We start from the raw sequence: 56,607 nt of genomic DNA, 5'->3' as shown, positions 1-56,607 counted from the left end.
CTGGCATTTGCGATACGCCGCGAGGCCAGCTCTTGCATTGAGAGTTGATCTCTCAACGCGTCCTTCTGTTCGCTCGTCTGTTGTTCGGCTAGCTTCAGCTGAGTCTTGCGCTGTGAGCGGGCAACCAGCATTTGCGTGAGTGAAGCGACCATTGCGGCGAACAGTGAGACAAGCACTGCTGCGCCCGCAATCCATACTTTGTTGATGAACTCAGCATTCTGCAGCGCGTCCTGTACGATTTTCTGTATCGTGGCCAAATCCTGTGGATTCACTAATCTACTCCTTAAAACCGGGCGAACTACCATCGTGTCACACTCCTGTGACATAGAGTGCTCTGCGTGGAGGATACATCGACAATAGGGTGAGCACGTGGTGGCTTCAGTCACCTCGAAAAAATGCCGACATCCCATAAGGGATGCCGGCACGCAAAGTAACGTCAGGCGGCAACAAGCTGCCTTGCCAACGCAACCTCAATCGAATCACCGTCCGGATTCAAGACATCGAGCCCAGACTCCGGCACGTCTCCCGACGTGCTTTGCGAGACCATGATTTTCTTGGCCATGAGAGACAGGCATGTCATCTGCGATGTCGCTGCATAGCCCAGGTAGATCACGCGCACCGCTAGCTTTTGACCGATACGCCATGAACGGCGCGCGGCCTGCTGCAGCGTGTAGACGTTGTAGCCCGACTGCATGAACACAATCGTGGGGAACTCCAAAAGGTCCAGTCCCGTCTTGACCAGCTCGGGATTAGTGATGAGGACATCGATGCCCCGATCCAGCTGCTCGGCAATCCAGTCTTCTCGGCGGCTAGCTTCCACGCTTGCGCGCAGTACCGCCACCTTGAAACCTTCCTGCTCCAGCAACATCTTCAGACGCGATGTGGTATCGCGCGTGCCGGTGTAGACGGAATAGACCAGGGTCTTGCGACCTGCGGCTTTTTCCTCGCGACAGATGCTGATCAACTCCCGCTCTTTGGGCATGATTTCCAGTTCGTTAAACTGAACGGGTGTGAAAGCCAGCATCTCACGGGTACGCGGATGACGAACGGTTTCCGCTCTAAAGCAACAGTCGGACCAAGCCAGCAGCACGTTAAGCACAACGCCCAGCAACGTGGTATCCCGCTTACGCAGGGCTTCCTTAAGTGCCGAAGTCAGATTTGCAGCCAGACTGCTATAGGTATCACCTTGTTCGGCATCCATCTCGACTTCCCGGAACTCCTCATCATACGGTGGCAGTATGCCTCCCATGTCGCGAAGTTTTAGGAATATCGTGTACGGCAGGATGCAACGCAGTACGCCCTTCGGACCAAAGCCGGGGGCTTTGACCGTTCGGACTGACACCTTGGTGCCCTTGGCGGTCTTGTGGGCAGGCCCATCGGACTCGGAGAATATGTCCTTCAGAACACCATGGTCTCGCATGAATGCCATCGCGGCCGAACTCATGCTGCCGCTGCTGCTCGGACGGTAACCGTCTTCGATCATCCTCCCAGGCAATGCCCGGAATAGAAGGTGAAAAAGGTCATCGGCGTAGCCGCCCATGAGCGTGCCGGTCAACAGCACCGTCTTGCGGACCTTGGCCGCAATCACCCCCATCGCCTGGCCTTGTGCCGAGCCGCCCGTCTTATACTCATGCGCCTCGTCAGCGATAAGTAAGTCGAACGTGCCCTGCGGCAAGTAACGTTTGACATATTCGGAGGCCTGATAGCCACCTTCGCCAAAACCGAACTCCATGCTGGACATCGCGCGTTCCATACGTTGCGCTTGCCGGTCGGAAAAAACCAACTCCCCCCGGTCGTCCATCAGATTGATAAAGTTGTGCAGATTGTCTCCCAGCATTGAGGCCAGGAAACTGTCACCGAACATCTTCATCAGTTTCTGTGCGGTAGCCTCACCGATGGTTGGAATACGCTTTAAAGCGCGGAGCACCGCTGAGGATTGATCACTGCCGGACAGCGTCCGGGGACGCATCAACGTCCAGAGTGCGGCGTTGCAGCCAATGCACTTGCGACGCGTTTCTTCGGCTTCCAGCTCCAAGGCATGGATCGGCTCGCCATCCAGATCGGTGACCGTCGTCCCGCAGTGCGGGCAGGCACCAACCTCGCCGTGAAGCGTTCGCTTGCGCATAAATGCCGGTTTCCAGTGAAAGCCCATGCGCATGCGCACGCGACCGATAATGAAAAACTCCTGACCCATCGGCTCCTCACCCATCTGCTCGCGCAGCTTTATGAGCTTGAGCAAGGTATCGGGGCCGTTAAGCACCCATACCTTGGCGCCTGCGACGGTTTCCAGAATTTCCCTGCGCCACTTGTAAACCAGGTGCGGCGGGCTCAGGACCAGGGTGCGACGATAACCTTCCGCATTGAGAACGGCAGCCAGTGCGATACCGACAATGGTCTTGCCGGTGCCCATCTCGCCATTGATGATCGCGGCGCGTTCGCCTCGATTCACCAATAACTCTGCTGCCGCATGCACGACTTCGGCCTGGGCGGGGAAAAGCTGGCGCTTGAGGGCTGCGAGCACCAATTGACGCTCGGGCCGGGGCGTTCCGTTATAGACAGGCGGGTTAGCCCGGTTCAGGCTGTCCAGCAGTTCGTCGCCGAACTCCTCGACGAAGTCCTGCAAGCTAAACGACAATTCCGACTCTGCGGCATCCGCCTGCTCGTCGGTGTGGATGTTTTCTGCGACAGTTGTCGCTTCGAGTTGCGTATTCATGGTGATGCTCCATAAAAATGAGGCATGCACCTCCCCCAAGGGGCGGTGCATGCCCCAGGGGGATAAAAGTTAGATGGCGGCCAAAGACCGCCATGGGTAGAATCAGTACTCGCTGGGCAGGAGCAGCGTGGTCACGCTGCGATCCCATTCAGTAATGATCCAGAGTTGCAGGGCTGATTCGACCTGATAGGAAGAGAACAGGCGATCCTGGCCCGATGCCAGCGCGGCATCGTTCAGCTGACGGTCGCCTTCGACCAGATCTCCCCAGTCGCCGCCAAGGTGGCGGCGTAGGTACATGCTGGGGTTGAGTCGGCCTTGCTGGATCAACTCGTGAACGCCAGCCGTCAAAACCAATTGGCCGGGCGAAAAGCGCATGTTCGGTACCACGCTAATGAATAGTGCTTCGGTTGCCATGGTGATAGCTCCTTGTATAAGAAACCGAAGCCATGGCACCCATCGGGGCGGCATGCCCCCGGTGGATGGATGAAAGTAGTGAGGGCGTGCCCTAAGATCAATGAATGGTGAGAATCTGACCCCGCGTGGCTGAGTCGGGCGTCAAGTCCCAAGCCCTGATCACGGGCACGAACTTGTCGGTGAGGATGCGCGTCTCGGCCACAGAACCGTCATCGCGTTCGCGATACTCGGTGGCGGTGGCTTTCTGCTTGTAGGTGTCACCCTTGACGGCCAGGATGCGACCGCTTTTGGACTGCACGACCCCTGAGATGGCGCCCGCCGCCAAGGCCAGCGCCAAATGCCAGTGGGATAAACCGCGTGCCGGAGGCCGCATGGATTGTTGAGCGGCGCCCAGATGGGCCTCGCTCGATGGCCATAGGCCCTGCAGGCGCTGCACTTCCTCGGCAAACTGCGCCGGTTCCATGCTGATCCGGTAAAAATGCGCCGGCTCGGCCTGCGCGGCCGGGATGCTGTAGGGCAGCGCCGTCCACACGGGAGGCAACTCCTGCGCTTCGACTTCAGCTTGTCCGACCTGTAGCAGCCGGGTGCGGACTGACTTGACGTCATCCCCCGCGAGCTCACGCTGGCGAACTCGACGCCCAAACACGACAACCTGTTTGAACTGGGTATCCACCGCGCGGTAGACGCTCAGATCGGTAAAGTGCCGGGTCAGCCATCCAACCATCTCCTGATCCAGGACGTAGGACGGGATGATAAAAACCAGGACGCCGCCATACTGCAACTGCGGCAGCGTCTTTTGATAGAACAACTTTTCCAGCCGGGCGCGTCCCCGGCCTTCGTAGCCCATGTTGCCGTTGGCGTCTCGGGCGAGATCACCGTACGGCGGGTTGAGCCACAGCAGGCCGAAGCACTGGCGTGTGATGAGCGTGTCCATCAGATCGCCATGGATGCAGCGATCAACCAGTCGGCGAGCATGGTCTGCCCGTTCCTGGTCATATTCGACCGCGTAGGCGGTGACCTGCTCACGCCCGAGGGCGTGCGCAGCCTCCGCGATGGCGACACCTTCGCCGGCGCAAGGATCAAGAATGCACATCGGCCCATCGCTGGGCGCAAGAGCGTTGAGGGTTCGTTCAAGCGTGGCTTCGTCGGTCGGGTAATAGCCATTTTTGGCAAAATTCCGAGCGAGCCTGGGGAACATGAGAGCCATGGGAAAATCTCCTGTTTGGCGGGGATGAGTCAATACAGATACGCGCGAGATGCGCGCATCTGCGGGTGACAGCGTCAGGCCACTGCTTCCAGTGGCCGATCGGTCGTTGCCGATGGCAGTGCCGGATAGGCGGTGAGCACGTCCTGGCGGATGAGATCGCCCAGTGCGTCGGTGAGGAGCGGAACGTCCAACCCCAGACGAAAGCCCTGCAACGGCCCGAGCGCCATTGGCAGTGCCTTGAGCATTTCCCGATCGCGTAGCAGCGCCAGCACGGGCGCTTGCCAGTGCTCCAGAAGCGGCAGCGGGCATGTGTCCTTGACCAGGCGCCACAGTCGAGCGGTGGGATCGTTAGTTGAGCGTGGCAGCAACGCGAGGGCGCTGACCGTACTCTTTTCAGGTTGGATGCATCGTCGGTCAAACAACCAAAGGTTGGTGATTGAACCGAACAGCGTGCGGCGATAAGCACGGGTGAGGCGCTTTTCCAGACGATCGACCGCGCCGACCGAGACCGGGACAGAGCCCCCTTGGTCGGTGATGAGATGGAATTGATCCAGCCCATCCTCAGCGCGGCCCAGGGTCAGGCGAGCGATGAATTGCTGGATCGCGGTATCGCGTGCCCAGACGGAAAGAAAGATGAACTCGCCTTGCTCGTTGCACACGCACGCATCGGCCATCAGGTCGCTGCATTCGTCGATGCGGTACAGCACGGGAGTTTGATTAGATGATGGGAGCATCGTAGTGTCCTCAAGAAAAGAGACAGCACCGCCCCCAAGGGCAGTGACTGCCCCGTATGGGATGAAAGAGCGCGGATTACTCGGATTGAGTTTTTGGCCGCGAGTGGAAATACAGCGGATCGCCGGGAAGACGAACCGGTACGAATGATCGTTTCACATAGAAATTCAGAGCTCTCGTTCGGTAAACGAACCATCAGTCTGATGCTTGGCTACGCGGTTACCGGTATAGCTTTCGCGGTCACGCTGGACCTGGATGAACATGCTCTCGGGCACGTCAATCTGAAAATGGCGCAAGACTTCTCGGTAGTAGTCCAGGCCATGGTTGAACGGATCGCTCTCGTGCAGATTGCTATACAAAAAGTCGTCGCTCTCAACCTTCATGGTGTCATCGATCAACTCGGTCGGCTTCTCGACGACCAAAAAGAAGTAATCCATCGGCCGGTCCCAGCCGAGTAGAACGGTGATGGGGTATCCCTTGTGAAATGTGTCGAAGTAGTGCCGACTCATGGTGAAGCTCCTCGATTGAAATCGCCGGGAGCCTCCCCATCGGGTCGCCCCGGCGGGTGTGTGAAATAGCCGCGTCTGCGGCGATGAAGTGACGTGCCAGCTCTTAGTCGTTCGAACCGCAACCGGCCGGGCAACAACCCAGTGTGATCCCGTGTGTGCAAATGCCGTTTGCAGCATTCCAGTCCTGGGTTTCCTGCCTCTGGGCAGGTGTTGCGTAGTCCCATTCCTGTGCTATTTGCAGAGCTTGTGCGCGCTGGTATTCGGGCAATTGATCAACTTGTGCATCAATCTCGGAACTGAAGCGTTCAACGTAGTAGTCGTAAGAGAGACCGCAACCCTTGATGGCTTCGTCGGCTACGGCGTCACAGACAACCCGCCAGGCTGGTTCATCCAATGCAAAGCGGGTATCCCCGATGGGGTGTGACGATGTATTGCAAGCAATGATTGACATGATGCAGACCTCCAGAAAGAAACCAGAGTCCTCCCCCTGCCGAGGAAAGTGACCCCGGTGGGTGGTTGAAGAACACCGCGGTTGCGGTGCCTGTGATTACGCAGGTTGTGGTTCAGCCTCGCGGCTCCATTCTTGCGCCTTGAAGTCCAGCGCATAGCCCAGCTCGCCCAGGCGGGCGATCTGCGCGCGTAGGGTGCGCCGGTCGATGGTCGAATCCAGTTTGATGGAATCCTCCAGCGGCCACAGCAATCCGAACAAGGCCGCATCGTCGCTGTCCGGGCCGCCAGAGGCGGCGACGGCAACCGACGGTACATCCATACCAAACGGTGTGGTATCGATCAATGGGTCTGACGAGGCGTGAACCGGCGTTGCTTGCAATGTGGGCGCGGTGACCGATGTTGCTATCGGCTGCGTCCCCTGTTCCTCATCGAGTGGATCAACTTCCTGTGCGGCGAAGCTCTTGGCATCGTCGCGGCTTAGTTCGTCCAAGCCAGAGAGAGTCATCCCGTCCAAGGAGGCGCGGATCTCAAAACGCATCCCGCCACCCGTTGGGTAAGCCCTCGGGTAGATGTACTTTATGAGGAATTCCCCGTCGTACTTACCCTCGGGGTATTGTTCCAGCTCAGCGTCTTTGACCTCGAACACGCCAAGATGCGTGGTCAGGCGACCGATCGTGAACGGTCCATTACGGCCTCGGATAGTGCGCAGCGTGAGCTGACCCGCAACGATAATGGGCGATGTGGATGAATGTGCTGCCGTGAGAGCCATGAGGCACCTCCTGATTGATGAATGGATTGATACCGCTACGCGAAATGCGACGGATAAGGAAAAAGTGGACCCGCCCGTCAGGGCCAGGTCCGTATGGCTTACGCCTTTAATTGCTGCATGCCCTGGGCAAGCATCCACAACGCTCGGTTCAGTTTCAGGTTTTGATCTATTCCCTGCACTGCCCGAGTACGCTGCTGACGGCCGTTGGCGGCGCGGCCATTGAGTCCACCTTTGATAAAGTTTTCCTGCACGCGATTAAAGGTCGACCAGAGGTCGGCCTTGCGCTCCTCAAAGCGCCTGGGCATAAGTAGCTGACGTTCCGTAACGGGTGCTGGCTTATTTGGATCGTCATATTTGAGTGCCAGAGCAGAACGGGCAAAGATTTCTTGCTCGCCTTCCTCCAGCGTGATGGCGCGCATGGCTTCGCGCGACCTGTGCACCTGCTCAAAGCTCTGGAGAACGTCGTAGGCGCCTTTGATAACCTGGTCTGTGATATCGCCCTTGTGTGGCACACGAACATCCGCAAACGTATCGCCGCACACCAGGCCGTTATGGCAGACAAATCTGAACATGCCTGCAAGCATTTGGTAGCTGCTGGAGCCATCATGTGAATTGAGGAGGATAATTTCGTTGGCCTCGGCACCACTGATCTGGCTTGCGTGGCGAAGGCGTATAAGGTGCTTGGTGTGTTCGCGACGATCTTCATTGCGAACACGCGTTTGACATACCATGAAGGGTTCGAACCCCTCCTTGCGAAGTTCCGACAGCACGGTAGCAGTCGGGATGTAGCGGTAGCGCTCGGAGCGGCTTTCATGCGGGGTTTCCGCAAAGATGGATGGAACAACGGCGCGAATCTGATCATTCGATAAGGGACGATCAGAGCGCAACACGGGGGACCGCGCTGAGAAATTCGATGCGAGGGACATAATGAGTCTCCTGGATGATGAAACGCAGTCGGTCTCGTCTACGCGAGAAGTCCACTGCTTAGGATGAACATGCAAATGCCCACAACCACACGAGGTGCTTGTGGGCAATCGGGGAAAAAAGAACCAGACCCTGAACTGGGGCCTAGAGGGTTAGATCAAAACGAGGTTGCCATCGCTGGCTCGTCGCTTTGTACTTGCTCTTCCATCTCGCTTGGAGCGGATTCGGCAGTCGGTGCGTCATCGCTGACGCTGGATTGACCGGTGCCCTCGATCGGCACGGCATCTTCTGATGCCGGCGCCTGGGCGGCAGCCGGATAAACCTGCTTGCCATCGACCTTGATCAGGCCGATGTGAATCAGGTTGGACTTCAGGGACAGGTCTGCTTCGCCTGCGCGTTCACCCTTGGTACGAAGGTACGGATCGGTCTTCATGTCGTTCAGACGGAAGGCAATCAGTACTTTGCGCTGGGCCTCGACAGCCTCTACGCAGCGACGCACCAGGTGCTGAGCATCGGTGGTCGCGACGATGGTATCGATGTACCGGTATTCGGGTTCATCGACTGGACCGGCCAAGGCGCCAATAGAGCACGCCAGGAATGGGTCGCCATTTTTGGGGGAGACGTCCTTAGGCCGGTTCAGATAGCCAATGCCCCGGGTAATCAATTCATGCTGTTCGATTTGTGCCAGTTCGGCGGGATCAATCAGTTCGACTTTGAGCAGTCGGCCTTTAAGGCTTCCCGCAGGTTCTCCCTTGCGCTCGCCGCTGGGACGAATATAGGGGTCGCCCCAGAGGTCGCCGATCCGAAAGCGGATCAGGGGCCGCTGTTTCGGATCATCGACACCGACGTAACGCTGCACCAGTGTCTTGGCATCAGCGCCAGAGACTTTGACATCGAAATAGCGCAGTGTCGAGTCCTTGGCTGGACCGACCAGCGCGGCGACGGTGCATGCGAGGAAAGACTCGGCACGACGCCCGCCTCGCACAGGTACCATCCTGACGCGCTGCAGATAACCCATACCAGAGGTATGCAAATCAAAGTAGGACTTCGTATTGGAAGAAGCTTGGTTCATGGTGAATCTCCATTGGATAAGAAGCGGAAGACACACCATGCCCATAGCGGCAGGTGCGTAACCCCGCGATGGGTTGAGAAAAGCGGCTGCATCACCACCAGAAAAAACGGGTAGTCGTTCGCGCAAGGATGCGATGCGAACTGGTGTGGTCACGCGGCAGGTGTCGCGCCGCAACCTTAAAGACCAAGGGTTGCCTGGCATGTCGCTGACAACGTCAGCAATCATGGGCCAAGGGTTGCACCATGCCGGTTGATGCGCCACAGACAATGGGTGCCCGCACCGAACCGTATTAGATCGCCCCAGGAAGGCCGATGTCATCAAAGCAGCAGACAAAGGGGGCAGATTATTGAAAAATCTGGCCGTGGTCGGGCCGGCTCGCTGCACCTCCAGGCCCCAGCAACGAAAAGCAATAATCGCCGGACCCACCGTCATATAGGCCAGGGCCGCAACCAGCGACCAAGCGATTAGCACCAGAATATCTGGTGGCTGGCGAGCGTCCATTCGCCCGCAGCAAAAACACCCGATCACACCACCTCGAACGACACCAGAACCAGCAGTAAGGTAGCCCAGTTGCGGCGTATCTCGGCGGAGTCTTGGGATTGCACTAAAGACCAGCTATAAAAATGCCGAGGCTATGGTGGCGACGATTATGCACAGATCGCCAATCACGAACGGCAACGCCAACAACTGACGCCATTCGCTATGGCTCAAATAGCCCAACGACAATAAAATGATGAACGCAATCGCCCAGTGCAAAAACTGACGGTGATGAGCGGAGCAAGATCGCTGATTATGCACCCAACGACAGCATTACCGGCCCATAAAAGAAGGGTATAAGGAACAGCAAGGCGGTTGACGGGGTAAGCTTGTGATTCATGCAGCTAAAACAATAAAGAGAAGACTCAACCATCAATAAATGGTTGAATCAATTGGGTTGCCAACTGTACATAATCTTTATCCACCATCAGGGTCTGGGCGTTCAGGCTGTTGCTGACGGGACCCGGATATATTGAGCTGAACGCCGCGCCTTGCATCAAAAAGGTAATGCCGTACGCCTCCATCATGGAAATAATAACGGCCGCTTCAGATTCCGACCTTGGAGAATAGATGGGTACCATTTTTACCTCCCTTATATACAAGCCTGCTACGATCTTAACGTTTTGAAACCAGATGCGCTGGATTTAACGTTGGTTTGTCGGATTAGATTCTACAAATTATGCAAACCACAAAAAAGCAGGCCCCCGATGGTTGGTCGGGGGCTGAGAGAGGAACAGGCTGGTTAGGGAGTGGAAGAAAGCGTTCTCTTGCTGCGGACCGGCTGTTGCAAGGTCTGAACACGAATGTGGCGCCAGGTACCGTCATCAATCAGATCGGCCAAGGTCTCCCCCAGCATGTCAAAATAGATGTCGTCGCGGCGTTCAATCCGTTCATCGTCGCGATGCAGTGCCACCGAATAGGTGTCGTCCGCACGCATATAGATTATGCTGACGCGTCCCGAGAACTTTGCAGTTTCAACGGTAAAGCTCACCGTGGGCGGTGTCCGGATGATGTCTGCGGGCTTGGGGTCAACGAGGGAAAATTCCTGTGCTTGTGCGTCGACCAGCATGTGAGTGATCCGCCGATGCCCGTCAGGAGCAGGCATTTGCTCCAGTTGCTCGATAAGCTGTTGCAATTCCAGACACTGGGGCAGCGCCACGGGCAGTTTGGCCGGTGCCGCACCCAGGATCATGCGTTGCACGGTGTAGGGCGTACCGTCTGCCGTGTGTTCGATAACCTCTTCCGGTGTATCGGCACGCTGACCATCGAAACGACGACGCGCATACGGTATGACTTCGACCTTGGCGCCCTCTACAGGCACTTCGGTTGCGAGCGCACGATCCAGAACGGCAAACTTCGTTCGTCCGATCTTGATGACGATGGCGTCCTCTGTGGTGGCGACGACCTTGCCCTCAAAGGGCGACGGATCAACGTGAAAGCCCAGCATGTTCTCCTTCGGTTTCCCGTCGAAGATGTTGAACTGGAAAGATCGTGCGTTGCTTGGCACATGGCCGGCAACCAGAGTGGGCATTTGTTGACGAATGGTTTGATGATCCATGATGGACTCCGAAAAAACGGAACCCCTCACCCCAAGGGATGAAAGATCCCGTGGGGGTGGAATGGACGATGAACGTCCGAGAAGATGAGGTCAGCTAGCGAACGATAGGTGCGCCGCAGTCTTGATGGCCTTGACTGCCTGGGTTGCTGCCGGCTACGCCAGCGAACATGCCGTAAGGTTGGCGCAGTGACGCCATGCCGTCCGCCATGAAACGGATGTGGTGATTGTCCGTTTCCAAGCACCGCAGGCAAAAAGAAGCCCCTGTGTAAGGGGCGAATAGGAAAAACCTACATTTCGTAGACTGGAAGACCGTCCAGTTCCGGTGCGTCGGCATCGAGGATCAGGATGCGCACGTCGGCGTTGGCCGCCAAATGCAGCACGCGCATCAGATCCTCTGGCATGTCTTTGGACAGATGTTCCTCGCGCAGTTGCTCGGCGGTGATACCGTCGATGTCCTGCAGGTGCTCCTCTGTCCAAGGGGTGTCAATCAACTTGACACCAATGGCCGGGCTGTACGGCACCCGAAAAGCGATAAACATGAACCCGGTTGGCGTGGCAATATCGGCCAAATCACGCAAATAACGCTGTGACTGCTCGGTGATGTGAGCCGTGCTGATTTCCCAGGTGCGGCTGTAGACGCCGGTCTCGAATTTCAGGCGGCGCACCACCTCGCGGGCGGCTGCTTCGGAGTAGGTATCGCCCACATGCACGGGCTGGCCATCGATATCGTCTGCGGCGATGGCGTAGACCACTGTGCGCACGATGCCTTCACTCTGGCACTGGGCTTCCAGTTCGTCGGGCACGTCCTGGCCTTCGGTGATGAGCGCGAAGTCCTGGCCGAATAGGCAAGGAAACAAGGCTACCTGATCATCGGTAAGATGCGCCTGGCTGGCATGTAATGGTCGCCAGACTGGCGGGCAATCATCCTCGTAGGTGATGAGCAACGTTCGGATAATGCGCGGGTTCTGATAGCCGCGAATGAAAGGGTTTTTGATCTTGGACATGGGATTTCTCCAGCAGGGGATAGACGAGGCTCATCCCCTGCCGGGGGTTGAACCCCGGTGGGTGGAAAATGGATCGCGACCGGTCTAGCCGCGTGGTGGATCAATCACCAAAATCGGTGGTGTCGCCCAGTGCCTTGAGTACGTCGATCAGACCGCAGTTGGCCAACACGTAGAGGGTGTTGTAGTCATCACCGGTGGGCGCTTGCTCATTGGCATTGATCTGGGCATCCAGATCGAGAATGCTTTGACGCACGCTTTGGGCCATTGCCAACGGTGACTCGATGTCATGCTCTCGAACGGATTCGCCCAATGCCGCAAGCACAACCCGTGGAGACAACGCATCCGGCAAGGACTCATACACTATGGGTGTTTCGCCTCTGCAGATGGCTTCTGCCGCGGTGGCACCTATAGCAAAGTGAGTGACTTCGTCGGCGGCTGCATCTTCGGTGTCGTAGTCCACGATCACGAACTGCGGCAGTGGCAAGTGTTGCGGCCAGTCCTGCACGAGCGTGGCTTGTACGAGGCCGCCTTCAAGGACGACGGCAAAAGAGGGGTTTCGGGACATAAGTCGCTCCTAAAGAAAAATGGAGGGACATGACCCCGAGGGGACGCATGTCCCTCAGGGGGTAGAGAAAGCGCGGTGGTTTATCGTTGCAGGCTCACCAGCCGTTGTAGTGCAGCACCAGGTCGGCAATGACCTGACGTCGTTTAAGATCGAGACCGCTCAAGTCGGACAGACCCTCGAAACCGCAGCGGCGCAGCATGGCAGCGCCTTCGCGCGCGTTGTAAAAGCTGACCATGGCGGCCAGGAACATACGCTGGCCACTGCTCAGTACGCCCAAGGCGTCATTGAGCAGGACCAGGTTAGGACGCAGATCCCATTTACTGGCGACGCCCTGCAAACCATCGTGTGTGCCATCACCAAACCATTCCGGCCCAGCGATCTCCACACCACGCTTCCATGCTTTGATAAAAGCCCCAGGTGCGCAGGCGAAATGCCTTTCATCCTGTGGGCAGTGATCAACGAGGTACTGTGGCAAGAGGTAATTCATAGCCGTCTCCTTGATATGGATTACGAATAGTGCAACTGAGTCCAGCCGCCTCGATTGAGCGCACGCTGGGCTGCTGCTGAACTGCGGAAGTACTCCACCGACTCGCGCGAGACGGGGCCGTGGGCGTCGCGCGTACCGATGTAGTGTCCGGCGGCGCTGTGCAGCACTTCGAGCGGCAGCAGACTGCCGACGTAAGTCAAGGCCAGATGGCCAAAAGACGCTTGCTGGGACATAGAGGAACTCCTTAATGTAGCGAGACGACCATGCCCTTGACGGGATGGCAAACTCCCGCTGGCGGTTGACGAATGAGCATCGGCGCCGCGAAGACGCTTGTCCGCAAAGACGATGCGATGGCGGACTGGTGGGTGGCATGGAAAAACTCCACGGCAGCCTACAAACCCGGACTGCTGGCATGGTGCTGATGCAATCAGCGACACATGCGATGAGCTTGGTTCCAACGCCCACTGGTGTCAGTCGGAAATGAGAAATAAACGACTTCCGGATTGGTCATGCAGTGTGTGTAGAAGTTGAGTGAACGATGCACCGCTTCATGGTTAGGACGGGTCATTGCTCAAGGCATATCGCTTCCATAATGCAAAGGCCTCGTCTGGCGGCAGTTCCGTCAGGATGACAATGGGTTGGCACTGACGCGCACGCAGGGCTGTGAAATACGCTGATCGGTCTGCGATAGTCTTCAGCTTGACACCCTTGAAAAAGAGCAGCTTATCGCTCTTGATGAACAACACCTTATTGCCGATGTCGCGGTTGAAGGCGGTGCGCAGCCTGTGATCGGCGTGCAGGGTCTCCTGTTCGTATGGGCGCACACCGACGTCGGCTTGCCCGGAAGGTAGTGCTAAGGCGGGAGAAAGAAGCCAAAGACCCTTAGGTCTTCGGCGCGGGAGGAAGTCACCACCCGTGGGCTGATCCACGTTTACGGTCGTCGCTAGAACCGTCCGTTGTCACAGCAATCACACCCGGCCCATGTCGTGGCTGGGGCCGGCATTGTCTGGCGCACATCCGCGCACAAAGGGAGCCCGTTATTTCACCGGCGGGCACCGGCACCGATTACCGTCAACCCCGAAAGGTCTCCTGGTGCCTCGCACGACGACGCGGCGGCAAAATACCAGGGGACCCATCGCAGACGACGGGAATAGCAACGATCAAGGGAAAGCGCATGGAGCGATTCACGTAAAAGCATCCTTCCTGCCTCGGCCGCCGTTTCCGGCGTGACGAGACGCGCACACGGTTGCAGAAGAATTTGCGCGCTGGGAGTCCCGAGAGGGCTACGGGACGAATGCCATGCAACCGAGTCGGTCTGCACGGCACTGAGGGGTTTGGAGCATTTCAGGATGTCTTGGATGCGCTGCGGCGCTTGCGCGGCGCGCTGCGCTTGGGCGTTGCGGAGTCAACCGGCACGGTGCCTTTGCACTCGGGATAACGCGAGCATGACCAAAACGGACCGTTTTTGCCGGTGCGTTGGCGTGTGGCCGAGCCGCACAACGGGCAGGCTGGACCTTGGGGTACCTTGATCGTCAGGACTGTGCCTTGGTACTGAGCGATGATCTGTGAAATCCAGGCCGACTGCTTGGTGATAAAGACATCATGGGTAAGCTGTCCAGCCTCGATCATGTCTAGCGCCTGCTCCCAGACCGCTGTCGTGCCGGGGTCGGCAATGGCCGCTGGAACCGTATCAATGAGCGTGCTCGCCGCATCCGAGGCGCGGATCGCCCGACCCTTCTTGATCAGATAGCCGCGTGTGAGCAGTCCGTTGATGATATTGGCACGGGTGGCCTCGGTGCCGATGCCCACCGTGTCCTTCAATTTCTGCTTTAGGCGTGGGTCGGACACGAGCTTAGCAACGCTTTTCATGGCCTTGACCAGCTCGCCTTGCGTGAAGGGCCGGGGAGGCAGCGTCTTGAGCGCCTTAAGGTCAACGTTGGTCACCTGACAGGACAGGCCTTGCTTGAGTGCGGGTAGAACTTGACTGCGCGGGGCTGACTCATCGTCTAAATCAACGGGTTGCTGCTCGGCCAGCACCAGCCGCCATCCTGGGATGACAATCTGTTTGCCTACGGCCTGAAGATGTTGACCCGCGCACGAAAGCCGCGCAATGGTGCGGTCAAATTCATGATGCGGTAGAAACTGTGCTAGGTAATGGGCACGGATCAGTCGATAAACGGCCAGCTCTTTCTCGCTCATGGCCGAGAGGTTCGCGGGTTCCAGCGTAGGGATGATGCCATGGTGAGCGGTGACCTTGCTATCGCTCCAGGCCCGCGAGCGCTGTGTGCAATCAAGTTGTTCCATCACGGGCCGCAAGGCCGGATCGGTTTTAAGCAGGCTGTCGAGCACGGCTGGCACCTCGGCCAGCATGCTCTCGGGCAAGTAGCCCGAATCCGAGCGGGGATAGGTGGTGGCCTTGTGCGTTTCGTACAAAGCCTGGGCAATGTCCAGCGTTTCCTGCACATCCAGGCCAAGCTGCTTGGAACAGACTTCCTGCAGCGTACCGAGATCGAATGGCAACGGCGGGCCTTCGCGCACCCGTTCGGTTTCGACGGAGACGACCTGAGCCTCAGCGGTTGTACGTATCTGCGCTGCAGCCTGCTGCGCTACCGTCTCCTGCAGGCATCTTCCCGCATCATCGGTGTAGGACTCAGGGGCCAGCCACTGCGCGATGAAAGATGGTCCTGTTGCAAAGAGCGCTACGTCGATAGCCCAGAATGGGACGGAGGCAAACTGGTTAATTTCCCGGTCACGGTCCACGACGAGTTTTAACGTGGGCGTTTGCACCCGGCCCACTGACAGCACGCCATCGTAGCCGGCCTGCCGGCCCAACAAGGTGAAAAGCCGACTCAGGTTCATGCCCACCAGCCAGTCCGCGCGGGAACGCGCCAAGGCCGAGTAGTACATGGGCAGCGTCTCAGAAGACGGTTTCAGAGCGGCCAATGCCTTGCGGATCGACGCATCATTCAGGGCCGACAGCCACAGGCGTTGAATAGGACCTCGGTAGCCGCACAGGTCAACGATTTCACGGGCGATCATTTCGCCTTCACGATCCGCGTCGGTGGCGATCACCAGCTCGGTGGCTTGTGCCATCAACTGCTTGACGATTTTGAATTGCGTGGCGGTCTTGGGTTTGACTTCGACGCGCCAATGCTCGGGAATAATGGGCAACTGCTCAATGGACCAGTGTTTGAGCTGTGCGTCGTAGACTTCAGGCGGCGCCGCCTCGACCAGGTGGCCGATGCACCAGGTAACAGTAACACCCGGGCCTTTAAGACAACCGTTATCGCGCTGCGTGGTGCCAAGCACTTTGCCGATGTCTTTGCCCTGGGAAGGCTTCTCGCACAGAAATAACCTCATGGTGACTTACCCAATTCTCGAAGCTGAAGAAGATGAGCACAAGGATGTTCAATCTCAATACAAAGATCAGCAAACAAGGGGAAAGCCAAGCGCACCGGTATAACCAAACGGCACTTTCTGAGAGAATGCAGCATTAGCTGCGTGAGATGAACCCCGCTAAGCAGAAATATCAGGGGCTTCGCTGAGCCAGGCGGTTCTGTAGTAGGAACCAGCACATGTTGAGTGCGAAGGAGCGTCCCAGCCGTGCCATCTGACTTTCGGGGATACCCACCGGACGATGCGCGCCTGGACTGAGGAAGCCAAAGACACCAGCAAGCCCTCTCTCCTCCTCAAGGGATATTTCGCCACTCTGGCGTAGAAACAGGATAACCTGGCCCCATTTTGTCGGATCGTAGGTAGCGGTCACCTGCCGCTGACTAACTACGTCGGAGGCTACATCCACAGCCAGCGTTTCCAGAGCCACGCGGGCATTGGTCAGGGCTGCGTTGTAATCGGGCGGAACAGAGCGAAAGGCTTCGGCCGAATCGTTTATCTTGGTAATGATCGCCTCTCGCTGCGGTGCGCCTGAGTTCCGCAGCGCAATGATCAAATCATCCTCCACAGAGGCAGCATCAGCAATGGAGGGATCGGTTTGCAATAGCCGCTTGTCCTGGATGAGGTAACCGTCAAGCAGCAGGCATTGCGTGAGATCGTGCATGCGTTCAGTGAACCGATACTTAGGAGAGACTGGCGCACGCAGATTGCCCTCTGTAGCGACGACCTCTTGAAGTATTAGCAGAATTGCTCTGTCATCGAGGTCGCGGACAACATTAGTAAGACTTGTCAGCAACTGCTGCGGATACAGAGACAGATGCTGCACGTTGTACTTGCCGAAAAGCGCAATAGACACCGAAACCTCCTGCAATGACAGGAACTGGGCTAGTGAATAGCGAGTACGTGAACCGATCATGAAACCTATCCTACCGAAAAGAGTTGTCAGTATGCCGGAAGAATATCAAGAGTGAACCAAGTCATCTCCATTAATGTGTAGGTCGCCTTCCCTTGCGTTCAATAGCGTTACCGCCTGAGACATTATGACAGGTGGGCGTATGACGCAGGCGACAACAGCCAGTACCTCTGCTCACTCGGGGATTAAAAATATATTGAAACCTCAGTGAATCCAGCAGCCCGGACTCTCTCTGTCGAAGAAATCAACGACGACATTTCGACCCAGATACTGATTGATCGTGGCGAGTACCATATTGCAAAACGCCTGATCTCCACGTCGAACAGCGACTGCCACGCGACGGATACCTGAGCCCTGCATGCGTTGCAGAAGATGAATGTCCTGCGCGCCGAACCCCCAACCATAGATCACTAATGTGTCCCTTCTCGAAGCAAGTACTTCCCGGTACACAGTAGACAGATAAAAGCTGTTTTGTATCGAAGTCACTTTCTGTTCCCATGTGCCTTCGCTCACAAATAATGGAACGACACTTTCGGCCTGCCAGTATTGCAATATATTTTCGAGTAGACCCGCATCCCTAGTATGGATTTTAAATTCTTGTTCGACCATATTTCTACATAACACAAGACTGCCATGGGGGTAGAAAACGAGAGTTGTGGACCGTTCACCATAGATTGGCTCCCTGAATCGAGGCCAGTCGCTAGAAAACACCCCGTTCTGGACAAAGCAGTCCTTGAATGAATGCTGGCGGTATCTGTCGAACCCATAGGCCATAGCCCAATAAACCACCAGGTCATAGTTGAGCGAAATGACAGTTCTGAAGCCCTTCAGAAATTCATAGATGCTCGGTAGCCTATCTCTGACTTGGTCGTACTCAGGATGAATATCACGTACTGTCTGGATAAGGCATTCCCGAACTCTCACGTAAGCATCATAGGTTCGTGCATCCGGTATCTGCAGCGATCTATTGACATTAGTCGCCTGCCAGACTATCCGAAGGATCAGCTCAAAATCCTCAGTCCTAAAAAAACGAAACAGCTGGCGGGCGTCATCTGGCAGAAGATTGCGCTCGATCGCATGACCAAGCAATGATTCATAGGTAAAGCTACGGCTCACAGCGATACTGGCACCATTGCCCAGAAGCACTGTACACCCGTAATTATCGGAGATGTCCGCCCACTGCAGAATATCAAACGGCACAGCTTTGTCCCACTCTTGTATACGTTGAAGATACTACTCTCGGATAGCTGCAGACCATCTCTGTGCTACTCGAAGAGAGAAATGACATACTTGAAAGCATGTTAACAGCGTATTGGTTGGACTCGTATGACAAGTACTGCGAAGGCTGGCAACTGTGCTTGATCGGGAATTAAGATCAAGGGCTCTAGGGTAAAGCAAGGCTCTGACAGAGCTTCTAAATCGGCTTTCCAGCAGCTCTCAATAGTCTTCTATGCACCTATCCCCTGGGGATAATTGAGCGAAGCGGAATGGAAGTAGCGACCCACATGTGCCGCCGCTCCACGCGGCGACTACTCGCCTTGAGGCGGCGGCGCGCTCAATAGCTTGGCACTAACCTTGATCGACTCCAGCCGAAACGGCAGGATGCCCACGCGCCGAGCCTCGATCTTGAAGGTCACGCGCTCGTTTTCCTGGGCGTCCTCCCATTCGTCCCGAACAGTACGCCCCTCCACCAACACACGCATGCCCTTCTGGTACAGGCTGGCCCAGCTCTCGGCATCGCGATGCCACAGCTCGACAGGAGCCCAGAAACCACCGCGATCCTCAAAGGTGCCATCCTTCTTTGGCACAGGATTATCCAAATAAACGTTAAGGCGCAGCAGCCGGCTAGGCTCATCGTTGCCGTTGGGAAACTCACGGTACTCCGGGGCTGAACCGATGTTGCCTTCACCGAAAAAATGCGTACTCATAGATCAATCTCCTGATGCTTGGGGTGCCTGCTCTGGCGCAGGCGGTTGGGATTACCGCTGATCGCGGTCTGTCTCAGACATAGATCGCAGCCGGCGCAGATAAACGTCTTCGGCCTGAGCCAACTTGTTGGCGCATTCCCGAGCCTGACGCCCAAGGGTGTGCAGCAAGCTGATCTGCATGTTGACCACGATGCGCTGCCGCTCGATGGCATGCAGGTCATCGAGCATCGTGACCGGCGTGGCGGCGCTGGCCATCAACGCCTGCCACAAGGCCACGCCCATGGCCGAACGGTCCTGCTTGCGCCAGCGCAGAAAGGTCGTGCCTGCGCCAGTATTTTGTTGCGCCAGTTCCACATCCAGCAGGTGAAAGGGGTAGCCGCTCGTCTGTGGCAGCACCCGCCGCTGCGCCAGGCCTATCATGTCGTCGCGCAGTGCGAAGCACTGGTTGGCCCAATCCTCCAAAGCCCCCTTACCTTTAAAAGGTTTTAAAAGGCCTTTTAGATAGGCTGCGTGTTCCAGCCGCAGGAAGTCTGTCTGTTGCAACGCCTGGAAGTGGCGGGGTGCGCTGTCGTCTTGATCGCTCATGCTGGTTCGTTCTCGCCGGTAGCAACAGGATCGAACGTATCGGGCGACGCCTCTGATGCGACAGACGGCGTATCGCTCGCATCGGGCTCGACATGGCTACTCAGCGGCTGGCCCCGGCGCACGATCGGCGGCGCAAAGCGTGAGCGCCGCGTACCTTCCAGCACATCCTCGGGCAATTCGCCGAACTTCTCGATGGCGGCTCGCGCGGCGGCATTCTTCGCGGCGAAATCGTCGCGCTGCGTACCCGAGTAGCGGTATTGCTGCGCCAGACTGAACAGGCTTCGCAGTGCGTGCGCACCCTCATTGAGCCAGCGCTCCAGTGTGCGGCGATCGATCAGTGCTGTGTGATGCGCCAGGATAAGTTTGCGCGCGATCTCATCGTAATCGGCAAGCAGATAGACGGCGGCAAACCCCAATTGGGCGTTGACGAACAGCGGTAACTTAACGGGCTGTACGTTCAGGTTCTCGCCCAGGCTCAGCGCCGATGGAACGTTGGTCAGGGCCTGATCGACCTGTTCGCCCAGGGTTTGAAGCGTGCTCTTGGTTTGCTCCAGCTTATCTTCAATGCGCAGCATCCACCAGTCGGAGTACGGATCGTCTTGCTCCGCGCCCCGTTTGAGCTTATTCATGATCGACACAAAGCCGTTCAAACCGACGATAGCCGGCTTACCTTCGGCGGGTGCGCGTCCGTGCCAGATGCGTGATGCGTGGTGCGTGTGCAGCGTGAGCGACATGGCGCTGCGTAGAGACCCGAGATTCAACTGCAAGGACTCGGAGGAATTGCGTTCATTGGACATAGTGACGACTCGTCGTGAATGGGTGAGGCACCATCATCGGCGTGGACAAGAAGGCAGTCAGTCAAGAAATGGATACGCGCTTATCCCGGTTTCGCCGTAGTCGCACTGGCCAGCGAATTATCCCCAGGGGATAGCTCCAAGGACGTCCATGGTGTTCTGATCATCCAACACGCGATGACTTTTCGCCTGAGACGCAGGCCATGGCTGCTCCCCCACCCTGCTGGCAGGAATCAGTCCTTGCCCACCAATTCGCGCAATCGATTGAGATGTTCCAGAGCGACTTCGGGCGGCACCACTTCGCGCGGCGCTGGTTCGGGTGTAGATGCGTTGGTTGGTGCCGGACCTTTCGATTTCCCTGCCCAGGGTTTGAAGTCCCCACTGATGGCGCGTTGGATGATGCCAAACAAATAGCCAGCCGGATTACGCACCACCTGGTTGTGGCAGCGTGCCGCCCACTCGTCGAGCACCGCCTGGCGCAACGACTCATCCACTTGCCGTAGCGCGACCAAGGTGCCCGCCTGCTGCTCTTGCTTTAATTGACCAAAACGTTGTGGCAAGCGTAAATTCTGTGCCCCACGAACGGGCTCAGCCGTACGTACTTCTTTAATACTTACTTCACGTACTGTACGGTCCTGCTTCGGATTCCGAAGCGTGCCGTTTGACGCCGGTTTCACCCCTGCTTCGGATTCCGAAGACGGCGCTTCGAGATTCCGAAGTAAGCCCGAACGGCCTTCTTCGGATTCGTGGCGATCCCTCTCCTGTGGATAACTCGTGTCTGAGACGTCCTGCTGCAGGCGTTGCGCGAGCACGTACAAACGTGAGGGCAAAGTGCGTCCTTGCAACAAGGGATCATCGGCAATTTCCTGCAAGGTATTCAAGCCGACAATCTGCACAGCCTTGGCCGAGTGGCTGAGAGACTGACTGACCAGCTCCAGATAATCCGGGTCAAGCTGCATGGCTTCAAACGGCGTCAACGGTTCGTCGTGCAGCACATAGAGGTTGCCCAGAATGCGACCCGTTTTGGGGTCGCGCCGACGGCGTACCAGACTGAGCCAACGCGTCAGACGCAACAAGGTCAGTGCACGCGCCACGGTCTCATGCGAGGCCCGAGCCCCGCACGGCATCGAAGCCAGCCAGGGTCGCAATTGGTCATAGGTGGGGAACGCCGTGACACCGTCATCGTTGAGCAGCAGCCGGAAGACTTGCCAGGCGTTGCGCTCCAGCGGTGTCAATCGCCTGTCGAGAAAAAGACGGCGCGGAACGCTCTCGTGCCGGTTACCGCTATAGAGAAACCCGTCGCTCGTCGGGTTCTCGTGCTGCCCAGATGAAAGATCCGTCAGCGCACCGTCCAACAGGTTGGACAGCAAGACGGGACCATCGTGCCGACTCGCGTCATGGTCCGCCACAACCTAGCCCAATCCCTGGTCAACCCAGCCCTTGATCGCTGACCAGACAACGGATAGCGGCAGCGACATACTTTCGGCCAGATCCATGGCGGCCTCCAACATGGCGGCGTCATCATTGCACTCAATGCTTCTGGCTTCTGCAAGCGCCCTCCACTGCTTCCAGAGCGCCGTATCTTGCGCTTCATCCAGCACGGGGTGGCGCCCCTTGCGTTTGGGTAGTCCCAAGATGTCGCGCCTCAGCGCGACCTCCTGATGCGTCAAACCGTAGAAACGACCGACCATTTCTGTGCTGGCACCAAGGCTAAGCATGCGATCAACGAAAGCAATCTCTTTTTCCGCGTCCTTGGCCTGTTGCAGCAACCGCTTGACCACGTCTCGATTGATTGACACAGAACACCACGACACGGACGCATTCAGGAGCACGCTGATCAGTTCGGGACGCTTGAGCGCGTTAAGCTCTTCCTCACCGAACCCCATCGCCTTACAGCGGCGCAACTGGCCGTTACGCAAATCGTACAGCGCCTGGGCAATAACGGCTTGGTTCAAGGGGTGTGGTGTGGACATGGCGATCCTCCTCTCTCACGCACCGCGATGGGGTTTATCGAGATCAAGCTCCACCAGGCGCCTTGCCAGGCGCAGCAGGCGAAACAACTTGACCAAGGCGGTGTCGCTCAACCCAGGCGCCTGCTGGCCATGGCCGTGTAGCAGCACCGGCAAGTGGGCAGCCAGATGCTCATCGTCAGGCTCTGGCACAGCGATAGGCTGGCCGCTTAGTGCCCTCAACAAGTGCATGACAGCACGTGCGGCGACCGGCAGGCTTTCCTGCCATTCGGCGCAACGAAACCCAATACCATCGGAGCTCGTCTGCACACAGTCAGCCACGCCAGCCTCGTCGGCGATTTCCCGTGCGAACTGCTCAATATGAGTTCGAAGCCGATCGGGTGTGTCCAACCCCGGGTCGATGTACCAGACATCGGAGATCGGATACAACCCACCGGCTTGCACAGGAATGGATTGCAGCACGTTGGCCGAAAACTCGGGCGGTATCGCGTCACCCAACTGGTCGGCCACCATGCGCTGAATAGATTGCAGCCGGTCGGTCGTGGGGGCTGTCGAGATGATATGTTCCCGCAGACGCTCGGAGTCATCGATACCATCGGTGTTAGCGTCGTTAGCACCCGCGATGGCTTCGCGAGGCAGCGAATTCACCGCAGGTGGGCTGACAGGCGGTGCACGGAGTGGCGCAGAGGCGGCGGGCGGTGTTTCACCCACCGAAGACGGCACTGCTGCAGGTGCGGGTAACGGCGCAGGCGAACCCATGGGCGTCGGCTCGCTGACCAGGGCGCGCTGCCGACGGTCGGAGTCATTCAGGTCCAGGCTCAGCACGTCATAGTCCACACCCAACAGGTCAGACATTTGTCCGATCAGCTCGTCCTGCACGCGTTGCCAGGAAAACTCCTCCACCTGGGTATCGAATTGGGTCAGCACCTCCTGAAAGAAGCTCTCAAAATCCACCGATAGCTTCTTACCTTTCGCATACTGCTCCCAGAGGCGTTCACATGACTTGCGCATGACGGCAAGCCGCTCGATCTGGTGACGGCCCAGTCCGGCATAAAGCACGGTCGGGATGGCCGGCAGCAGATAGCGTACAGCATCGGACATGCGGCTGATGTGGGATTGCTGCACGGGATAGCCGTCGGCGGCGAGGCGGCGCGCAAGTTCGGATTGGTTCAGCGCTGAGCCACTTTCCTGCTCGTAGAACTCTCGCGCTTTTCCCACACCGAGCGCGCGCTCGATAAAGGTCAAGCCGCCGCGTAACTCGTTTTCGGCCAGATGCCCCGTGAGGGCGATGATCTCACCCCGCTCTGGCCAAGGCCGAAACAGGCAGGAAATACGGAAAAAGCGTTCGTCCTTGGTTTCTGACCACAGTTCGCGCAGAATGGCTAGCCGCGTGTTGCCACCATTGCGGATGATGTAGTGCTCTGCGCCCGGTCGCCGGGTGATGGCCGGCGATGCGTCCAGACCACGTTCTCGAATAGAGGCCTTGATCTCCTCATACGCAGAATTGCGCTTCATACGGGGATCGTGATCGTAGGGGCGCAACTGGTCCAAGGTGACGACCATGGGGGTATCGGCGATCGGGTCGCTCAGCTCAGAAGCAGACGGGCTGCTGCGCTCAAAACCTGCGGCCAGCAACTTGGTTGCCATATCCTGGGACGTCATGTCAGCCATGGCCTGTTCCCCGAAGAGAGTTTTCATGAATCGGGCGGCATTGCCGGCCAGCACGCCGAATCTGGGCTTGCGCATTGAGACTGGCTCGATGGTCGCTTGCCGTCGTGCTGGTGTAGATCGGCACGTATCCCGCTTTGGTGAACTTGAGATGACCGCCTGACGTTCGCTTGACGTACCAACCTTCACCGATGGCGAATTCAATCAAGGCGCGCAGCCGCTTATGGCCACGTGCCAACTCATGCGCGTTAGCCATGGCGTGCGCTCCCTGGTTGATGCGGGTGCTGCGGGCGGCCCGAGACGCGGGCCAAAGGCTCTTTCCACAACGGAAAAAGTTCACTGGCCAGCGATCGCATGGTTTCGAGTGCGGCGGGTGCCACCCGGCCACTCGGCTGTCGGTATTCGACGCGATGCACTGGCAGGCCACGTGTCGCAGCGCGGGGGTAGGCTTCGATGGCCGGCACATCGGTGCCCAGTACGCGAAGGCCAACTTGTCCCTGGAATAAATCGCGCAGCGCCTGCTGGATCAGCCGGGCGTTTGACGACACAGGATGTACCCGGTTGATGAGCAGCTGCAAAGGCGGCGGCTCAATGCCCAGGTGCCGATACGGCGCGATATCCTCAATCAGTTGCATGGTTCCGCGCCGTAATTCGCGTGCGGCCAGAATTTCGGGGGTAACCGGCGACAGCGCCACGTCGGACGCGAGCACTGCCATCTCCAGCATCACACTGCGCGCGCCCTGCGTATCGATGAGCACCAGGTCATAGCGCGGTGCCAGTACCGGTAATAGGTGGCGCAGCCGTAGGCGTCCATCGGCCGCATGCAGCAGCAGTGTGTTCAGTTCGCCCCGGTCATCGTTGGACACCACCAAGTCCAGACCAGCAATGACGGTGCGAGACACCAGCTGCTCGATACGCTGCTCATTGAAGGCGAGCAGCTCGTAGGTGCCACCGGCTGCACGATGTGCCAGCTCGTAGTAGGACGACAGCGTGGGCTGGATGTCAAAATCAAGCAGCAGGACGCGCAAGCCGGCATCGGCAAGAAACCCGCCCAGGTTGGCGGCGGTGGTCGTCTTGCCCACCCCGCCTTTAGTAGAAATGATGGATACAACCTGCATGGCGCTCTCCGTATGGGTGTACAAATGTGAGGGAGAGCGGTTACGCCCGGTTATCGAGGCGTTCGGTGATCCACTGGTCTATCTCAACTGAATCCCAACCGACCGCGCGCACCCCGAGGCGCAAAGCCTTCGGAAACTGGCCTTTCTTCATCAGGTTGTAGATATGGGCGCGCTTAAAGCCCGTTTTGGCTTCAACTTCTTCGCGCCGTAAAATGCGGCGTTCGCCCGGGGGCAAGGCTGGTGTCTGCGACATAGGGTCACTCCTTAACGCTTGGTAGCGCTTGTTGGCGTAACCTCTATTCAATCGAAACGGGTGCAGAAGTACATTGCAAATGCAATTTGCGGAGCTGCAGATACAAGCTGGCAGCGCTCAGCTGTTTGCGCTATGCAGCCTGCGTTTTGCGCTGGCAAATTTACCGTTCAAAGTTCGTTCCGTGATGCCCATGACGCTCTGGTGATGCGCCACCAGGGCGCTCACGACGGCTTCCTGAGTCCTGAAACTGGAGTAGGCCTTGCCCGATGGTGAGGTCCCCAGTATCAGCGTCAGCATTCCACCGATGATATTCAGGTAGGTCGTTTCGGCCCGGTCAGAGATGGCGCATTGATTACAAGCAAGGGCTACCACCGATTGCTGAACAAAGCTTTCATGCTGTTCCTGAAGTACTTGCACCTGCCGGCGACATTGTTCAAGCTCGACTTTCTTGGCCTGTCGCTCGATCAGCATGGCCTGGCCCGCCTCCAACGTGATGAAGGGATGCGCAATGCGCTCGCTGCGACTGAAAAGAAACCTAGGGCGATGCTCTGGGTAATGGATGCGCATCCAACGCTTCAAATCGATATGACGAATAGTCAGCTCGGTCGAATCAAACAACGATTCATCATTTAACGTGACGCCGTTTTGTCCGTAAGGCAGCTCCCGGTTGATGACGGCGTCGTAGATGCGATCCAGGCATAATAGAAGTTCGTCCCACCGGGGGTAGTCGAGAGTTCGCGGTAAATTTCTTGGCGAGGAAATTTCCGACAAAATTTCTTGCTCGTATCGCAATAAGCCCACCCAGCGAATGGCTGCTTCGATAGGGCGATAGAAAACCATGGATGTGGGGGATCTTTCATGCATGTCTCCGTCTCCTTGTGGGAGTGCTACATCACCGACTCCTCTGCTGTACGAGCGTCTTTATAGAAGCCTTGAGAACTGACATCAGGTCCGCCGATTTCCGGTAGCCACCACCTGCTCCATGTGCGAAAATCTGATAGTTCTGATCGGCCACGTCATAAGCTCCAGCGTTAACCCGCTACTCGTACATACTGGTCAGCGTCTTGGTTTGTGGCTGTCCTGGCAAGTCCCAATAGGTCTCACCTGCTCTACCGACGGTCTAACCAGACGACATCAGTGGCGCAAGTTTGCCGCCGTGCTAGCGAACACTTAGGGGAGCACCGGCCGCCTAAGACCTATCCGGAATCCTGAGAGACCAATATTGCAACTAGGATTCTGCTCCGGCAATCTGAATACTCCTAGTTAGCCTCGTCGTACTTCAAGTAGCGGGTTGTAGGCGGCGGACCGGATTCAAGTTGAAGTCCTGACGCTTGCAGGAGCAAGACGTGGCCAATAAAAGTGGCTCAAACCACGATGACCTCAGCTTAATTATTTAATTCCGCCAAGGCCATCTGTGTCCTATCAATGTGACCTCATACCATCATCTCGAGCGCTGTGGCATTCTCCATTTGCGAGAGCGTCGTGAATGGTGAAACGGGCCATTGCATGGCCTCGAACGTGTCACGCACCAGCCCAACAAGATATTCTAGGTTACTCACTGTGATAGCCTCAAGGGGCGAACGGCCCCCCAGCGACTCATGCCCCTCTGTTAATACGTGGTAGGTCTGCCAGGGATCGATGTCGGGTGGGGTTGAGGCGAGCACACTTTGAACCAGCCGCCGCTTAAGTGGGTCCAACTGCCAATCGGGTACTCGCAAGCTACGATGGCCCATGCTAAGCGCGAGCAGATTGCGCGCCTGGATTTCGTAACTGATCCAGCGCCTGGACTTACCCACTAACGCCGCGTAGTCAACAACACGCAGGTGGTGGGGCGCCTCGAACAGATCGAGCAGCTTCATGCGTTCGCGCTGCAGATTTGACGGCTGAGGTTTGGCATAGTCCGGCAACTCCACAGCGGGCAAACGCTGGGCTGACTCCGGCACGATAGGCATATCGGGTGTTGCTGGGGCCACGATGAGCGTTGGCGTATTCGGCTTGATGATGGGAGGTTGCGTCGCGGCCTGACTAGCAATGGTGGGTAAGCCTTGCAGCGTAATGGTCAGGTGCATACTGGCAACCTGGACGTGGTTCTGCTCGAATAGATCAAGTCGATCGGCCCAATCCTGCATCATGACACGCCGTTGCTCTACATACTCCGCGTGGTTATACGTGGCACTGATCTTATCGGGATCGGCGTGCGAGAGCTGAGCATCGACCCATTTCTTGAGGTAGCCCAGCTCGTTGAGCGCCGTCGAGATCGTTGCGCGAATGCCATGCCCAGTCAGCCGGTCCTCATAACCCATGCGCTTGAGGGCGTGATTCATCGTGTTTTCGCTCAGTGGCCGGAGTAGCGATTTCTCTCCTGGCAACAGGTACACCTGAGCGGGTTTGAACTGGGCCAGCAGGTAGCGAACGATTTCCTGGGCCTGCACGGACAACGGAACGATATAAGGCGGAATGTCAGACATCCGTTTGCGTTTCTTTTTCGTGAGCATCTTGCGCTGCTTCAGACGCACTACAGGGATGATCCAGAGGCCTCGATCCAGATCGAACTGATCGGGTGTGGCATGGCGCAACTCTCCAGTGCGAACCCCCGTCAACATCAGCAAACGCAAACCCAGTTGAGTCTTGAGTCGACCCCGGTACTTGCGCAGGGTTTGCAGCATAATTGGCAGCTCACCCATGCGCAGGAAGGGGTTGTGATCGACCGGGGGCAACGGCAACGCCACCACATCCAGATCAGCGGCCGGATTCTCCTTTATCCCCGGAACGACCACCTTGATGTAGGAAAAAAGTTGATTCAGCCACGTGCGTAATTTCTCGGCCACCGACAGCGAACCGCGCGCCTCGACCTTGCCGATGATATCCAACAGGTGAGCCTGTGTGATCTCATGAACGGTCAGATTGCCCAGCACAGGAAAAACGTTGGCCTTGAATACGCGTTGAATCTGATCATAGCTGCCTTGGCGGCACTCATCGAGCGAGAGCTGACGGTGAGCGAGCCACTTTTTATAGACCGCCATAAACGTATCTTCACTGGCCAAGACGATAGCTTGGCGCTTTCTTTTACGCTCGTTGCGTGGATTAATACCCTTGGCCAACAGGCCCCTGGCCGCGTCGCGCAGGTCTCTGGCCTCGCGCAGCGACACCTCGGGGTAGGTCCCCAGGGAAAAGCGCTCGCGCTTGCCGACATAGTAGTAACGAAAATGCCACGCTTTGCGCCCCAGAACGGGGACAAAGAGATACAGGCCATCGAAATCCGCAATGCTGCGGTCTTTGCCCGTCGCCTTAGCTTGACGAACGGCCAGATCGGAAAGTGCCATGGTGCCAACTCCTGAAGCGGGGAAGTTGGACTTATGCTGATCTCACCTGACGTTTGCGCCCATCAACAATCCGGCACCGGGTACATCCGCATAGATGTACCCAATAATGTACCCATTCACAGGCGCTGTAGGGAGCTTTCCATGGACGTCAGTGGAACATCCAGATTAGAATAACTTCCCAACAATCAATGGCTTATAGAACTTAATGGCCGTTGACGGAACACCTTGGAATGTTGATGTGGAGCGGGTGAAGGGAATCGAACCCTCGTCTTATGCTTGGGAAGCATCTTCTCTGCCATTGAGATACACCCGCCCGGCGCTATGAGAGCGCAAATGCGAGCCAAATTATAGCGCCGGCCTGAATTTATTGCCGCGTCGATAATATTCTTTTGTCCTAGGCCTGAAAGAGTTCACGGCAATCACTACAATTCAGGCTATGAACTCGACTCCCACACCCAATCCCGACTTGCCGGCCGACGCAGGCCATGGCCTTCCAGTAACCGCGAACGCCCCGGTCGCCACCGCGCCGTCGGGAACGAGCCACATCCGCAGCTTCGTGCACCGGCGGGCGCACATCACCCCGGGCCAACGCGCAGCGCTGGACCGCCTGATGCCACTTTGGTCGCTGCCCTACCGCAACGGGACGCTGGATTTTGCCAAGGCATTCGGGCGCTCGGCACCCACCATCCTAGAAATCGGCTTCGGCATGGGCGAGACTACGCAAAAGATCGCGGCAGCGCGGCCCGACGATAATTTCCTGGGTGTTGAGGTCTTCAATGCGGGCGTGGGCGCCATGCTCAAACGCATTGAAGAATCGGGCCAGACCAATATCCGCATCATCCAGCACGACGCGGTCGAGGTCGCACGCGACATGATCGCACCCGACTCGCTGGCGGGCGTGCATATTTATTTCCCCGATCCGTGGCCCAAAAGCCGGCACCACAAGCGCCGCCTGATCCAGCCCGCCTTCATCGCGTTGCTGGCCAGCCGCATTGCGCCGGGCGGCTACATCCACTGCGCCACCGATTGGGAAAACTATGCCGAACAGATGCTGGCGGTGCTTGGCAGCGAGCCGCTGCTCAGCAATACGTCACCGGATGGCTACGCCAGCCGGCCCGAGTTTCGCCCACAGACCAAATTCGAGACGCGCGGCCTGCGCCTGGGTCATGGCGTATGGGATTTAATCTTCACTCGTAAGGAAGCCTGACGTGTACCCCGAGATTCAACCCTATCTGCAAGGCTTTCTGGCCACCGGCGACGGTCATCACGTGTACTGGGAGCTTTGCGGCAACCCCGAGGGCAAGCCGGCGATCTTCCTGCATGGCGGCCCCGGCGGCGGCTGCTCGCCCACCCATCGGCGCCTGTTCGATCCCCAGCACTACAACATCCTGCTGTTTGATCAACGCGGTTGCGGCCGGTCCACGCCTCACGCCAGCCTCGAGAACAACACTACCTGGGACCTCGTCGCCGACATGGAACGCTTGCGGGCCGAAGTCCTGAAAGCCGACAAGGCACTGATCTTTGGCGGATCGTGGGGCTCGACACTGGCACTGGCTTATGCGCAGACCCACCCGCAGCGGGTCAGCGAAATTGTGGTGCGCGGCATCTTCACGGTGCGCCGCGAGGAATTGTTGTGGTTCTACCAGGAAGGCGCCTCGTGGCTATTTCCCGACCAGTGGGAAGACTACCTTGCCCCCATTCCACCAGAGGAACGCCACGACCTGATGGCCGCCTACCGCAAACGACTTACCGGCGACGACCGGTGCGAGCAGCTGAAAGCGGCCCAGGCCTGGACGCAATGGGAAAGCCACACCATCACCCTATTGCCCAATGCCGCCCACGTGCAGGCGCTATCCGCCGACGACGCCGCCCTGGCCTTTGCCCGCATCGAGAATCATTATTTCGTGCATCATGGTTTCATGGAAGAAGGCCAGTTGCTGCGCAACGCGCACCTTCTGCAGGACATTCCCGGCGTTATCGTCCAGGGGCGCTACGACGTCTGCACCCCGGCCAAGACCGCCTGGGAACTTCACAAGGCATGGCCCAAGGCCGAATTTCACTTGGTCGACGATGCCGGCCATGCCTTCGACGAACCGGGGATATTGACACAACTGCTTGCCGCCACGGACAAATTCAGCGGCAAGCCCAGGACAGAGACATGAACATCACCCTCAATGGCAAGCCCCTGCAGCTCGAACACGCATCCACCATTGCGGAGCTGATTGCATTTCTAGGCTATCAGGGCAAGCGCATTGCCGTCGAAGCCAATGGCGACATCGTCCCCAAAAGCCAGCACGGCAACACCACGCTGGCCGAGGGCGACCAGATCGAGATCGTAGTCGCCGTAGGCGGGGGCTGAACGCAGCCCGGCTGAGCGCAGCCCGGCTGAACGCAGCCCGACTTAGCGCAGGCCGCCGAAGCCGCCCTTGCCCAGACCCTTGATGCCGCCCATGGCCCGCATCATCTTGGCCATGCCGCCCTTTTTCATCTGCTTCATCATGCCCTGCATCTGGTCATACTGAGACAGCATGCGGTTGACTTCCTGTACGGCCACGCCGGCGCCCGCCGCAATGCGACGCTTGCGCGAGGCTTTCAGCAATTCGGGCTTGGCACGCTCTGCCGGTGTCATGGAGTTCAGGATGCCTTCAGTACGGCGCAGCTGTTTTTCGGCCTGGCCTCCCTGCAACTGGCCCGCCGCCTGCGCAAACTGCGCCGGCAATTTCTCCAGCAAAGAGCCCATGTCGCCCATTTTCTTGACCTGCTGCAACTGATCGCGGAAATCGTTGAGATCGAAACGATTGCCGGACTTGATCTTGGCCGCCAGCTTTTCGGCGTCGGCAATGTCAATATTCTTTTGCGCCTGCTCGACCAGCGAGACGATGTCGCCCATGCCCAGCACCCGCTGCGCCATGCGCTCCGGGTGGAAAGGCTCTAGGCCGTCCAGCTTTTCGGACACGCCGACGAACTTCAGCGGCTTGCCGGTGACGTGACGCACCGATAAGGCCGCGCCCCCGCGGGCATCGCCATCCATTTTGGTGAGCACCACGCCCGTAAGCGGCAAGGCGTCGGCAAAGGCGCGCGCCACATTGACCGCATCCTGCCCCTGCATGGCGTCGACCACGAACAGCGTTTCGATCGGCTTGAGCAGGTCGTGCAGCGCGCGGATCTCGCGCATCATGGCCTCGTCGATACCCAGACGACCGGCCGTATCCACGATAAGCACTTCGTAGTGATGGCGCTTGGCGTGATCGAGCGCGGCGCGGGCGATGTCTTCCGGCTTCTGCGATGTGTCGGAAGGCAGGAAGTCCACCTTGACCTGGCCCGCCACCGATTTCAACTGCTCGATGGCCGCCGGGCGATACACGTCGGCACTGACCACCAGTACCTTTTTCTTGCCGGTTTTCTTGCCATTCTGTATATGGCCGCCTTCACTAAGCCATTTGGCCAGCTTGCCTGTCGTCGTCGTTTTACCCGCACCCTGCAGGCCGGCCATGAGGATGACCGCCGGCGGCTGGGTAGCGAGCGACAGTTCGCTGGCTTCGGCGCCAAGATCGCCGCCCATGAGGGCAGTCAGTTCCTTGTGGACAATACCGACCAGCGCCTGTCCCGGATTCAGGCTGCCGGCCACATCCTGGCCCAGCGACCGCTCTTTCACGCGCGCAATAAAATCGCGCACCACCGGCAGGGACACGTCGGCTTCAAGCAAGGCCATGCGCACTTCGCGCAGCATGTCTTGCGTATTGGCTTCGGTCAGGCGGGCCTGGCCCCGCATGGTCTTGACGACGCGCGTGAGCCGTTGGGTAAGATTGTCGAGCATAACGTTGGTTTCGCTTAAACTAGTTGGACTGTCGGTATACGGACTAAAATAGGCCGCTTGGGGCTTGCCCCGTACTGTATAACCAGAAACTCAAGGGACTATGTCTGCAGGCATTGTATTTCACTTGCTGGCCACACTGGCATATGCCGTGCTGGCCATTTCGCTTTGGCGCCCTTTAAGCAAGGGCGGTTCGCAAGTCGTGGCGGGCAAGGTACGCCGTGTATGCCTGGCCGGCGCACTGCTGTTGCACGGTATAGCGCTGGCGCAGTCCATTCTGCTGCCCAACAGCCTCCACCTGGGCTGGGCACTGGCGCTATCGGCAGCAATCTGGCTGGGCATGATCGTATTCTGGCTTGAAAACCTGGTCATGCGAATTGACGGACTACTGCTCATTCTACTCCCTGCGGCCACAGTCGCCGCGCTGTTGGCCGCGCTGTTGGCCGCGCTGTACCCCTATGGCCGAACGGTGGCCCACGCCAACAACGACTGGCTGCGCGTGCACCTGATCATTGCGCTGACCGCCTACGGCCTGATTACCGTTGCCGCCCTGCAAGCCATGCTGATGACGGCCCTGGACCGCCAGCTGCACCGGCCTATCGAACAGGAAGCCAACCGCAGCATACTGGGACGCGCGCTGGACACCATGCCGCCCCTGCTACTGCAGGAAGTGCTGCTGTTTCGCCTGATCTGGATAGGTTTTGGCGTACTGACGCTTACCGTCATTACCGGCGCCATCGTGTCCTTGCGCCTTACCAACGAACTGTTCCCCATGGACCACAAGACCGTCTTCACCCTGCTGTCGTGGTTCACCTTCGGCATATTGCTGGCGGGGCGCCATATACGTGGCTGGCGCGGGCGCATTGCCCTGCGCTGGACGCTGGCGGGCTTTGCTTTCCTGCTGCTGTCCTACAGCGGCAGTCGTTTCGTAATCGACGTCATACTGCAACGAGGCTAATGTGGGAAAAGTTTTATTCTGGGTCATACTCATCATTGCCGTCCTGCTGATTGCCCGCATCGTCGCGCGCCACAACCAAAGCCTGGAAGACAACGACCAACCCAAGCAGGCCAAAAAGCGCGGCGCGCCTCCCGTTGAGCACGCGGAAAACATGGTGCGCTGCGCCCATTGCGGCATTCACATGCCGCGCTCTGAAGCCGTGCTAAGCGGCGGCAACACCTGGTGCAGCGCCGAACACGCCAAGCTGGGCGTGCGACAGTGAACAAACTTGCGCTGGATCGGCACGGCTGGCTGAAAGCCCACCCCAACGCCCGACGCGCGCCATCACCGAATTACGACGCCCGCCCTGCGGGCGACGACGCCATCCTGCTGGTCATGCATAACATCAGCCTGCCGCCAGGCCAGTTTGGCGGCATCGAAATCGTGGATTTCTTCCAGAATCGACTGGACTACTCGGCCCATCCCTGGCTGGAACGCCTGCGCGGCATGACCGTATCGGCGCACTTCCTGGTGCGCCGCGACGGGTGCATCGTCCAGTTCGTATCCACGTGCAAGCGTGCCTGGCATGCCGGCGTATCAACATTTGAAGGGCGTGCGCGCTGCAACGACTTTTCGATAGGCATCGAAATGGAAGGCACAGACTGCCTGCCGTACGCGCCAGCGCAATACCAGGCGCTGACCGGCCTGTTGCCAGCATTGCGCGCCCGACATCCCATCCGTGCGGCGCGGGGACACGAACATATCGCCCCCGGCCGCAAGACAGACCCGGGTCCGTTCTTCGACTGGGAGCGATTCGGCCGTGACAACCAATGGCTACGGCGGCAACTACCGCCGTTATAGCCTACCTGTCGCCAGTCGGCATCAAGCGCCGGTATTCAACAGCAAACGGTTCATGCGCTTCACAAACGCAGCGGGATCCACCAAGTTGCCGCCTTCGGCCAGCATGGCCTGATCCAGCAACAGCAAAGCCCACTCATTGAAGTCCGCCTCCGGTGCTGCCTGCATGCGGCCGATCAGCGCGTGGTCTGGATTGATCTCCAGAATCGGCTTGACCTCGGGTGCCGGCTGCCCTGCCGCCTGCAGCATACGCATCAGGTGCGGGCTGAGCTCATTGGCATCCACCACCACGCAAGCCGGAGAGTCCACCAGGCGACCCGTGACGCGAACCTCTTTCACCTTGTCATTAAGCGCCGTCTTCAGGCGCTCGACCAAAGGCTTGAAGGTTTCAGCCACTTCAGCCTGATGCTTTTTCTCCTCTTCGTCGGCCAGCGAATCCAGATCCAATCCGCCCTTGGCAATGGACACCAGGGACTTGCCTTCGAACTCACGCAGGTAGGACAGCATCCATTCATCGACGCGGTCGGACATTACCAGCACTTCCAGTCCCTTCTTGCGGAAGATTTCCAGATGAGGGCTGTTGCTGGCCGCGGCATACGATTCGCCGCTGACGTAGTAAATCTTGTCCTGGCCTTCCTTCATGCGCGACACATAATCCGCCAGCGACACGGTTTGCGCAGCACTATCGCCATGTGTGGACGCAAAACGCAGCAGCTTGGCGATGCGGTCTTTGTTGGCCGTGTCTTCGCCGGCGCCTTCCTTCAGCACCTGTCCGAACTGCGTCCAGAATTCCGCGTACTGCTCGGGCTTGTTCTCGGCCAGGTCTTCCAGCAAGGACAGAATGCGCTTGGCCGAGCCTTCACGAATCACCCGCACATCGCGGCTTTCCTGGAGGAGTTCGCGCGACACGTTCAAGGGCAGGTCCGACGTATCGATGACACCGCGCACAAAGCGCAGGTAATTTGGCAGCAACTGCTCGGCGTCCGCCATGATGAAGACGCGTTTCACATACAGCTTGACGCCGCGGCGCCCATCGCGGTCCCATAAATCCATGGGCGCGCGTTTGGGGATGTATAGCAGCTGCGTGTACTCGCTGCGGCCTTCCACCCGGTTATGCGTCCATGCCAGCGGATCGTCGAAGTCGTGGGCAATATGCTTGTAAAACTCCGTGTACTGCTCGTCGGTGATGTCCGACTTGGATCGCGTCCACAAGGCGCTGGCCTGGTTCACGGTTTCCCACTCATTGGTCTTGACCTGTTCCGACTTCTCGGCGTCCCACTCTTCCTTCTGCATCTGGATAGGCAGGGAAATATGGTCGGAATAATGACGCAACACTTCGCGCAACTTCCAGCCATTCAGGAACTCGTCCTCATCGTCGCGCAGGTACAGGGTGACGGACGTACCGCGATCCGCCTTTTCCACCGGTGCCACCGTAAAATCGCCCTCGCCTTCCGACTCCCACATCACCGCTTCGGTCTCAGGCAATCCTGCGCGGCGGCTAAGCACCGACACCTTCTTGGCCACAATGAAGGCGGAATAGAAACCTACGCCAAACTGTCCGATAAGCTGGGCGTCTTTCTGGCTGTCGCCGGTCAATTTGGAGAAGAACTCCTTGGTGCCCGAACGTGCGATCGTACCCAGGTGCGACACCGCCTCTTCACGGGACATACCGATACCGTTATCGGAAATGGTGATCGTGCGCTGGTCCTTGTCGAACTCGACGCGGATGCGCAAATCGGTGTCGCCCTGGAAGAGCTCGGGGTTATCGATGGCTTCAAAGCGCAGCTTGTCGCAGGCGTCCGACGCGTTGGACACCAGCTCGCGCAGGAAAATTTCTTTGTTGCTGTACAGAGAATGAATCATCAGATGCAGCAACTGCTTCACTTCGGCTTGAAAGCCCAAAGTTTCTGACGAGGAGACGGGCGTATCAGTTTGACTCATTGTTGGACCACGCAAAAAGTTAGTTATTCAATAAAAACAAATATCTGGATTGCTCTTGCAGGGAGGCGTCACAGGATATTCGACCGGCGGTCTCCGGATGGGTCGCGGAAACGGCCGCCGCGTTTGGCGGTAGGGCCAAGGCGGGAAGTCTGAACATAATGGGGGTGGAGGGAGGATTTTCAAGTGGTGGTGATGGTGGGGTGGCGCGGACTGTGTGTCGGGTGGCGGGATGCCGGCGAGCGGCTGTGACGCGGCCTTGTGCAAACTCTTATAACTGTGCGTATAATTACGCCTTTCTGCCACGCTCTGTGTTCCATAGAGCGATCTGCTTGAACTGCCCGGGTGGTGAAATTGGTAGACGCAGGGGACTCAAAATCCCCCGCCGCAAGGCGTGCCGGTTCGATTCCGGCCCCGGGCACCACTCTAAAAATCCTAACAAATACAACCTTTTAGAGCGGTTTCAGTTCTTACCCCAAGGCCGGGGGATTTTCCAAATTTGCGAGCCAGGTACAGTTTCGGTACAGTGATGAAACGCCGAGTGTACTTTTCGGAACTTTGACTCGCATGGCAACTATCGTTAAGACCCCTTCTGGCACCTGGAAAGCCGTCATTCGAAAGACGGGCTGGCCGACTGCGTCCAAGACATTCAGAACCAAGCGCGACGCTGAGGACTGGGCCAGGCGTACCGAAGATGACATGGTACGCGGGGTATATATACAGCGGGCACCTGGTGAGCGGATGACGGTTGAGGCCGCACTGAAACGGTACTTGCGGGAAGTGACGCCCACCAAGCGGGAATCTACCCGCGTGTCAGAGCACAAGAAGGCGCAGCCACTGCTGCGACATCTTGGGAAATACTCATTGGCCGCCCTAAGCGCCGACATCGTTGCACAGTACCGCGACATGCGGCTGGCTGGCGACCCTGGTGAAAACGGTAAGCTGATTCCACGCAGCAACAATACCGTCCGGCTGGAGTTGGCCCTGCTGAGCCACCTGTTTACTGTGGCCATCAAGGAGTGGGGTATAGGATTGCCCTTCAATCCTGTGTCCCAAATCCGCCGCCCTCCTCCCGGTGCTGGGCGGAATCGCCGATTGACACCGATAGAGACCAAGCGGCTGCTGGTTGCTGTAGATGCCTACTCGAATCCTATGTTCAGCTGGATCGTGCGGATTGCACTGGAGACTGGGATGCGGCTGTCAGAGATCGGTGGGCTACGGCTTAGCCAGGTTGATCTGCAGAAGCGGGTTGTGCGGCTGGATATCACGAAGAACTCGTCACCACGTACCGTGCCACTGACGAAGGCGGCTACGGCTGCGTTTCAGGCCGCGATTGATAACCCGATTCGGCCACCCGAGACGGATCTGGTGTTCTTTGGTGAGCCTGGTCGGGATGGCATGCGACGGCCCTATCTGTTTGATAAGGCCTGGACCGACGCCAAGAAAGCGGCTGGGCTGACGGATTTTCGGTTCCATGATTTGAGGCATGAGGCGGTTAGCCGGCTGGTGGAGGCCGGGCTGTCAGATCAGGAAGTTGCTGCGATCAGCGGGCACAGATCTATGCAGATGCTGAAGCGATATACGCATTTGCGAGCTGAGGATTTGGTGGGGAAGCTGGATAAACTAGGTGGCTGAACGTGTGTTTTCGTCTAGGAGCAAACATTTAAGTTTTTTCTCATAGCGGCCATTCGTAAAAACGTTCTTGCTTTCGGTATGCCAAGCGGCCGTCTGTCCGTACTATCATTGAAAACACGGATTAGTGAGTTCAATGAATAACTGTTAGGTTTGTCTCAAAGGGACTTGATGAGCTACGTCGCAAAGACATACAACGTGATGATCGCCTCACCGGGAGATGTCGCGTCCGAAAGAGCCATCATTCGTGACGTCGTCTACGAGTGGAATGCGGTTCACTCAAACTCTCGGAAAATCGTTCTGCTTCCGATTGGCTGGGAAACTCACTCATCGCCAGAAATGGGTGCATCTGCTCAAGCCATCATCAATAACCAAGTCCTAGACAAATGCGACCTCCTTGTCGGAGTTTTTTGGACCAGAATTGGCACAGCAACTGACGACTACGCGAGTGGGACGGTGGAAGAGATTGAGCGCCATATCGATACGGGCAAACCAACCATGCTGTACTTCTCAAGCCAGCCAGTTGCAATGGACACGGTTGACCTAGATCAGGTTGCGAAGTTGAAGAGATTTAAAGATACATGCCGTAGCCGAGGCTTATATGAGAGCTACGACAGCCATGCTGATTTCAGAACAAAGTTCTATCGGCAGCTTCAGTTGAAGCTGAATGAGCACTCTCTTTTTTCTAGTGATCTCGGTGAGGTCGGCAGCAATCCAGTCGAAGAATCGAAGACCAAGATTCCCGAAATATCTGCTGAAGCACGAGTTCTGCTCAAGGAAGCAAGCTTGGACGATCATGGGAGCATCCTGTATCTCCGATACATAAGCGGCACCAACATCCAGACAAACGGAAAGAATGTAATTCCATCAGACGAGCGGCGCGAGGTCGCAAAGTGGGAGCAAGCGCTGAATGAGCTCGTTGCATTGGATCTTGTTGTTGATCGCGGCCAGAAGGGAGAGTTTTTCGAACTCACAAACCTTGGCTATCAAATTGCAGAGATGATTGCGCTGTAAAACCAATCATTCGAGCCAACCGCCTTTCAGTTCAAACGATGAGCGTCCGGTTTCCCGAGTTGGCAACTACCCCTCAGGGTCGGTTGCGGACTCGTGTGCAGTCCTGAGCAAGTATTTTCGGTAATGACGCGCGAATGCTCAAAATGGTCAGTGTTGGACGCAATGCACCTACGATGCGATAAAACTTCTCCAATCAGTCGCATGTTCCTTGCCCCTACTCGATTACAACGTAGAACGGTTCGCTCTTCCCTAGAAGCCTGTCGTCGGCCTTGCGGACTAGAAAGGCCTCTACCATATGAACACCTCGATAGGACAACTGCTCCCAGCGAACTCCTGGCTCATCTGAGGTGTAGTAGTCACCACGCAACGCATTCGCACGCCGGGCAACTTCATCCGTGTTGGTCACGCGCCATGCGACCTTGTATGTATCGGGAAAAGGAAGACCGAGATTGCTAGTGGCGTTAAAGCGGATCCAGTATCCGGACTGCGTGGGCGAGAGTGAGACAAGCGGGCGGAGGTGCTGCCCATAACGGGATGTCCAGAGTTGCGCGCCCACGGTCACGGTCAACCTCGAACCGACAGCCATTCTCCATCGCGGACGGTGCATGTGCGGCAGTCGATCAAAGCCAATCGGCAGAGCCGCAAGGCCGATCTTCTTTACAAGCGCAACCAGATCGGCCACACCAGCCAACACCGGGCTACCCCGGATGACGGTCAGCGCAGCTTCACTGACCTGACCCGCCTTTTCGACCGCTTCATGAGCGGCAAAGTCATCGCCAAACACACGCCGCCATTTCCCAATGCTTTCCTCTTTGTCTGACTCATCGTAGGCATCATCGATCCAACTACGGTACAGATTAATCTTCGCTCGAAAGTTCGAGTATTTGGTGTCATCCCAAGCGGTGCTTTGGATTTCCTCATACAACACGGGATTTCGCACAGCGGACTTGGTTGGATTGGCTTGCAACCAATCATCGAGCCGACCAACCAGCATTTTGAGAGTGGAGGGAACGTCTATAAAGTCTGCCGCTCCCAGATCAGAGGCATACACATGATTCCCAAGCAAAGTCGTCAGAAGAAACGAAGGGCAGGTGAAATTGGTCTTAATGTCTCTTAGATACTTCAGCAATCGAGTGGTCTTGCGGAAATTGTTGTTCCCGCAGATGCGGTTGCGTTCGATCAGCCAGTTCGTGTAATCGAGTGGATTGGACTTCTCGAACAGATTGGTGTCACGATTACAAACCTCCCATACACCAGCGTGAAGCCGCTCTTTCACGCAAGGCGCCACATCGATCTTGCGCTCCCCAGCATACTCGATGGTGATGCAGTGCGAGTAGCGTCTAATCTTGTCCTTGTACAGACCCGACTTTCCCATCTCTGCATAAAGTTCGTTGATGTAGTCCTTCGCCTCCCAGCCCGCGACCGGCTTTACGTAAACCAGTAGATCCGCATCAAACGGATCTCCGGACAAAGGCTTGATGATAGTCTTGTGAGCCCAAGACCCTTGCGCGGCAAAACCTGTGATGGAGGGCTTCCAGTCCAGTCCTCGCACCGCGCCCTTTATCGCCTCAATGCTGCTTTCGAGCTGGTCGAACCGCGTGCTATTGAGGTTGACGGTGTCGTTCAGGAAAGTGTTGAAGCATTGGACTAGTTTCATTTTTCTATCCGTCTTCAGTGCGCGTTGCCAGCCGCGCGTAGTTCGTTCACCCAGTGCTCTGCGCCGGCATTCATCCGCTCCTCCATCCGTCTACGCAAAAGGTTGTAGACCCAGTCGAAGATCAAAGGACTGGAAGCACGGTGGTTGAATATGGCGTCTTGCAGCTCGCGTGATCGCATGCTGATCTCCTGTCCCGTTGCGCCACTACGGGAGCGCTCCCAGAGCTTCTTGACTTCATCATTGAGTCGATCCAGTAGCTCACAGGTGGCGGCCTGCCGGTTGCATTCTCTGAGCGCCCAAATCATCACCGGCGTCATCGGGGCCAGCGTCGAGAGTACGAAGGTCGTCATAGTGTGGTCGATCGCCAGCGAGGCAAATCCAGCCACCACGACCAGCGCCACGCAGCCAATCAAGAGAAAGAGCCTGTAGCGTTTGCGCAAAGCGCTGTCGTACCAGAGGTTGGTCCGCTGGCATACCAGCCTTGCCAAATGGAGTGGCAACTCCTTGACAACGAGCGGATACCAGTTAATTAGCCGCTCCTCGTCCGTGTTACTGAGTTTCTTGCACGCATCGACAAAGACATCCTCAGGGTCGATCCGACTACCGACCAGAAAGGTGTTCCAATCCATCTGCAGCACAGCGCAGTCGAAGTCCTCCTGCAACTTGGCCGCGTTCTTGAGCTGTGCACGGTGCCAGCGATCGAGAAGCAAAACCTCAAGGAAGCTGAAGACTAGCGCGGCGAGCGCAATGAATGGCTTCGACGGGAGCAGCAAAGCTGAAACGATCAGGCCCACGACCGGGAAACCGAGCGAGATAATAAGGCACAGGGCCTGAACATTCTTGGCCCGCCGATAGATCAACGTCCTAGCGCGCAACAAATTGAGCATTCGCGGCTCTATCTGCTTCTCGTCGATTTCATTCATGTTGTCTCTACGTCTTGCACCATTGCTGGTCTCCTTCGGTTTGGTTTTTAGCCGATAGAACTGACTCGCCACAAAGAGATGACATACCACTTATCGCCATGGTCCCTGCCGACACTAAATTAACCTGGGCTAAAGGTCCGCCCCACGTCTTGGAACGGCCAGCGCAGACTGTTTGCCTCCCGAAACTGCTACTAATTCATCTGGTGCTCAGCTCAGCGGCGGCGAGAGGCCGTCCGCTGGAGCCTTTCAGCTATGGACGAAATTCAGTCCCATGACATTTCGGGCATGGTGGAAGTGTGTCCGAATGATCATTTAGAAAGAGGCTTTGCCCACATTTGATGCAGACATAAACTCCAACTCCTGGCTTTTCTCCGGTAGAGGACATTTTCGGTCTCCTTTCAATTTGCAGCCCTTATGTATTGACCACAGGTGGACTGACTCCCTGGGGCATTCGCATCTGACTTCTACGAATATCATCATCTGGCACAACTAAGACGGTGTCTACTTATGGTCCACACTAGCTGCTGCCAGCATCACGTTAATGCATCTAACCATATATGTCATATTGTGTCTAGATCAATGCTCTCAAGAACACGATTACCCTGCCGCCACAAAGCCACTGCATCACCCTATCTATAGGTAACTCCTCATGAACGAACCTCTCTCCGAGGTCATCCGTATCCGGGTGACCCCGTCTCATGCTGCACGCCTGGGCGAAGCAGCCGCCCTGTCCGGCCTATCCCTCTCTAACTACCTTAGGCGGCGGCTGTCTGCCGACGACACGCTGCAGGAAGAACTGACGCTGCTGCGCCAGATCGTGGCCGACCTGGACCATCTGCAAGAAACTCGCTTGGCTGCCGTCGAAACCGCCTATCTCGTGCGGGCCATGGCCAAGCCTGAACAGATCGCCATCGCCCAACAGAATCTGCAGCGTCAACGCTGATTCGTCCTCGGCCTGTTCCAAGGCCATCTGCCGTACCCATTCCCGGAGACATCTTCATGCACACCCTTCCCGCCTTGCGGGCTGGGGCGCTGGCGCTCGCCTGCGTCCTGGCTCCTGTCGCTCATGCCGCCGACACGGCTAACCTGCTCACGGGTATCCCACGCCTGGCCTGCGAAGCAACGCTCTGCCTGTCTTCCAGCTTGCGACCGGGCCAGTGCAGTCCATCCCTGGACCACTACTTCGACATCAGGAAGTACAACAAACACGGCCTGGACTGGTCTGCTACCGTCTCAGCGAGACGTTCCTTTCTATCCCAGTGCCCGGCGTCCGGCGACTCAGGCATGTCAGAGCGCATTGATGCCATATCACGCGGCGCTGGCAAATGTGATGCTGAATTCTTGAACCAAACCTATGCCGCTACGGCGTACAAATGGCGCAAGCGTGAATACGGCGGTGACAGCGGGAAAACCGTCTACGAGGTCCATCAACTACCTACCGTCACACTCGACCAGCTACCCACCTATTGTGTCGTTTACAACGATCACGCCTGGACGTATGCGCTGTCTGTACGCTACGTCGGCAGGCCAACCATGGGCGGGTACTGGGTCAAAGCCGAAAAGTACGAGGCGGCGCAAGCCAAGTGGGACGCCAACCATAGCGGGTTATGGGCGAAAGGCTGGAATTTTTCCCTGACAGACCCCAGGCACCGGCGTGGACACTGAAGGAGCCAGCCATGATCGCAGAACTTGCAGCCTTGGCCCTCACCTGCGCACCCAACATCCACCCAGTCACCCTGCATGCACTGATTCGTCATGAATCCCGAGTCCGGCAGTACGCCATCGGCGTCAACCGCAAGGGCCAGCATCTAAAGCAGCAACCCAAAACATTAGCCGAAGCGACCGCAGCCGCTGATCGCCTCATTGACCAGGGCATCGACTTCGACGCTGGGCTGGGGCAGATCAATGTTCGCAACTGGGCGTGGTTGAATCTGGACAGCAAGACCGTCTTTGATCCCTGCCGCAACTTGGCGGCTGCCCAGACGGTACTGGCAGAGTGCTATGCCAGAGCGTTACCCCGACAGACGGATCCGCAGCATGCCTTGCGCGCTGCGCTGTCCTGCTACAACACCGGCAATTTCAAGCGCGGCTTCGCCAATGGCTATGTCGGCAAAGTGCTGGCCCAAGCCAAGATCAAGGTTCCGGCCCTGGCACCGTTGAAAAACGAAACGACAGGGCCTGCGACAAAGGCCACGCCGGCAGAGCCAGCGCGGAAACCCGATCAAGAACCACCGGCTCAACCAGAAGGCACACCGGACGGTTTCAGCGCCAACCCGGCAACCGACGGTTTTTCACAAACGCGTGACGGCAAACCAGAGACCAACTCGGACACCGACGCCTGACGCACCCCTGGCCGACCTAGCCACACTCATTCCTATTCTTACCCACCACCACTGCGCCCCTTGGCTTCCAGGGGCAGGAGTCTTCGCATGTCTCTACTGAAACACTTCAAGAACGCTATGTCCTTCCTACGGATCATCAACAAACCGGCCACAGCCGCACTGCTGTTTGGCATTCATCAGGCTGCATTTGCACAATCCATCGGCGGGCTTTCCCGAGCGCAAACGACATTGCAGACCCTCCGAGACAATCTGGATGTCATCCTGCCCATTGCGGCCATCATCATCGGCGTCATCATTTTTGTACTGTATTCCGCAGAGGTCATGCGTAAAGACGATGCCATCCGCTGGGGCATTGGCGTGCTGCTGGCCGGATCAGTGGCCGAGCTGGTTGTGTTGCTTTGGAGGTAAGCCATGGCAACCAACACCTATCCGGTCTTCAGAGGGCTGGGCCGCAAGGCCACCTTCATGGGCGTTCCCACCAAGCTATTACTGGGTGCCTTTACCTGCGTAGCCATAGTCGCCATGACGGCAGGCCTGGCTTGGTGGGGCTTGCTGTTCATTGTCATACCCACGCTTGCCATTCTCACTCGCGATGACGATAAAGCCCTGGATGTGCTGTGGCTCGAATTGAAAACGCGACGGCGCAATCGCAATCAACGCTTCTGGCGAGGCTCAAGTTACGCCCTGCAGGGCTATCACCGGCGTCGGCCCTGGCGCGCACTCATCAAGTAAAGGATGTTTCCATGAATGCTGCTACCACCCTGGCCGTGGACGAACGGCGCGTCTCGCGCTATCTGCCCTACTCCCACCATGTCACCGACCAGATCATTGCCTGCGACAACCATGAATACCTGGCGGTCATAAAGGTAACAGGCCGCGCGCCGGATGCCTATGCACAAGATGAGCTGAAAGATTGGATCGAAGCACTGCATAACGTACTACGCGGCCTACCCATGGGATCGCTTGGCCTGTACTCCCACATCGTGCGCCGCCGCGTCACGGAATATCCCGACAGCACTTTCAAGCAGCCTTTTGCCTCCCGATTCGATGCTGCCTACCGCGCCACGTTCGATGCCTCGGGCCTGATGATCAACGATCTATACCTGACGGTGCTTATTCATCCGGTACAAGATCCGATACTGGGCACATTCGCCAGTCTGGAAAAAGCCGACACGCAACGCATTGCGCACTGGCAAGCCGAATCCATCGAGCGCCTGAACGGCATCATACGTGCCTTAAGCGCTGGCCTGTACCGCTACGATCCGCAAATCTTGGGCATCGTAGATCGCAAGCGCTTTGCTTTCAGCGAAGTCGCCGAGTTCCTGGGGTTTCTGCTTTCCGGTACGCACCGGCCCGTACCAATCAGCCGGGAACGCTTGCGTGACACCCTGCCCTACGCCAGACCGATATTTGGCCGTCATGGAGAGTTGGGCGAACTGCGTACCGTCGCCAGCTCCCGTATCTTTGGCATGATGGAGCTACGCGACTACCCGGAAGCGACAAAACCGGGACATCTGGATCGGCTGCTGGGCCTGCCGTACGAATTCGTGCTCACCCAATCCTGGGGCAGCCATACTGGGGCCGCAGCCAAGAAGCTGGTCAAGAAGCATCACAAGTTATTGGTCGATTCCGGCGACGATTCGATCAGCCAGGTCACCCAACTGACTGAAGCCATGGACGACCTGACGTCAGCGCGCCTGGGTCTGGGCGATCATCACGCCACGATGCTGATTTATGGCGACACGGCTGAAGGGGTGCGCCAGGCCTTGGCCCAGACCGCCACGGCGCTGGCCGAAGAGGCAGTCGGCTTCCGGCCACTGGACCGAGCGCTGGAAGCCGGGTTCTGGGCGCAACTGCCCGGTAACTGGCACTGGCGGCCACGCCCGGTACCCATCACATCGCTCAACTTCCTGTGTTTTTCCAGCCTGCATAACCAGCTGACCGGCAAACCGGTCGGCAACCCCTGGGGGCCAGCGGTCACGCTGCTCAAAACCCAGACAGGTAGCCCGTTCTTCTTCAACTTTCATGCCTCTACCGAGGACTTGGACGAAACCGGAAAGCGTCGCCCGGGCAACACCATGATCATTGGGATGACCGGCACGGGTAAGACTGTATTGCAGGGAATGCTGCTCACCCAGGCGCAGAAATTTGGCGCAACGTGTGTTGTCTGGGACAAGGATCAAGGCATGCAGGTGCTCATCATGGCGCTGGGGGGCCGCTACTTCAACATCCGCCTGGGTGAAGCAACAGGCTGGAATCCGTTCCAAATGGAGCCCACCAAAGGCAACGTCGCCTTTATGGTGCGCCTGGTCGTATTCCTGGCCGAGCGCCGAGGCGAAGCGGTCACCACACGGCAGCAAGCCGAAATCACGCAGGCCGTGCAACAGCTGACCACGCTGATCGACCGGGAAGCCCGCACGCTATCGACCTTGAATACCTTGCTGCCCAACCCATACAGCGACGATGACACGACAAGCACCATTCATGCTCGCTTGGCTCCGTGGTGCCAGGGCGGTGAATACGGCTGGGTGTTCGATAACCCTGCCGATGAACTGAGTCTAGCCACCGACACAGGCCAACCCGCCATCTTCGGATTTGATCTGACCGAACTGCTCGATGATGACGCGGTGCGGGGTGCAGCCACGATGTATCTGAAGCACCGTATTGATGCCTTGCACGATGGCCGGCGCATCATCAATCTGTACGACGAATGCCAGCACCCATTAAAGGACAGGCATTTTCAGGAAGACATGCAGGATGCCAGCCGCACCATCCGCAAGAAAAATGGCGTGCTGGCCTTCGCTACCCAGGAGCCGGGGGCCATCACGGAAAACCCGGTCGGCCCCTCCCTGGTTCAGCAGACAGCCACCTTGATTCTGCTGCCCAACCCCAGAGCCAAGGCCCGCGACTACATCGAGGGCTTTGGCCTGTCACCCACTGAGTTCCAGCTGTTGAAGTCCTTGGGCGAGGCCAGCCGAAAATTTCTCGTCAAGCAAGGTTCAAGCGTCACGGTCGCGCAACTGGACTTGTCCGGCTGCGAAGACGAATTGTTGGTGTTCTCTGGCAGCCCCGACATGGCCGAGATAGCCGAGCAGGCCGTGGCCCAGGCCGGGCATGATCCGGCCGCCTGGCTACCCGTGTACCTGGACACCGTCAAGCAAAGCCGTCAGTTAACCGCCCTCTCATAAGAAGGTAGCCTATGAAACCAGACACTCATGATCGGAAAAAGCTGCTAGCAGCGCTTGAACATAACCAGCGCCAAGCACAGGCTCGCGACGATCTGCAGACAACGAAAGATCAGGATTTCTATAACCGTCTGGGACTTGCTGGCCCGGAAGCCGAAGCGGACACCCCAGATGACGCTTTTGTCGTTTCCATCCACTGCGAACGCTGGACACTTTCAGATCTGGAAGCAGGTGGAGTCAGTACCCACGACATCGAACTCGACCGCGTCACCTTCAATGCCGATGACTTGGTGCGCCATAGCCGGGATTACGGAATTTCCGAACCATCGAGCACCGATCCCAGCATGACCCCGAACATCTGGTTCCGTTCCACGTATCCGAGCGAAGATCGTGCTTACTTTGAGCAAGGTGTAGAAAAATATTACAGCCTACACATCCACGAAGTGAACGGCCACCCACCTGGCTCCGCCGAGTATCAACGGGTGGCTGACTTGGTCGGCGTCCGCTTTGATCAAGCCGTACTAAGGCAGGAGCAGGAGCTCGAACAAGACGGGCCAGACCTATGCTCATGAATCCATTCAGCCTCCAACATATCCCTGCTCCGAATGACGACATGGGCGTACTTTGTCGGTACATCCTGAAACATAAACAAGCGCCCGACTGGCTTACAAAGGCTGGGCACGTTTGCAGCGTGACCGACGCCTGGGCAGCATTCAAACGCAGCCCGGCCCACCCCAACAACCGTTCACCATAGGAAACCCAATGAATCGACGACATTTCATCACTACTGTTAGCGCCGCTGCGCTGCTGACCATCGTAGCCGGATGCAAGACTGAACCAGATGGTGAAAAGTTTCTTGGGTACTGGAAATCAGATAGCAAGTATGACCCTGATGCCATCCACATCACCCGAAACGGCGACAGCTTCCTCTTCACGCTCGTCACCAAGAACCCTTTTGGTGGCGGCTACCAAACCCACAAGCTACCCGGCAAGCTGGACGATTCAGACAACATTCTGGCTGTAGGTGATAAACGCGTTGCCTACGATGAAAGCGCTGACCTCATCGTGTCGGGCCAGATGAAAGCGCATCGCACGACCGAAGCCGATTACCAAGCCATTGCGAAGCAGGCCAGTACCAAACCCTGACCTTCGCGCCTGAAGGCGCATTCTCCGGAGTATTTCCCATGACACGCTGCAAGTCATTTGCGGCGGGCATCGTCCTGTCCGCCGTTTTCTTAAACCCTGTCCAAGCTAGCGGCATCCCTACGGTCGATGCTGCCACCATTGCGCAGTTACAGGAGCAATTGCTCACTGCCAGAGACCAACTGAAGAATCTGACCGAACAGCTGGCCACCGCCAAAAGCCAACTCGCCGCATTCACACAATCCAGTGGTTTCGGAAATGTAGTCGGCAGTCCTGACATGCGTGAGCAGTTGCGTTCAGCTCTGCCTTCGAATGCCCAAGGGCTACTTGATCGCTCAAACGGCTCAAGCCTGGATGGCGACGTTGGCCGTGTTACCGACTCGGTGATGGCGCCGGTAAATTTTGAAGCGGATCGTACAGAACTTTCAAAGAAGGCGTTGAACATCGAAGCGACAGCCAAGGCCATGAGTCAACGAGCCTATGACTCCATGACCCAGCGTCTGGCCAATGTAGACGCACTGCAAGACAAGATCAATCAGACGACCAACCCCAAAGAGATATCCGAGCTACAGGCTCGAATCCAAATTGAGCAGGCCAATATCCTGGCAGAGCAAACTCGCATTCAGCTAGCCTCTCAACAACTGGAGGCAGAGCGTCACCTGTTACAGGCCAGAGCAGAACGGGTATATGGTGGCTGGTTTGGGGATAACGATACTGCTGGCGTAGATGCCGGATCCAAAGAGTAAGGCGGTACCATGTCTGGTCTCACTCCTTCCGTAACCCCACCCTCAGCTCCTAGCGACATTGCCCAATGGGTGATGACTCAAACCGAAAATACATTGAGCGATGCGGTTAACGGCCCAATGCAAGCGCTATTTGAAGCCCTAATGCCAGTCATCACGGTAGGGCTTACGATTCAATTTGTGGTTTACGCGTTTGCACTGATGCAGGGCCAGAGCAGCATGACCGTCACAGAGTTCTTTCGCAAGGCCATTCTTGTAGCCATTGTCGCAATGATTTTTGGCACGGGAGGTTTGTACCAGAACGATATCGCCGAAACCATGATTGCGCTGCCCGACGATGTTACGCAGATCGCCCTGAGTACCGGCAGCGTGGCCCAAGAGGTGGACAAGCTGCAGAACGAAACCGGCAAGGCATCAAACGCCATGATGGGCAAGGGCCAAGATGCCTGGTTCAACTTTCTACCATCCACCAAAGAAGTCTTGGTCAGCCTTCTTGCCACGATGGTACGTGTCAATGCTGCCGTGGTAGGCAGCATCATCATGGTGATAGTTGTGGTCTGCAAGGTCGGCATGGCGCTCGTCGTCGCCACGGGCCCCATTTTCATTGCAGCTACTCTGTTTGAACCCACTAAACCCCTATTCAATAGTTGGATTTCACAAGCACTGAATTTCGTATTTCTGGCGCTATTGGCCGGCCTGATTTTCGGACTATTGCTGCAGATGAACATCCAGCTCATCCGTATGATTGCCGATCAGATCAATGGCGGTGCCAAGGATATTATCGGGCTTTTCGGTGCCCAGCTGCTGGTCGGCATCGCCAGCCTTGTCATCATGGTCATGATCCCAGGCCTCGCAGCCGGTCTCTCCAACGGCTTTGGCGCTCAGCTCGGTGTGGGTACCGCGGCCAAAGGAGCATTCTCAATGCTACGACTGCGTAGCATGCTGCGCCTGCGCGCCAAATAGGCAATCCGCCTGTCGGCCCTTGCCGGGCCAATCAACTGACTTTCTATTCCCCAATCCTTCTGCCGGTCCGGCAGGATAGGAACCTTTCTATGAAAAACCTTTTTGCCGCCCTCGCACTGGCCGGGCTGCTGGCTGGCTGCGCCTTTCACGCGCCCCAGCCGCCGCAACCGGCCGATACGCCACGCGTGCCAGTCAATGCCACGCCGCCTCTTTTCAAAGGAGTTTGACTCGTGTCCGCATCACTTAAATCCGAAGACATTGCCGCCTACCTGGAGCAGTCGCGCGGCCTGGAACGCGATCACCTTGGCGAGCTCGTCAGCAGCCGTAAGCGTGCCTGGCAGGTCGCCATCGGTGCAGGTCTGATCGCCCTGGCTTCCGTCGCTGCCGTAGCGGGCCTCACCCCTCTGAAGCAGCCGCCCGAAATGTATGTGGTCCGCGTCGATAGCGCCACCGGCTCCATCGAACATGTCAGCAGCCTGGGCCAGCCGCTCGAAGACTACGGCCAACGCATCGCCAAGTATTTTCTGAACACGTACGTGCTCAACTGCGAGGGCTACAGCTGGCAGACGATACAGGAGCAATTCGACACGTGCGCCCTGCTGTCTTCTGCACCCATCCAGACGCAGTACGGAAAACGATTCGAAGGGCAGGACGCCGTCACGACACGCCTCGGTACCCAGGGCACAGTCGATGTGCAGATTCATTCGATCACCTTGGGTGCCAACCAGGCCGCCATCGTGCGCTTTACCAAGACAGAGCGGGAAGTCACCACGGGCAACATCACCAAGGCGCAGCACCTGATTGCCACCATGGCTTACCAATACACCGACGTGCCACTCACCGAAGAGGTCGCCCGCCTGAACCCGCTGGGCTTTCAGGTCATGCGCTATGACTTGGCTGCCGACCTGTCGCGCTGACACCGACAAGGATCTGAAGGAATTCTTATGTTTAAACATTTCCCCAGTCGGCAGGTGCTGGCGTTGTTTCTTTGCCTGGCCATCCCTGCCAGCGCCCTGGCGCTGGAGACCCCTCGTTCCTCGCGGCTCGACCACCGCGTGCGCTATGTCAATTACAACGACGCCAATGTCATCCAGCTCAATGCCGTGATCGGCGTGGCCACCCATATCGTGCTGGAGCCCGGCGAAAAATACGTCTACCACGTCTTTGGCGATAGCCAAGCCTATGCGTTTACCTACAAGAACAATCACCTGTTCTTCAAACCCACGGCAGAAGACGCCAACACCAACCTTATCGTCGTCACTGACAGGCGCGATTACAGCTTCCGGCTCTCGTACAGCGACAACCGCAATTCAGCCGCCTTGTACAAACTCGTGGTTCGTTATCCAGAGGTTCAAGCCAGGCAACGGACCCAGGCCGCACAAAAGGCTGCGATTGAGCGATCCTTACAAGCCGTCAGCGCGAACATGAACTGGCAGGCCTACACCCGCAGCGGCGACGCGGCCATCGCACCGGTACACGCCTGGGACGATGGTCGTCAGACCTGGCTGCAGTTTGCACCGCAAGCCGACATCCCGACCGTGTACCGCGTCACGCCTGACGGCCAGGAAGTCATCACCAATCACCACATGGCAGATGAACGCACCATGGTGCTGCATCGCACGTCTGCCTTATGGCATCTGCGCCTGGGCGACCAAGTGCTGGCGATTCACAACGACGCCTACGGCATCACACCCGTACCAGCACATACCGGGACGGCATCACCCGCAGTCAGACGCAGCATCAAGGGTAGTGCGAGCCCGCAATCGCCCACTGCGGCACCTGTGCCCACCATCCGCATACGCGAAGCCACGCAAGAAAGGAATTCCCCATGACGGAAAAGGAACAAAATCAGGCACAAGAGCAAGCCTCGCAAGAGGGGAACCCTAAATACGCTAATCTGGAGCGGGAAACACTGAATCTGGAAGCAACCGGGCGCAGCACCCCACGCGGTGCCCGCGCTTTTCTGTGGCTCACCATTCTGATCGCTGTGGCAGTGGCTGCCGGCGTGCTCATGAAGGTCTGGAGCCGCGAACCAGCGGCAAAAGCCGATAGCGGCCTGGAAGCCGATCAAAGCGGCATTACCAATCGCCTCAAAGCCCCCAAGGTGGAGCGCCCCACGCCACCTCCAACACTGCCGCCTCCGACGCCCGAGCCCACGATGGTGCCCAGCTACAACGTCCCACCACCCATGCCCGCAGCTCCACCTCCTGTCGATGAACTTACCCAGCGTCGGCTGGCCAGCCCGCTACAGGCGGGTGGCGCAGACGCAAGCGCCGCGACCCCAAGCCAGTCAAATGGCCCCCAAGGCCCTTATAGCGATGCGGGTCCCCTGGCCGACAAGCTGCGACCGCTGGAGCTGGCTCCATCAGTGGCCGGACAACTGGGTGACCGCAACTTCCTGCTCACGCAAGGCACCATGATCGACTGCACCCTACAGACAAAACTGGTCAGCACCCAGTCCGGGCTTCTGACGTGTCTTGCCACGCACGATGTCATGAGCGCCAACGGCAAGGTCAAGCTCATTGATGCCGGCACCAAGTTCACGGGCTATCAGTCTGGGGGCATACAGCAGGGCCAGGCCCGCGCCTTTGTGACATGGAACCGGCTGGAAACGCCTACCGGGGTCATCGTGAACCTGAGTTCGCCCGGTACAGGCCCGCTGGGCGAAGCGGGATTGGGCGGACATATCGACAACCACTTCTGGGAACGCTTTGGCAACGCCATCCTTCTTTCTCTGGTGGGCGACTTCGGTAACTGGGCATCCAATCAAGGGCAATCGGGCAGCAACAACATCCGCTTTGACAACACCGCCGAAGGCGGACAAGAAGCGGTTGCAAAGATTCTGGAAAAGTCCCTGGACATTCCTCCCACCCTTTACAAGAACCAGGGCGAGCGTATCGGCATCATGGTCGCCCGTGATCTGGATTTCAGTCACGTCTATGAGCTTGAACCCATCCACTGAAGCGATCCCCTTTGATCGATCCATTGCGGTTCGCACCTTTCTGCGGCCTTTGTCCAAACATCAGGAGGATCCCAATGTCACTGAAATCGCCATCGTGCGAGCCGGTGAGCTGTATACACGCACACGCGGTGCCTGGCAGCTTCACGAGTGCCCCAAGCTTTCCTACCCCCACCTGGAGGCCCTGGCCACGGCGCTGGCCGCGTACAACCACATGACACGCAGCCCCATTCAATCTGTCGTCCTGCCCGATGGCGAGCGCGGCCAGATCGTGCTGCCTCCGGCCTGCATTGACGGCACTTTGGCCATCAATATCCGCAAGCACGCCCAAGTGGCGCTCTCCCTGGAGGAACTGCACGCGCAAGGCGCGTTTGAGACCACCCACGACGCCGCCGCCCAATACACAGCGGGCGGCCTATCGAAAACCGATCTGGAACTGCTGGCCCTGAAGGACGATGGTGACATTCCCGGATTCCTGCTCGCTGCCATTCAGGCTCGCAAAAACCTGGTCATCTCCGGCGCGACAGGTTCGGGCAAAACCACCTTTGCAAGATCGCTGATTGACCGGGTGCCCGTCAATGAACGCCTGATCACCATCGAGGACGTGCATGAACTCATTCTGCCCCGGCACAGAAATCGCGTTCATCTGATGTATGGCGGCACGCGCGGTCGGGTTTCGGCCACCGAAAGCCTGGCCGCCTGCATGCGCTTATCGCCAGACCGGATATTCCTTGCCGAGCTACGCGGCCCTGAAACCTGGGATTACCTGGCGGCCTTAAATACCGGCCACCCAGGATCCGTCACCACCACCCACGCCAACGGGGCCGCCGATGCCTTTGACCGCCTGGCGATGCTCATCAAGCAATCACCCACGGGCGGCAACCTCAATCTGCCAACCATTCAAGCATTTCTGCGCCAGACCGTAGACATCGTGCTGCATTTCGAGCGGTTCAGGCTGAAAGAGCTTTGGTTTGAACCCAGACGGCAAGTCAACCGCCGAACCACCGCTAACGACGCCCTATAGGGCATCCATTTCCACCCATGCGGACTGGCATTGCTGCCTGGCCGTATCTACCCCTGAACCCGTGTGAGGCGCTGCACACGTTCCGGGCAGGCCTTGCATGGGCTCGTCTGGAGCTTTTACCCATGACTTCATCCACCCGTCTGCCCTTTCACAAGGACAAGAACCTCCTGCGCCTGTCAGCAGCCATGCAGCGTGCTCAGCAAAAAACCACCCAGGCACTGGCCGCCGCAGCAGAAAAGCAGGCCTCAACCCCTACGCCATTCATACTGCCCGGTATCAACGAAACAGCACGCGCCATTCCGAATTACATCGCCCGTAGTGCCATCTTCGCACCGGTTCGCCGGGGCTGGCGCACACTGCATGACGACACCGTATTTCTGGAAGGCAGCAACATCCTACTCAAAGGTTCCGGCAAACAGTTGAGCGAAGACCACGCCGACATCTGGATGCACGCGATGTACCTGCAGACGACAGCCCTATTGGGCGAAGCGCCAACGATCAACCGAGCCGACTTCCTACGCGGGATGGGCCGGCCCACAGGCGGCAGCGCCTACGAATGGCTGCATGAAAGCATGAAAGACTTGGCTCGTTTCACCCTGTGCATCGAAGCCCGCAGAAAGGATGGCTCAGTCAAATACAGCTATGGCAAGAACCCTTCGACCCGAGTCCTAGCCATGCTGGGCGGTTTCGATTACCACGAGCCTACCGGCAGCTATACCTTGTACGCCGATCCTCGCTGGGCACAGATCTTCGGAAACCGGGAATACGCCCTGGTTGACTGGGCCAAGCGCCTGCAAATGCGTCATGACCTGTCCAAAAGCTTGCAGCGCCTGATCGGCACGTCCGCCGACATCCAGCAGAAATACAGCCTGGACATTCTCAAGCAACGCGCTCAATACACTGGCCGCATGCGTGATTTTCGAACGAGCCTGGAGCGCAGCTTGACAGAATTGGAAGCGCTGCAAGTGATCACGGAACCCCACATAGAAACGGCCACCCGTGGCCATGAACAAGCGGTCTGGACACGACTGGATCGCTAGACTCTCCATCGTCATAACATCGCGCCTGACTCCAAAAACAGCCGATTCAAAGGCCTTTTTCAGGCTGTGGATAAGTGGTTTGTACCGTCGTCATAGCATCGCGCCTGCATCGTCATAAGATCGCGGCTTTTCGTCATAGCATCGCGCTTTATCGTCATAACATCGCGCATCATTTTTGGAAACCCGCATGAACAGGCGCTTTCCAGCCATCAAAACGCCTTCTACCTTATTTCTACCTTATTACTACCAGCAAGGCCTGTGGATAAGTCAGGCCGTCATCTTGCATTGTCACGCTGAGCAGCCGCACAACGGCTGCATCGGTCTGCAGCAAACCACACCCGCCCTTTCCGGGCACCACCTTCTCTCATCCGCCATTACTTCCCTTCAAGCCGCAAGGCAAAGGAGATCCCATGCACGCAACCATCGACACCCACATGCTCGACATCGTTCAACAAGCCGCTCACTACGGCATTGGCACCATGAGTCTGGGCGAAGCCCTGGCTGCAGCCCTGGTGCTGAATCGCAGCGACTGGCTGCATGATCGCGGCTACAGCATCGCCGAAGCCCTGGATCGCATCGGCCCACATTGGGCCGCTCGCCTGTGCACAGTGGCCCGGCAATTTCACACCGAAGCGACTCAGGCCCGACTTCGATACTCCTTCGAAATCATCCCTTACCCATCCGACGCTGGCGGCTACACCCTGCGCCTGCTGGATGACGGTCAGGAGGTGGGCGGTGGGCGATTCTCTGCGCGGGGCAAGTCAGCCCGCTTCACTGACGCGCAATCTGCCTACGACGAAGCACTGGCCGCAGGCTGCTCCTGGCTGGCAGGCAAACAGACCGAGGCCTTTCCAGCCCTATCGCATTGAGCGAAACCGTGATTACTCCAACTTCAGGAAACCTATGAGTGAATCTGCACCTGTAACACGCTACCGCACTGTCCTTGCGGCCCTGGACCCTCGCATCAGCCTCTCAGCCCAGCTACGAGCGCTGTTTCCCCTGATCGAGGTTGAAATGGCTGCTGGTGTGCCACATGCCGCCGTGCTGGACGATCTGGCTGCCGCAGGCCTGACGGTACAGCGCAGCACCTTCGCCATCACGCTGTACCGATGGCGCAAAGCCCAACGATCCGCAGCCAGAAAACGCCTGAATGCAGCGGCTTCTACCGGTGACATAGCCAGACAGTCAACCCATGCGAGCAACCCCCATCCACAACCTCCCGCACCCGATGCCATTCAAGGCCGACCACGCAGCATCCAGACACCTGGCGATCTACGCAAGATTCGCGACATGCGAGTAGACCTGGAAGCCTTGCGCCGCGAAGGCCTGGCCAATCGCGCTCAATCAGCTGACAACAACCCCACCAAAAGGAATGAATCATGAAAGTCGCCGTCCTGAACTACACCGGCTCTGTTGGCAAGACAGTCGCTGCCTCTCACCTGCTGGCACCGCGCATGAATAGTGCCCAGATTTTTGCAGTGGAATCCACCAACGAAACGGGCGCTGACCTGGGCCTGAATGTCGATCAGCTACGCGGCGAACACTTTGG

General features: G+C 57.6%; 62 protein-coding genes, 2 tRNA genes and 1 pseudogene (2 of these 65 running past the window's edge). 28 read left to right on the top strand and 37 right to left on the bottom strand.

The window, feature by feature from the left end; translation table 11 throughout:
* The 32 genes and pseudogenes from CR155_RS15925 to CR155_RS15770 all read right to left on the bottom strand — a co-directional run.
* Positions 1-272: the start of a hypothetical protein gene (locus CR155_RS15925; protein ID WP_102071025.1), read on the bottom strand. Its footprint begins 463 nt before the window's first position; only the first 272 of its 735 coding nucleotides appear in the window; the start codon lies at positions 270-272; its stop codon lies off the left edge, out of view.
* A gap of 164 nt (positions 273-436) precedes the next feature.
* Positions 437-2,713, bottom strand: a complete 2,277-nt coding sequence (locus tag CR155_RS15920) for a DEAD/DEAH box helicase family protein (protein WP_199171787.1) — start codon at positions 2,711-2,713, stop codon at positions 437-439.
* A gap of 102 nt (positions 2,714-2,815) precedes the next feature.
* A complete protein-coding gene (locus CR155_RS15915; RefSeq protein ID WP_199171786.1) occupies positions 2,816-3,127 on the bottom strand; it encodes a hypothetical protein in 312 nt (103 codons plus the stop codon).
* Positions 3,128-3,224: 97 nt separating this feature from the next.
* Positions 3,225-4,334: a DUF6094 domain-containing protein gene (locus CR155_RS15910; protein WP_102071024.1), complete on the bottom strand. Its 1,110-nt coding sequence runs from the start codon at positions 4,332-4,334 to the stop codon at positions 3,225-3,227.
* Positions 4,335-4,408: 74 nt separating this feature from the next.
* Positions 4,409-5,068 carry a hypothetical protein gene (locus CR155_RS15905; RefSeq protein WP_102071023.1) on the bottom strand — a complete coding sequence of 220 codons (660 nt, stop codon included), beginning with the start codon at positions 5,066-5,068 and terminating at the stop codon, positions 4,409-4,411.
* Between the two features lie 165 nt (positions 5,069-5,233).
* Positions 5,234-5,575 carry a hypothetical protein gene (locus CR155_RS15900; RefSeq protein WP_102071022.1) on the bottom strand — a complete coding sequence of 114 codons (342 nt, stop codon included), beginning with the start codon at positions 5,573-5,575 and terminating at the stop codon, positions 5,234-5,236.
* 103 nt (positions 5,576-5,678) lie between these two features.
* Positions 5,679-6,026 carry a hypothetical protein gene (locus tag CR155_RS15895; RefSeq protein WP_102071021.1) on the bottom strand — a complete coding sequence of 116 codons (348 nt, stop codon included), beginning with the start codon at positions 6,024-6,026 and terminating at the stop codon, positions 5,679-5,681.
* Positions 6,027-6,122: 96 nt separating this feature from the next.
* A complete protein-coding gene (locus tag CR155_RS15890) occupies positions 6,123-6,794 on the bottom strand; it encodes a DUF3275 family protein (RefSeq protein ID WP_102071020.1) in 672 nt (223 codons plus the stop codon).
* 98 nt (positions 6,795-6,892) lie between these two features.
* Complete coding sequence (locus CR155_RS15885) at positions 6,893-7,720, bottom strand: DUF932 domain-containing protein (protein WP_102071019.1); 828 nt, start codon at positions 7,718-7,720, stop codon at positions 6,893-6,895.
* Positions 7,721-7,875: 155 nt separating this feature from the next.
* A complete protein-coding gene (locus CR155_RS15880; protein WP_102071108.1) occupies positions 7,876-8,790 on the bottom strand; it encodes a DUF3577 domain-containing protein in 915 nt (304 codons plus the stop codon).
* A gap of 902 nt (positions 8,791-9,692) precedes the next feature.
* Complete coding sequence (locus CR155_RS15875) at positions 9,693-9,908, bottom strand: hypothetical protein (protein ID WP_102071018.1); 216 nt, start codon at positions 9,906-9,908, stop codon at positions 9,693-9,695.
* Between the two features lie 161 nt (positions 9,909-10,069).
* Positions 10,070-10,885, bottom strand: a complete 816-nt coding sequence (locus tag CR155_RS15870) for a GTPase (protein ID WP_102071017.1) — start codon at positions 10,883-10,885, stop codon at positions 10,070-10,072.
* A gap of 287 nt (positions 10,886-11,172) precedes the next feature.
* Positions 11,173-11,889, bottom strand: a complete 717-nt coding sequence (locus tag CR155_RS15865) for a DUF5983 family protein (protein WP_102071016.1) — start codon at positions 11,887-11,889, stop codon at positions 11,173-11,175.
* A gap of 100 nt (positions 11,890-11,989) precedes the next feature.
* The gene (locus CR155_RS15860; RefSeq protein WP_102071015.1) at positions 11,990-12,454 is read right to left on the bottom strand and encodes a hypothetical protein; all 465 of its coding nucleotides are present in this window, start codon (positions 12,452-12,454) and stop codon (positions 11,990-11,992) included.
* A gap of 94 nt (positions 12,455-12,548) precedes the next feature.
* Positions 12,549-12,941, bottom strand: coding sequence for a hypothetical protein (locus CR155_RS15855; RefSeq protein WP_102071014.1), 393 nt, complete (start codon positions 12,939-12,941; stop codon positions 12,549-12,551).
* 20 nt (positions 12,942-12,961) lie between these two features.
* Positions 12,962-13,174, bottom strand: a complete 213-nt coding sequence (locus CR155_RS15850) for a hypothetical protein (protein WP_102071013.1) — start codon at positions 13,172-13,174, stop codon at positions 12,962-12,964.
* Between the two features lie 321 nt (positions 13,175-13,495).
* Positions 13,496-13,738: pseudogene (locus CR155_RS15845) on the bottom strand (hypothetical protein); the annotation flags it as partial.
* 547 nt (positions 13,739-14,285) lie between these two features.
* Complete coding sequence (locus CR155_RS15840; protein WP_102071012.1) at positions 14,286-16,301, bottom strand: DNA topoisomerase III; 2,016 nt, start codon at positions 16,299-16,301, stop codon at positions 14,286-14,288.
* Positions 16,302-16,470: 169 nt separating this feature from the next.
* Positions 16,471-17,250 (bottom strand): hypothetical protein, encoded by a 780-nt coding sequence (locus CR155_RS15835; protein WP_102071011.1) that lies wholly within the window; start codon positions 17,248-17,250, stop codon positions 16,471-16,473.
* A gap of 201 nt (positions 17,251-17,451) precedes the next feature.
* Positions 17,452-18,447, bottom strand: coding sequence for a DUF4917 family protein (locus tag CR155_RS15830; protein ID WP_102071010.1), 996 nt, complete (start codon positions 18,445-18,447; stop codon positions 17,452-17,454).
* A 329-nt stretch (positions 18,448-18,776) separates the two neighbouring features.
* Entirely contained in the window at positions 18,777-19,175 is a 399-nt protein-coding gene (locus tag CR155_RS15825) for a single-stranded DNA-binding protein (RefSeq protein WP_102071009.1), read from the bottom strand.
* Between the two features lie 51 nt (positions 19,176-19,226).
* Positions 19,227-19,760: a DUF3158 family protein gene (locus CR155_RS15820; protein WP_102071008.1), complete on the bottom strand. Its 534-nt coding sequence runs from the start codon at positions 19,758-19,760 to the stop codon at positions 19,227-19,229.
* Positions 19,757-20,557: a PFL_4669 family integrating conjugative element protein gene (locus CR155_RS15815; RefSeq protein WP_102071007.1), complete on the bottom strand. Its 801-nt coding sequence runs from the start codon at positions 20,555-20,557 to the stop codon at positions 19,757-19,759. Before CR155_RS15815 ends, CR155_RS15820 begins: the two co-directional genes overlap by 4 nt.
* A gap of 230 nt (positions 20,558-20,787) precedes the next feature.
* Positions 20,788-21,963: an STY4528 family pathogenicity island replication protein gene (locus CR155_RS15810; protein ID WP_102071006.1), complete on the bottom strand. Its 1,176-nt coding sequence runs from the start codon at positions 21,961-21,963 to the stop codon at positions 20,788-20,790.
* 3 nt (positions 21,964-21,966) lie between these two features.
* The gene (locus CR155_RS15805; protein WP_102071005.1) at positions 21,967-22,527 is read right to left on the bottom strand and encodes a DUF2857 domain-containing protein; all 561 of its coding nucleotides are present in this window, start codon (positions 22,525-22,527) and stop codon (positions 21,967-21,969) included.
* Positions 22,528-22,542: 15 nt separating this feature from the next.
* On the bottom strand, positions 22,543-24,195 hold the full coding sequence (locus CR155_RS15800; protein ID WP_102071004.1) for a ParB family protein: 1,653 nt from the start codon (positions 24,193-24,195) through the stop codon (positions 22,543-22,545).
* Entirely contained in the window at positions 24,188-24,448 is a 261-nt protein-coding gene (locus CR155_RS15795) for a hypothetical protein (protein WP_102071003.1), read from the bottom strand. The genes CR155_RS15800 and CR155_RS15795 overlap by 8 nt, the downstream gene beginning before the upstream one ends.
* Entirely contained in the window at positions 24,441-25,310 is an 870-nt protein-coding gene (locus CR155_RS15790; protein ID WP_102071002.1) for a ParA family protein, read from the bottom strand. The genes CR155_RS15795 and CR155_RS15790 overlap by 8 nt, the downstream gene beginning before the upstream one ends.
* A gap of 40 nt (positions 25,311-25,350) precedes the next feature.
* Entirely contained in the window at positions 25,351-25,563 is a 213-nt protein-coding gene (locus CR155_RS15785) for an AlpA family transcriptional regulator (RefSeq protein ID WP_102071001.1), read from the bottom strand.
* A gap of 117 nt (positions 25,564-25,680) precedes the next feature.
* Positions 25,681-26,427 carry a hypothetical protein gene (locus CR155_RS15780; RefSeq protein WP_102071000.1) on the bottom strand — a complete coding sequence of 249 codons (747 nt, stop codon included), beginning with the start codon at positions 26,425-26,427 and terminating at the stop codon, positions 25,681-25,683.
* Positions 26,428-26,996: 569 nt separating this feature from the next.
* Entirely contained in the window at positions 26,997-28,886 is a 1,890-nt protein-coding gene (locus CR155_RS15775) for a tyrosine-type recombinase/integrase (RefSeq protein WP_102070999.1), read from the bottom strand.
* Between the two features lie 239 nt (positions 28,887-29,125).
* Positions 29,126-29,199: transfer RNA gene (locus CR155_RS15770), tRNA-Gly, on the bottom strand.
* Positions 29,200-29,322: 123 nt separating this feature from the next.
* Between CR155_RS15770 and trmB the strand changes: the two genes are divergently transcribed.
* Genes trmB through thiS form a run of 3 tightly spaced genes read left to right on the top strand, consistent with a single transcriptional unit; the run spans position 29,323 to position 31,245 of the window.
* Entirely contained in the window at positions 29,323-30,093 is a 771-nt protein-coding gene (gene trmB, locus CR155_RS15765; RefSeq protein WP_102070998.1) for a tRNA (guanosine(46)-N7)-methyltransferase TrmB, read from the top strand.
* Between the two features lies 1 nt (position 30,094).
* Positions 30,095-31,048 (top strand): prolyl aminopeptidase, encoded by a 954-nt coding sequence (pip, locus tag CR155_RS15760; RefSeq protein ID WP_102070997.1) that lies wholly within the window; start codon positions 30,095-30,097, stop codon positions 31,046-31,048.
* Entirely contained in the window at positions 31,045-31,245 is a 201-nt protein-coding gene (thiS, locus tag CR155_RS15755; protein ID WP_102070996.1) for a sulfur carrier protein ThiS, read from the top strand. The genes pip and thiS overlap by 4 nt, the downstream gene beginning before the upstream one ends.
* A gap of 42 nt (positions 31,246-31,287) precedes the next feature.
* On the opposite strand, the gene ffh is transcribed toward thiS, so the two are convergent.
* On the bottom strand, positions 31,288-32,703 hold the full coding sequence (gene ffh / locus CR155_RS15750) for a signal recognition particle protein (RefSeq protein WP_102070995.1): 1,416 nt from the start codon (positions 32,701-32,703) through the stop codon (positions 31,288-31,290).
* A 100-nt stretch (positions 32,704-32,803) separates the two neighbouring features.
* Between ffh and CR155_RS15745 the strand changes: the two genes are divergently transcribed.
* The 3 genes from CR155_RS15745 to ampD are packed head-to-tail and all read left to right on the top strand — an operon-like array spanning position 32,804 to position 34,498.
* Positions 32,804-33,658 carry a cytochrome C assembly family protein gene (locus CR155_RS15745; protein WP_102070994.1) on the top strand — a complete coding sequence of 285 codons (855 nt, stop codon included), beginning with the start codon at positions 32,804-32,806 and terminating at the stop codon, positions 33,656-33,658.
* 1 nt (position 33,659) lies between these two features.
* Entirely contained in the window at positions 33,660-33,920 is a 261-nt protein-coding gene (locus tag CR155_RS20830) for a PP0621 family protein (protein ID WP_158238287.1), read from the top strand.
* On the top strand, positions 33,917-34,498 hold the full coding sequence (gene ampD, locus CR155_RS15740) for a 1,6-anhydro-N-acetylmuramyl-L-alanine amidase AmpD (RefSeq protein WP_102070993.1): 582 nt from the start codon (positions 33,917-33,919) through the stop codon (positions 34,496-34,498). Before CR155_RS20830 ends, ampD begins: the two co-directional genes overlap by 4 nt.
* Before the next feature lie 21 nt (positions 34,499-34,519).
* On the opposite strand, the gene htpG is transcribed toward ampD, so the two are convergent.
* On the bottom strand, positions 34,520-36,436 hold the full coding sequence (htpG, locus tag CR155_RS15735; protein ID WP_102070992.1) for a molecular chaperone HtpG: 1,917 nt from the start codon (positions 36,434-36,436) through the stop codon (positions 34,520-34,522).
* 336 nt (positions 36,437-36,772) lie between these two features.
* On the opposite strand from htpG, the gene CR155_RS15730 reads away from it, so the two are divergent.
* The 3 genes from CR155_RS15730 to CR155_RS15720 all read left to right on the top strand — a co-directional run bounded on the left by CR155_RS15730 (position 36,773) and on the right by CR155_RS15720 (position 39,079).
* Positions 36,773-36,857: transfer RNA gene (locus CR155_RS15730), tRNA-Leu, on the top strand.
* Between the two features lie 143 nt (positions 36,858-37,000).
* Positions 37,001-38,068, top strand: a complete 1,068-nt coding sequence (locus CR155_RS15725) for a site-specific integrase (protein WP_102070991.1) — start codon at positions 37,001-37,003, stop codon at positions 38,066-38,068.
* 168 nt (positions 38,069-38,236) lie between these two features.
* Positions 38,237-39,079, top strand: coding sequence for a DUF4062 domain-containing protein (locus tag CR155_RS15720; RefSeq protein WP_102070990.1), 843 nt, complete (start codon positions 38,237-38,239; stop codon positions 39,077-39,079).
* A 214-nt stretch (positions 39,080-39,293) separates the two neighbouring features.
* Here the strand turns inward: CR155_RS15720 and CR155_RS15715 are convergent, their stop codons facing one another.
* The 3 genes from CR155_RS15715 to CR155_RS21390 all read right to left on the bottom strand — a co-directional run bounded on the left by CR155_RS15715 (position 39,294) and on the right by CR155_RS21390 (position 42,044).
* A complete protein-coding gene (locus tag CR155_RS15715) occupies positions 39,294-40,736 on the bottom strand; it encodes an SMODS domain-containing nucleotidyltransferase (protein ID WP_102070989.1) in 1,443 nt (480 codons plus the stop codon).
* A gap of 14 nt (positions 40,737-40,750) precedes the next feature.
* Positions 40,751-41,659 (bottom strand): S-4TM family putative pore-forming effector, encoded by a 909-nt coding sequence (locus CR155_RS15710; RefSeq protein ID WP_102070988.1) that lies wholly within the window; start codon positions 41,657-41,659, stop codon positions 40,751-40,753.
* A gap of 250 nt (positions 41,660-41,909) precedes the next feature.
* The gene (locus CR155_RS21390; protein ID WP_102070987.1) at positions 41,910-42,044 is read right to left on the bottom strand and encodes a zinc ribbon-containing protein; all 135 of its coding nucleotides are present in this window, start codon (positions 42,042-42,044) and stop codon (positions 41,910-41,912) included.
* A gap of 264 nt (positions 42,045-42,308) precedes the next feature.
* Between CR155_RS21390 and CR155_RS15700 the strand changes: the two genes are divergently transcribed.
* The 19 genes from CR155_RS15700 to stbB form a co-directional block, all read left to right on the top strand.
* Positions 42,309-42,602, top strand: coding sequence for a plasmid mobilization protein (locus tag CR155_RS15700; protein WP_102070986.1), 294 nt, complete (start codon positions 42,309-42,311; stop codon positions 42,600-42,602).
* A 56-nt stretch (positions 42,603-42,658) separates the two neighbouring features.
* The gene (locus CR155_RS15695) at positions 42,659-43,324 is read left to right on the top strand and encodes a TrbM/KikA/MpfK family conjugal transfer protein (protein ID WP_102070985.1); all 666 of its coding nucleotides are present in this window, start codon (positions 42,659-42,661) and stop codon (positions 43,322-43,324) included.
* 11 nt (positions 43,325-43,335) lie between these two features.
* The gene (locus tag CR155_RS15690) at positions 43,336-44,001 is read left to right on the top strand and encodes a lytic transglycosylase domain-containing protein (RefSeq protein ID WP_102070984.1); all 666 of its coding nucleotides are present in this window, start codon (positions 43,336-43,338) and stop codon (positions 43,999-44,001) included.
* An 87-nt stretch (positions 44,002-44,088) separates the two neighbouring features.
* The gene (locus CR155_RS15685) at positions 44,089-44,409 is read left to right on the top strand and encodes a TrbC/VirB2 family protein (protein WP_102070983.1); all 321 of its coding nucleotides are present in this window, start codon (positions 44,089-44,091) and stop codon (positions 44,407-44,409) included.
* A 3-nt stretch (positions 44,410-44,412) separates the two neighbouring features.
* Positions 44,413-44,733, top strand: coding sequence for a VirB3 family type IV secretion system protein (locus CR155_RS15680; RefSeq protein WP_102070982.1), 321 nt, complete (start codon positions 44,413-44,415; stop codon positions 44,731-44,733).
* An 11-nt stretch (positions 44,734-44,744) separates the two neighbouring features.
* Positions 44,745-47,189 carry a VirB4 family type IV secretion/conjugal transfer ATPase gene (locus CR155_RS15675; RefSeq protein WP_102070981.1) on the top strand — a complete coding sequence of 815 codons (2,445 nt, stop codon included), beginning with the start codon at positions 44,745-44,747 and terminating at the stop codon, positions 47,187-47,189.
* Positions 47,190-47,200: 11 nt separating this feature from the next.
* Complete coding sequence (locus CR155_RS15670) at positions 47,201-47,758, top strand: hypothetical protein (protein WP_102070980.1); 558 nt, start codon at positions 47,201-47,203, stop codon at positions 47,756-47,758.
* A 190-nt stretch (positions 47,759-47,948) separates the two neighbouring features.
* On the top strand, positions 47,949-48,332 hold the full coding sequence (locus tag CR155_RS15660; RefSeq protein ID WP_102070978.1) for a hypothetical protein: 384 nt from the start codon (positions 47,949-47,951) through the stop codon (positions 48,330-48,332).
* A 38-nt stretch (positions 48,333-48,370) separates the two neighbouring features.
* Entirely contained in the window at positions 48,371-49,075 is a 705-nt protein-coding gene (locus tag CR155_RS15655; RefSeq protein WP_102070977.1) for a TrbJ/VirB5 family protein, read from the top strand.
* A gap of 9 nt (positions 49,076-49,084) precedes the next feature.
* Entirely contained in the window at positions 49,085-50,035 is a 951-nt protein-coding gene (locus CR155_RS15650) for a TrbL/VirB6 family protein (protein WP_102070976.1), read from the top strand.
* Positions 50,036-50,124: 89 nt separating this feature from the next.
* Complete coding sequence (locus tag CR155_RS15645; RefSeq protein WP_012250609.1) at positions 50,125-50,262, top strand: hypothetical protein; 138 nt, start codon at positions 50,125-50,127, stop codon at positions 50,260-50,262.
* A 3-nt stretch (positions 50,263-50,265) separates the two neighbouring features.
* Positions 50,266-50,952, top strand: coding sequence for a VirB8 family type IV secretion system protein (locus tag CR155_RS15640; RefSeq protein ID WP_102070975.1), 687 nt, complete (start codon positions 50,266-50,268; stop codon positions 50,950-50,952).
* Between the two features lie 27 nt (positions 50,953-50,979).
* Complete coding sequence (locus CR155_RS15635; protein WP_102070974.1) at positions 50,980-51,867, top strand: TrbG/VirB9 family P-type conjugative transfer protein; 888 nt, start codon at positions 50,980-50,982, stop codon at positions 51,865-51,867.
* On the top strand, positions 51,864-52,997 hold the full coding sequence (gene virB10, locus CR155_RS15630) for a type IV secretion system protein VirB10 (RefSeq protein ID WP_102070973.1): 1,134 nt from the start codon (positions 51,864-51,866) through the stop codon (positions 52,995-52,997). The genes CR155_RS15635 and virB10 overlap by 4 nt, the downstream gene beginning before the upstream one ends.
* Positions 52,975-54,018, top strand: a complete 1,044-nt coding sequence (gene virB11, locus CR155_RS15625) for a P-type DNA transfer ATPase VirB11 (protein ID WP_102070972.1) — start codon at positions 52,975-52,977, stop codon at positions 54,016-54,018. The genes virB10 and virB11 overlap by 23 nt, the downstream gene beginning before the upstream one ends.
* Before the next feature lie 122 nt (positions 54,019-54,140).
* Positions 54,141-55,058, top strand: a complete 918-nt coding sequence (locus CR155_RS15620; protein WP_102070971.1) for a TrfA — start codon at positions 54,141-54,143, stop codon at positions 55,056-55,058.
* Between the two features lie 410 nt (positions 55,059-55,468).
* On the top strand, positions 55,469-55,927 hold the full coding sequence (locus tag CR155_RS15615; protein ID WP_199171785.1) for a hypothetical protein: 459 nt from the start codon (positions 55,469-55,471) through the stop codon (positions 55,925-55,927).
* Between the two features lie 34 nt (positions 55,928-55,961).
* Positions 55,962-56,441, top strand: a complete 480-nt coding sequence (locus CR155_RS15610) for a hypothetical protein (RefSeq protein WP_102070970.1) — start codon at positions 55,962-55,964, stop codon at positions 56,439-56,441.
* A protein-coding gene (gene stbB / locus CR155_RS15605) for a StbB family protein (protein WP_102070969.1) crosses the window boundary here: on the top strand, positions 56,438-56,607 show its start. 538 nt of this gene lie beyond the right edge of the window; the window shows 170 of its 708 coding nt (coding positions 1-170); it begins with the start codon at positions 56,438-56,440; its stop codon lies off the right edge, out of view. The genes CR155_RS15610 and stbB overlap by 4 nt, the downstream gene beginning before the upstream one ends.

This window comes from Pollutimonas nitritireducens, assembly GCF_002849615.1.
Lineage (GTDB): Bacteria > Pseudomonadota > Gammaproteobacteria > Burkholderiales > Burkholderiaceae_B > Pollutimonas > Pollutimonas nitritireducens.
The sequence above is the reverse complement of the archived record's forward strand: the minus strand, read 5'-3'. Positions and strand labels throughout refer to the sequence as shown.

Coding starts and splice junctions, on each gene's coding strand:
- CR155_RS15870 (WP_102071017.1), bottom strand. CDS start 10,885: ATGGATCATCAAACCATTCGTCAACAAATGCCCACTCTGGTTGCCGGC.
- CR155_RS15855 (WP_102071014.1), bottom strand. CDS start 12,941: ATGAATTACCTCTTGCCACAGTACCTCGTTGATCACTGCCCACAGGAT.
- CR155_RS15620 (WP_102070971.1), top strand. CDS start 54,141: ATGACTTCATCCACCCGTCTGCCCTTTCACAAGGACAAGAACCTCCTG.
- CR155_RS21390 (WP_102070987.1), bottom strand. CDS start 42,044: ATGTCCTCTACCGGAGAAAAGCCAGGAGTTGGAGTTTATGTCTGCATC.
- CR155_RS15690 (WP_102070984.1), top strand. CDS start 43,336: ATGATCGCAGAACTTGCAGCCTTGGCCCTCACCTGCGCACCCAACATC.
- CR155_RS15610 (WP_102070970.1), top strand. CDS start 55,962: ATGAGTGAATCTGCACCTGTAACACGCTACCGCACTGTCCTTGCGGCC.
- CR155_RS15635 (WP_102070974.1), top strand. CDS start 50,980: ATGTTTAAACATTTCCCCAGTCGGCAGGTGCTGGCGTTGTTTCTTTGC.
- CR155_RS15910 (WP_102071024.1), bottom strand. CDS start 4,334: ATGGCTCTCATGTTCCCCAGGCTCGCTCGGAATTTTGCCAAAAATGGC.
- CR155_RS15850 (WP_102071013.1), bottom strand. CDS start 13,174: ATGTCCCAGCAAGCGTCTTTTGGCCATCTGGCCTTGACTTACGTCGGC.
- htpG (WP_102070992.1), bottom strand. CDS start 36,436: ATGAGTCAAACTGATACGCCCGTCTCCTCGTCAGAAACTTTGGGCTTT.
- CR155_RS15710 (WP_102070988.1), bottom strand. CDS start 41,659: ATGAATGAAATCGACGAGAAGCAGATAGAGCCGCGAATGCTCAATTTG.
- CR155_RS15645 (WP_012250609.1), top strand. CDS start 50,125: ATGAAAAACCTTTTTGCCGCCCTCGCACTGGCCGGGCTGCTGGCTGGC.
- virB11 (WP_102070972.1), top strand. CDS start 52,975: ATGAGCTTGAACCCATCCACTGAAGCGATCCCCTTTGATCGATCCATT.
- CR155_RS15785 (WP_102071001.1), bottom strand. CDS start 25,563: ATGTCGCAGACACCAGCCTTGCCCCCGGGCGAACGCCGCATTTTACGG.
- CR155_RS15915 (WP_199171786.1), bottom strand. CDS start 3,127: ATGGCAACCGAAGCACTATTCATTAGCGTGGTACCGAACATGCGCTTT.
- CR155_RS15725 (WP_102070991.1), top strand. CDS start 37,001: ATGGCAACTATCGTTAAGACCCCTTCTGGCACCTGGAAAGCCGTCATT.
- CR155_RS15865 (WP_102071016.1), bottom strand. CDS start 11,889: ATGTCCAAGATCAAAAACCCTTTCATTCGCGGCTATCAGAACCCGCGC.
- virB10 (WP_102070973.1), top strand. CDS start 51,864: ATGACGGAAAAGGAACAAAATCAGGCACAAGAGCAAGCCTCGCAAGAG.
- CR155_RS15920 (WP_199171787.1), bottom strand. CDS start 2,713: ATGAATACGCAACTCGAAGCGACAACTGTCGCAGAAAACATCCACACC.
- CR155_RS15790 (WP_102071002.1), bottom strand. CDS start 25,310: ATGCAGGTTGTATCCATCATTTCTACTAAAGGCGGGGTGGGCAAGACG.
- CR155_RS15655 (WP_102070977.1), top strand. CDS start 48,371: ATGACACGCTGCAAGTCATTTGCGGCGGGCATCGTCCTGTCCGCCGTT.
- CR155_RS15880 (WP_102071108.1), bottom strand. CDS start 8,790: ATGAACCAAGCTTCTTCCAATACGAAGTCCTACTTTGATTTGCATACC.
- CR155_RS15695 (WP_102070985.1), top strand. CDS start 42,659: ATGCACACCCTTCCCGCCTTGCGGGCTGGGGCGCTGGCGCTCGCCTGC.
- ffh (WP_102070995.1), bottom strand. CDS start 32,703: ATGCTCGACAATCTTACCCAACGGCTCACGCGCGTCGTCAAGACCATG.
- thiS (WP_102070996.1), top strand. CDS start 31,045: ATGAACATCACCCTCAATGGCAAGCCCCTGCAGCTCGAACACGCATCC.
- CR155_RS15660 (WP_102070978.1), top strand. CDS start 47,949: ATGAATCGACGACATTTCATCACTACTGTTAGCGCCGCTGCGCTGCTG.
- trmB (WP_102070998.1), top strand. CDS start 29,323: ATGAACTCGACTCCCACACCCAATCCCGACTTGCCGGCCGACGCAGGC.
- CR155_RS15890 (WP_102071020.1), bottom strand. CDS start 6,794: ATGGCTCTCACGGCAGCACATTCATCCACATCGCCCATTATCGTTGCG.
- CR155_RS15795 (WP_102071003.1), bottom strand. CDS start 24,448: ATGGCTAACGCGCATGAGTTGGCACGTGGCCATAAGCGGCTGCGCGCC.
- CR155_RS15700 (WP_102070986.1), top strand. CDS start 42,309: ATGAACGAACCTCTCTCCGAGGTCATCCGTATCCGGGTGACCCCGTCT.
- CR155_RS15670 (WP_102070980.1), top strand. CDS start 47,201: ATGAAACCAGACACTCATGATCGGAAAAAGCTGCTAGCAGCGCTTGAA.
- CR155_RS15820 (WP_102071008.1), bottom strand. CDS start 19,760: ATGAGCGATCAAGACGACAGCGCACCCCGCCACTTCCAGGCGTTGCAA.
- CR155_RS15775 (WP_102070999.1), bottom strand. CDS start 28,886: ATGGCACTTTCCGATCTGGCCGTTCGTCAAGCTAAGGCGACGGGCAAA.
- CR155_RS15715 (WP_102070989.1), bottom strand. CDS start 40,736: ATGAAACTAGTCCAATGCTTCAACACTTTCCTGAACGACACCGTCAAC.
- CR155_RS15895 (WP_102071021.1), bottom strand. CDS start 6,026: ATGTCAATCATTGCTTGCAATACATCGTCACACCCCATCGGGGATACC.
- CR155_RS15900 (WP_102071022.1), bottom strand. CDS start 5,575: ATGAGTCGGCACTACTTCGACACATTTCACAAGGGATACCCCATCACC.
- CR155_RS15875 (WP_102071018.1), bottom strand. CDS start 9,908: ATGGTACCCATCTATTCTCCAAGGTCGGAATCTGAAGCGGCCGTTATT.
- CR155_RS15780 (WP_102071000.1), bottom strand. CDS start 26,427: ATGCATGAAAGATCCCCCACATCCATGGTTTTCTATCGCCCTATCGAA.
- CR155_RS15825 (WP_102071009.1), bottom strand. CDS start 19,175: ATGAGTACGCATTTTTTCGGTGAAGGCAACATCGGTTCAGCCCCGGAG.
- CR155_RS15650 (WP_102070976.1), top strand. CDS start 49,085: ATGTCTGGTCTCACTCCTTCCGTAACCCCACCCTCAGCTCCTAGCGAC.
- CR155_RS15905 (WP_102071023.1), bottom strand. CDS start 5,068: ATGCTCCCATCATCTAATCAAACTCCCGTGCTGTACCGCATCGACGAA.
- CR155_RS15680 (WP_102070982.1), top strand. CDS start 44,413: ATGGCAACCAACACCTATCCGGTCTTCAGAGGGCTGGGCCGCAAGGCC.
- CR155_RS15745 (WP_102070994.1), top strand. CDS start 32,804: ATGTCTGCAGGCATTGTATTTCACTTGCTGGCCACACTGGCATATGCC.
- CR155_RS15805 (WP_102071005.1), bottom strand. CDS start 22,527: ATGTCCACACCACACCCCTTGAACCAAGCCGTTATTGCCCAGGCGCTG.
- CR155_RS15835 (WP_102071011.1), bottom strand. CDS start 17,250: ATGATCGGTTCACGTACTCGCTATTCACTAGCCCAGTTCCTGTCATTG.
- CR155_RS15675 (WP_102070981.1), top strand. CDS start 44,745: ATGAATGCTGCTACCACCCTGGCCGTGGACGAACGGCGCGTCTCGCGC.
- CR155_RS15720 (WP_102070990.1), top strand. CDS start 38,237: ATGAGCTACGTCGCAAAGACATACAACGTGATGATCGCCTCACCGGGA.
- CR155_RS15885 (WP_102071019.1), bottom strand. CDS start 7,720: ATGTCCCTCGCATCGAATTTCTCAGCGCGGTCCCCCGTGTTGCGCTCT.
- CR155_RS15800 (WP_102071004.1), bottom strand. CDS start 24,195: ATGGCTGACATGACGTCCCAGGATATGGCAACCAAGTTGCTGGCCGCA.
- CR155_RS15840 (WP_102071012.1), bottom strand. CDS start 16,301: ATGAGGTTATTTCTGTGCGAGAAGCCTTCCCAGGGCAAAGACATCGGC.
- CR155_RS15860 (WP_102071015.1), bottom strand. CDS start 12,454: ATGTCCCGAAACCCCTCTTTTGCCGTCGTCCTTGAAGGCGGCCTCGTA.
- CR155_RS15815 (WP_102071007.1), bottom strand. CDS start 20,557: ATGTCCAATGAACGCAATTCCTCCGAGTCCTTGCAGTTGAATCTCGGG.
- CR155_RS15685 (WP_102070983.1), top strand. CDS start 44,089: ATGTCTCTACTGAAACACTTCAAGAACGCTATGTCCTTCCTACGGATC.
- CR155_RS15615 (WP_199171785.1), top strand. CDS start 55,469: ATGCACGCAACCATCGACACCCACATGCTCGACATCGTTCAACAAGCC.